This is a genomic window from Scleromatobacter humisilvae (assembly GCF_023231945.1).
GTDB classification, from domain to species: domain Bacteria; phylum Pseudomonadota; class Gammaproteobacteria; order Burkholderiales; family Burkholderiaceae_C; genus Scleromatobacter; species Scleromatobacter humisilvae.
Map to the genome: position 1 here is coordinate 56149 of NZ_JAJLJH010000006.1, position 55808 is coordinate 111956.

51 protein-coding genes (2 of these 51 only partly in view) are annotated in these 55808 nt (G+C 70.5%); 18 read left to right on the top strand and 33 right to left on the bottom strand.

Translation table 11 applies throughout. The features are described 5' to 3' along the window. From LPC04_RS19145 to ribD, 7 genes are all read right to left on the bottom strand, one after another. Positions 1 to 183 carry the beginning of a TssQ family T6SS-associated lipoprotein gene (locus tag LPC04_RS19145; RefSeq protein WP_275684058.1) on the bottom strand. Its footprint begins 234 nt before the window's first position, so the window shows 183 of its 417 coding nt (coding positions 1-183); the start codon lies at positions 181 to 183; its stop codon lies beyond the left edge, outside the window. Positions 184 to 206: 23 nt separating this feature from the next. Next, positions 207 to 1934, bottom strand: coding sequence for a serine/threonine-protein kinase (locus LPC04_RS19150; protein WP_275683877.1), 1728 nt, complete (start codon positions 1932 to 1934; stop codon positions 207 to 209). Between the two features lie 123 nt (positions 1935 to 2057). Further along, positions 2058 to 3242: a pyridoxal phosphate-dependent aminotransferase gene (locus LPC04_RS19155; RefSeq protein ID WP_275683878.1), complete on the bottom strand. Its 1185-nt coding sequence runs from the start codon at positions 3240 to 3242 to the stop codon at positions 2058 to 2060. A gap of 4 nt (positions 3243 to 3246) precedes the next feature. After that, a complete protein-coding gene (gene nusB / locus LPC04_RS19160) occupies positions 3247 to 3729 on the bottom strand; it encodes a transcription antitermination factor NusB (RefSeq protein WP_275683879.1) in 483 nt (160 codons plus the stop codon). Continuing rightward, a complete protein-coding gene (gene ribH, locus LPC04_RS19165; RefSeq protein ID WP_275683880.1) occupies positions 3726 to 4190 on the bottom strand; it encodes a 6,7-dimethyl-8-ribityllumazine synthase in 465 nt (154 codons plus the stop codon). The genes nusB and ribH overlap by 4 nt, the downstream gene beginning before the upstream one ends. Before the next feature lie 81 nt (positions 4191 to 4271). After that, positions 4272 to 5378, bottom strand: a complete 1107-nt coding sequence (gene ribBA, locus LPC04_RS19170; protein WP_275683881.1) for a bifunctional 3,4-dihydroxy-2-butanone-4-phosphate synthase/GTP cyclohydrolase II — start codon at positions 5376 to 5378, stop codon at positions 4272 to 4274. Positions 5379 to 5424: 46 nt separating this feature from the next. Continuing rightward, entirely contained in the window at positions 5425 to 6519 is a 1095-nt protein-coding gene (ribD, locus tag LPC04_RS19175) for a bifunctional diaminohydroxyphosphoribosylaminopyrimidine deaminase/5-amino-6-(5-phosphoribosylamino)uracil reductase RibD (RefSeq protein WP_275683882.1), read from the bottom strand. 129 nt (positions 6520 to 6648) lie between these two features. Between ribD and LPC04_RS19180 the strand changes: the two genes are divergently transcribed. The 6 genes from LPC04_RS19180 to LPC04_RS19205 all read left to right on the top strand — a co-directional run bounded on the left by LPC04_RS19180 (position 6649) and on the right by LPC04_RS19205 (position 10534). Further along, complete coding sequence (locus LPC04_RS19180; protein WP_275683883.1) at positions 6649 to 7212, top strand: GspH/FimT family pseudopilin; 564 nt, start codon at positions 6649 to 6651, stop codon at positions 7210 to 7212. A 114-nt stretch (positions 7213 to 7326) separates the two neighbouring features. Further along, positions 7327 to 7935, top strand: a complete 609-nt coding sequence (locus LPC04_RS19185; RefSeq protein ID WP_275683884.1) for a GspH/FimT family pseudopilin — start codon at positions 7327 to 7329, stop codon at positions 7933 to 7935. Further along, positions 7932 to 8495 carry a type IV pilus modification protein PilV gene (gene pilV, locus LPC04_RS19190; protein ID WP_275683885.1) on the top strand — a complete coding sequence of 188 codons (564 nt, stop codon included), beginning with the start codon at positions 7932 to 7934 and terminating at the stop codon, positions 8493 to 8495. The genes LPC04_RS19185 and pilV overlap by 4 nt, the downstream gene beginning before the upstream one ends. Beyond that, entirely contained in the window at positions 8492 to 9397 is a 906-nt protein-coding gene (locus tag LPC04_RS19195) for a PilW family protein (RefSeq protein WP_275683886.1), read from the top strand. Before pilV ends, LPC04_RS19195 begins: the two co-directional genes overlap by 4 nt. After that, positions 9394 to 10035: a pilus assembly PilX family protein gene (locus tag LPC04_RS19200; protein WP_275683887.1), complete on the top strand. Its 642-nt coding sequence runs from the start codon at positions 9394 to 9396 to the stop codon at positions 10033 to 10035. Before LPC04_RS19195 ends, LPC04_RS19200 begins: the two co-directional genes overlap by 4 nt. 40 nt (positions 10036 to 10075) lie before the next feature. After that, a complete protein-coding gene (locus tag LPC04_RS19205; protein ID WP_275683888.1) occupies positions 10076 to 10534 on the top strand; it encodes a type IV pilin protein in 459 nt (152 codons plus the stop codon). A 46-nt stretch (positions 10535 to 10580) separates the two neighbouring features. On the opposite strand, the gene nrdR is transcribed toward LPC04_RS19205, so the two are convergent. From nrdR to LPC04_RS19220, 3 genes are all read right to left on the bottom strand, one after another. Continuing rightward, positions 10581 to 11024 (bottom strand): transcriptional regulator NrdR, encoded by a 444-nt coding sequence (gene nrdR / locus LPC04_RS19210; RefSeq protein ID WP_275683889.1) that lies wholly within the window; start codon positions 11022 to 11024, stop codon positions 10581 to 10583. A gap of 16 nt (positions 11025 to 11040) precedes the next feature. After that, the gene (gene glyA / locus LPC04_RS19215) at positions 11041 to 12288 is read right to left on the bottom strand and encodes a serine hydroxymethyltransferase (protein ID WP_275683890.1); all 1248 of its coding nucleotides are present in this window, start codon (positions 12286 to 12288) and stop codon (positions 11041 to 11043) included. A gap of 406 nt (positions 12289 to 12694) precedes the next feature. Next, on the bottom strand, positions 12695 to 13594 hold the full coding sequence (locus LPC04_RS19220) for a lytic transglycosylase domain-containing protein (RefSeq protein ID WP_275683891.1): 900 nt from the start codon (positions 13592 to 13594) through the stop codon (positions 12695 to 12697). A gap of 308 nt (positions 13595 to 13902) precedes the next feature. Between LPC04_RS19220 and LPC04_RS19225 the strand changes: the two genes are divergently transcribed. Continuing rightward, positions 13903 to 15480, top strand: coding sequence for a UbiD family decarboxylase (locus LPC04_RS19225; RefSeq protein ID WP_275683892.1), 1578 nt, complete (start codon positions 13903 to 13905; stop codon positions 15478 to 15480). Between the two features lie 180 nt (positions 15481 to 15660). Here LPC04_RS19225 and LPC04_RS19230 read toward each other — a convergent pair whose 3' ends face one another. Both LPC04_RS19230 and pdxH read right to left on the bottom strand, forming a co-directional pair. Continuing rightward, the gene (locus LPC04_RS19230; protein ID WP_275683893.1) at positions 15661 to 16536 is read right to left on the bottom strand and encodes a YdcF family protein; all 876 of its coding nucleotides are present in this window, start codon (positions 16534 to 16536) and stop codon (positions 15661 to 15663) included. Between the two features lie 216 nt (positions 16537 to 16752). Then, complete coding sequence (gene pdxH, locus LPC04_RS19235) at positions 16753 to 17397, bottom strand: pyridoxamine 5'-phosphate oxidase (RefSeq protein ID WP_275683894.1); 645 nt, start codon at positions 17395 to 17397, stop codon at positions 16753 to 16755. Positions 17398 to 17521: 124 nt separating this feature from the next. Here pdxH and LPC04_RS19240 point away from each other — a divergent pair, with 124 nt between their 5' ends. From LPC04_RS19240 to eda, 3 genes are all read left to right on the top strand, one after another. After that, positions 17522 to 18133 carry a nucleotidyltransferase family protein gene (locus tag LPC04_RS19240; protein ID WP_275683895.1) on the top strand — a complete coding sequence of 204 codons (612 nt, stop codon included), beginning with the start codon at positions 17522 to 17524 and terminating at the stop codon, positions 18131 to 18133. 157 nt (positions 18134 to 18290) lie between these two features. Further along, positions 18291 to 20129 (top strand): phosphogluconate dehydratase, encoded by a 1839-nt coding sequence (edd, locus tag LPC04_RS19245; protein ID WP_275683896.1) that lies wholly within the window; start codon positions 18291 to 18293, stop codon positions 20127 to 20129. 31 nt (positions 20130 to 20160) lie between these two features. Next, positions 20161 to 20781 carry a bifunctional 4-hydroxy-2-oxoglutarate aldolase/2-dehydro-3-deoxy-phosphogluconate aldolase gene (gene eda / locus LPC04_RS19250; protein WP_275683897.1) on the top strand — a complete coding sequence of 207 codons (621 nt, stop codon included), beginning with the start codon at positions 20161 to 20163 and terminating at the stop codon, positions 20779 to 20781. Between the two features lie 161 nt (positions 20782 to 20942). On the opposite strand, the gene LPC04_RS19255 is transcribed toward eda, so the two are convergent. The 8 genes from LPC04_RS19255 to LPC04_RS19290 all read right to left on the bottom strand — a co-directional run bounded on the left by LPC04_RS19255 (position 20943) and on the right by LPC04_RS19290 (position 27328). Further along, the gene (locus LPC04_RS19255) at positions 20943 to 21605 is read right to left on the bottom strand and encodes an FMN-binding negative transcriptional regulator (RefSeq protein WP_275683898.1); all 663 of its coding nucleotides are present in this window, start codon (positions 21603 to 21605) and stop codon (positions 20943 to 20945) included. Positions 21606 to 21607: 2 nt separating this feature from the next. Continuing rightward, positions 21608 to 22396, bottom strand: coding sequence for an SDR family NAD(P)-dependent oxidoreductase (locus LPC04_RS19260; protein ID WP_275683899.1), 789 nt, complete (start codon positions 22394 to 22396; stop codon positions 21608 to 21610). 111 nt (positions 22397 to 22507) lie between these two features. Next, positions 22508 to 23491 carry an MBL fold metallo-hydrolase gene (locus LPC04_RS19265; RefSeq protein ID WP_275683900.1) on the bottom strand — a complete coding sequence of 328 codons (984 nt, stop codon included), beginning with the start codon at positions 23489 to 23491 and terminating at the stop codon, positions 22508 to 22510. 25 nt (positions 23492 to 23516) lie between these two features. After that, a complete protein-coding gene (locus LPC04_RS19270; RefSeq protein WP_275683901.1) occupies positions 23517 to 24722 on the bottom strand; it encodes a hypothetical protein in 1206 nt (401 codons plus the stop codon). Between the two features lie 85 nt (positions 24723 to 24807). After that, positions 24808 to 25233 (bottom strand): ExbD/TolR family protein, encoded by a 426-nt coding sequence (locus tag LPC04_RS19275; protein ID WP_275683902.1) that lies wholly within the window; start codon positions 25231 to 25233, stop codon positions 24808 to 24810. Between the two features lie 12 nt (positions 25234 to 25245). Then, complete coding sequence (locus LPC04_RS19280) at positions 25246 to 25677, bottom strand: ExbD/TolR family protein (protein WP_275683903.1); 432 nt, start codon at positions 25675 to 25677, stop codon at positions 25246 to 25248. A gap of 43 nt (positions 25678 to 25720) precedes the next feature. After that, positions 25721 to 26608 carry a MotA/TolQ/ExbB proton channel family protein gene (locus tag LPC04_RS19285; protein WP_420854748.1) on the bottom strand — a complete coding sequence of 296 codons (888 nt, stop codon included), beginning with the start codon at positions 26606 to 26608 and terminating at the stop codon, positions 25721 to 25723. A gap of 96 nt (positions 26609 to 26704) precedes the next feature. Beyond that, entirely contained in the window at positions 26705 to 27328 is a 624-nt protein-coding gene (locus LPC04_RS19290) for an energy transducer TonB (protein ID WP_275683904.1), read from the bottom strand. 657 nt (positions 27329 to 27985) lie between these two features. Between LPC04_RS19290 and LPC04_RS19295 the strand changes: the two genes are divergently transcribed. From LPC04_RS19295 to LPC04_RS19310, 4 genes are all read left to right on the top strand, one after another. Continuing rightward, the gene (locus tag LPC04_RS19295) at positions 27986 to 28366 is read left to right on the top strand and encodes a hypothetical protein (protein WP_275683905.1); all 381 of its coding nucleotides are present in this window, start codon (positions 27986 to 27988) and stop codon (positions 28364 to 28366) included. A gap of 64 nt (positions 28367 to 28430) precedes the next feature. Then, positions 28431 to 28742 (top strand): hypothetical protein, encoded by a 312-nt coding sequence (locus tag LPC04_RS19300; protein ID WP_275683906.1) that lies wholly within the window; start codon positions 28431 to 28433, stop codon positions 28740 to 28742. Then, on the top strand, positions 28742 to 29626 hold the full coding sequence (locus tag LPC04_RS19305; protein WP_275683907.1) for a hypothetical protein: 885 nt from the start codon (positions 28742 to 28744) through the stop codon (positions 29624 to 29626). Before LPC04_RS19300 ends, LPC04_RS19305 begins: the two co-directional genes overlap by 1 nt. Positions 29627 to 29838: 212 nt before the next feature. Continuing rightward, positions 29839 to 31530, top strand: coding sequence for a hypothetical protein (locus tag LPC04_RS19310; protein ID WP_275683908.1), 1692 nt, complete (start codon positions 29839 to 29841; stop codon positions 31528 to 31530). 3 nt (positions 31531 to 31533) lie between these two features. Here LPC04_RS19310 and LPC04_RS19315 read toward each other — a convergent pair whose 3' ends face one another. From LPC04_RS19315 to LPC04_RS19335, 5 genes are all read right to left on the bottom strand, one after another. After that, complete coding sequence (locus LPC04_RS19315; protein WP_275683909.1) at positions 31534 to 33417, bottom strand: putative bifunctional diguanylate cyclase/phosphodiesterase; 1884 nt, start codon at positions 33415 to 33417, stop codon at positions 31534 to 31536. A 157-nt stretch (positions 33418 to 33574) separates the two neighbouring features. Next, on the bottom strand, positions 33575 to 34960 hold the full coding sequence (locus tag LPC04_RS19320; RefSeq protein WP_275683910.1) for a GntT/GntP/DsdX family permease: 1386 nt from the start codon (positions 34958 to 34960) through the stop codon (positions 33575 to 33577). Positions 34961 to 34975: 15 nt separating this feature from the next. Further along, positions 34976 to 35509 (bottom strand): gluconokinase, encoded by a 534-nt coding sequence (locus tag LPC04_RS19325; RefSeq protein ID WP_275683911.1) that lies wholly within the window; start codon positions 35507 to 35509, stop codon positions 34976 to 34978. A 77-nt stretch (positions 35510 to 35586) separates the two neighbouring features. Then, a complete protein-coding gene (locus tag LPC04_RS19330) occupies positions 35587 to 36255 on the bottom strand; it encodes an NAD-dependent epimerase/dehydratase family protein (RefSeq protein ID WP_338055450.1) in 669 nt (222 codons plus the stop codon). A gap of 7 nt (positions 36256 to 36262) precedes the next feature. Continuing rightward, positions 36263 to 37333, bottom strand: coding sequence for an MBL fold metallo-hydrolase (locus tag LPC04_RS19335; RefSeq protein WP_275683912.1), 1071 nt, complete (start codon positions 37331 to 37333; stop codon positions 36263 to 36265). A 126-nt stretch (positions 37334 to 37459) separates the two neighbouring features. Between LPC04_RS19335 and LPC04_RS19340 the strand changes: the two genes are divergently transcribed. Continuing rightward, a complete protein-coding gene (locus LPC04_RS19340; protein ID WP_275683913.1) occupies positions 37460 to 38068 on the top strand; it encodes a TetR/AcrR family transcriptional regulator in 609 nt (202 codons plus the stop codon). Between the two features lie 4 nt (positions 38069 to 38072). On the opposite strand, the gene LPC04_RS19345 is transcribed toward LPC04_RS19340, so the two are convergent. Beyond that, entirely contained in the window at positions 38073 to 39959 is a 1887-nt protein-coding gene (locus tag LPC04_RS19345) for a bifunctional metallophosphatase/5'-nucleotidase (protein WP_275683914.1), read from the bottom strand. A 154-nt stretch (positions 39960 to 40113) separates the two neighbouring features. Between LPC04_RS19345 and LPC04_RS19350 the strand changes: the two genes are divergently transcribed. Then, entirely contained in the window at positions 40114 to 43038 is a 2925-nt protein-coding gene (locus LPC04_RS19350) for a sensor domain-containing diguanylate cyclase (RefSeq protein WP_275683915.1), read from the top strand. Here LPC04_RS19350 and LPC04_RS19355 read toward each other — a convergent pair. Together LPC04_RS19355 and LPC04_RS19360 are read right to left on the bottom strand one after the other, a co-directional pair. Further along, positions 43035 to 44717 (bottom strand): MASE4 domain-containing protein, encoded by a 1683-nt coding sequence (locus LPC04_RS19355; protein ID WP_275683916.1) that lies wholly within the window; start codon positions 44715 to 44717, stop codon positions 43035 to 43037. The two genes, LPC04_RS19350 and LPC04_RS19355, sit on opposite strands and share 4 nt — an antisense overlap. A gap of 118 nt (positions 44718 to 44835) precedes the next feature. Next, positions 44836 to 46398 carry a methyl-accepting chemotaxis protein gene (locus LPC04_RS19360; protein WP_275683917.1) on the bottom strand — a complete coding sequence of 521 codons (1563 nt, stop codon included), beginning with the start codon at positions 46396 to 46398 and terminating at the stop codon, positions 44836 to 44838. Positions 46399 to 46606: 208 nt separating this feature from the next. Between LPC04_RS19360 and LPC04_RS19365 the strand changes: the two genes are divergently transcribed. Beyond that, the gene (locus LPC04_RS19365; protein WP_275683918.1) at positions 46607 to 46975 is read left to right on the top strand and encodes a DUF6496 domain-containing protein; all 369 of its coding nucleotides are present in this window, start codon (positions 46607 to 46609) and stop codon (positions 46973 to 46975) included. Between the two features lie 6 nt (positions 46976 to 46981). Here LPC04_RS19365 and LPC04_RS19370 read toward each other — a convergent pair whose 3' ends face one another. After that, entirely contained in the window at positions 46982 to 49003 is a 2022-nt protein-coding gene (locus LPC04_RS19370) for a PAS domain-containing hybrid sensor histidine kinase/response regulator (protein ID WP_275683919.1), read from the bottom strand. Between the two features lie 252 nt (positions 49004 to 49255). Between LPC04_RS19370 and LPC04_RS19375 the strand changes: the two genes are divergently transcribed. Beyond that, the gene (locus tag LPC04_RS19375) at positions 49256 to 50554 is read left to right on the top strand and encodes a glycosyltransferase (protein ID WP_275683920.1); all 1299 of its coding nucleotides are present in this window, start codon (positions 49256 to 49258) and stop codon (positions 50552 to 50554) included. A gap of 17 nt (positions 50555 to 50571) precedes the next feature. Here LPC04_RS19375 and LPC04_RS19380 read toward each other — a convergent pair whose 3' ends face one another. The 4 genes from LPC04_RS19380 to LPC04_RS19395 all read right to left on the bottom strand — a co-directional run. Beyond that, on the bottom strand, positions 50572 to 51207 hold the full coding sequence (locus LPC04_RS19380) for a TetR/AcrR family transcriptional regulator (protein WP_275683921.1): 636 nt from the start codon (positions 51205 to 51207) through the stop codon (positions 50572 to 50574). A 93-nt stretch (positions 51208 to 51300) separates the two neighbouring features. After that, a complete protein-coding gene (locus tag LPC04_RS19385; RefSeq protein WP_275683922.1) occupies positions 51301 to 53016 on the bottom strand; it encodes a bifunctional diguanylate cyclase/phosphodiesterase in 1716 nt (571 codons plus the stop codon). A gap of 315 nt (positions 53017 to 53331) precedes the next feature. After that, on the bottom strand, positions 53332 to 54564 hold the full coding sequence (locus LPC04_RS19390) for an MFS transporter (RefSeq protein WP_275683923.1): 1233 nt from the start codon (positions 54562 to 54564) through the stop codon (positions 53332 to 53334). 106 nt (positions 54565 to 54670) lie between these two features. Beyond that, a protein-coding gene (locus tag LPC04_RS19395) for an FUSC family protein (RefSeq protein WP_275683924.1) crosses the window boundary here: on the bottom strand, positions 54671 to 55808 show its 3' portion. 1010 nt of this gene lie beyond the right edge of the window; the window shows 1138 of its 2148 coding nt (coding positions 1011-2148); its start codon lies off the right edge, out of view; it ends in the stop codon at positions 54671 to 54673.

Consider the following 55808-nt stretch of genomic DNA (forward strand, 5'->3'; position numbering starts at 1 on the left):
GTCGGCGTCGTCGTAGGCGCGCATCGCGCCCATCAGCGCGCGTTCGGCGGGGCGTTCAGTGAGGTCGGTCAGGCCCAGCGGCGCCTGTTGCTGCGGCGTCTCGCACGCGGTCAACGCGCCGAACACGGCCAGCGCGGCGAACGCCCGGGTGAGGCGGACAAGGCGGATCGAGGTGGTGATCATCACGGCGTTGGCGAGTGGTTGGGTCAGGGACCGAAGCGGTGGCGCAGCGTGACCGGGCTTTCGCCGTCGACGGTGACCGTCGTCGTGTAGGCCGGGAAGTCGGTGTTGCGCACCGTGATGGTGTGGTTGCCGGACGCCAAGGTCAAGCGTGTCAGCGGCGGCGAGATGCCCATGGGCTTGCCGTCGACCTCCACCTGGCCCCACGGACTCACCGCCAGCTGCACGACGCCCTCGGCGAGCACCGCGGAGATCGGCACGCCCTCGGTGACGGTGGCCACGGCCATGGCCTTGCGCCGGCGCGCGGCTTCGGCCTTGCTGACGACGGTCTTCCCGCCGGTGGCGTCGCTGGCGCCCGCTGCGGTGGTCGCGATGGCGGGAGCGGCGACAGCGGACGCGGGCGGCGCGGTGACGGCGTCAGGCGCTGCCGCACTTGCGCCGGCGGACTGCGTGGCGGCGGTCGACGCCGCAGCCGCGGCGGAAGCGGCCGCGGCGGCCTCCTCTGCGGCGGCGGCGGCCGCGGAGATCGTGACCGCCGACGGCGGCGCCTCCGCGACGCGGACCGCGGCGGGCGCGCTGGCGGCCGGCGGGATGGCCGCGACGTCCGGAGTCGCCCCGCCGAACTTCATCCAGGCCAGCCCGGCACCGAGCGCGATGATCGCGAGGCCCGCCAGCGGCAGTGCGAGGCGCGCCATGCGCTTGCCTGCCGGCTCGGCGGCCTGTCCGCGGGCGTCGTTGCGCAGCGCTCGCGCCTCGGCCGAGTCGACCCAGTGGCGCAGCTCCATCGACAGGTGGCGCGCCGACGGGTAGCGCTGGTCGGGGTCGTGCGCCATCGCGCGGCTCGCGATCACCGAGAGCCCCAGCGGGATCTTGGGCGACACGCGGTGCGGCGGCACGGCGTCGCCGGCCTTGACGGCCGACGTGATCTCCTCGAGCGAGCTGCCCTCGAACGGCTTCTTGCCCACCAGCAGTTCGTACAGCACGACGCCCAGGGAATAGACGTCGCTGCGGCGATCCACCGAGCGGCCGTCCATCTGCTCCGGCGCCAGGTAGTAGGGCGAGCCGGCCATCGCGCCTTCGAGCGCGGGCACGTCGCGGTGCGCGACGCGCGCAATGCCGAAGTCCAGCACCTTCGGGTGCATGCGGCCGGTCATGAAGATGTTGGCCGGCTTGACGTCGCAATGCACGACGCCCTTGCGATGCGCGTAGGCGAGCGCGTCGGCGACGCGGCGCACGACCTGCGCCGCCTCGATCGGGCCCGGGCGCACGCCTTGTTGCAGCAGGTGGCGCAGGTCCTGGCCTTGCAGCCGCTCCATGGCGATGTAGACGCCGGTGTCGGACGGCCCGGCGTCGAACACGGTGACGATGTGCGGGTGCGACAGGCCGGCGGCGGCGCGCGCCTCGTTCAGGAACAGCGCGTCGAGCGCCTCGCGGGCGGCCGGGTCGGCGTCGATGTGCAGGGTCTTGAGCGCCACTGTGCGCGACAGCAGCGGATCCCACGCGGCATAGACGGTGCCGAGCCCGCCCTTGCCCAGGATGGTCTTGAGCGCGTAGCGCCCGACATGGCCGATGCTTTCGCTCTCGACGATGGGCGCGGCGCCGGACAACACGGGTGCCGGCGGCGGCTGGAGGACGCCGTCGGGCGACTGCGCCTGGGCCATGCGCGCCGCCGCGGCGTCATCGACGACCGTCGTTTCGAAGCTCGAGTCGGTGGCGTCCACCGTCTCGGCGCGCCTGAAGAGATTCCATCGCATGGGCGGAAGTTAACCGATGGTGGCCAGGGAATATTGGCCGAATAAGGGGAAGATACCCTGCACGATGACACAAATGTCACCCGTCTGGCGATTGCATCACGCTTGTCGGCAGGGTTGAAAGGATCAACGGTCGAGTTCGCGAGCCAGCCGTCTGACGGTTTCCTGAAGTTGGGGCATCGCCGTCGCGAACGATAACCTGAAGTAGGTGCTCGCATGCGCGGGGCCGAAGTCCTTGCCGGGCGTCAGGGCGACGTGGGCGGTCTTCATCAGCTGCATCGCGAAATCCCAGCTGCTGCTGGCGAATCGGCTGCAATCGGCCCAGACGTAAAAGGCGCCGTCCGGCACGACCGGAACCTGAATCCCCAGTTTCTGCAGCGCCGGCACGATGAAATCGCGGCGCTCGCGAAACGCCGCGCGCCGGTGCTCGCATTCGGCCAGGCTGTCGGCGTCGAAACACGCGATCGCCGCATGCTGGGCGATCGAGCTGGCGCAGATGTAGAGGTTCTGCGCCAGGCGTTCCACCGGCTCGACCAGCGCCTCCGGCAGCACCAGCCAGCCCAGGCGCCAGCCGGTCATGCTGAAGTACTTGGAGAAGCTGTTGACCGAGACGATGTCGTCGCCGAGCGCCAGCGCGCAGCGCTCGAACGCCGGGTCGTAGCTCAGGCCCTGGTAGATCTCGTCGACGATGGCGATGCCGCCCTTTTCTCGCACGACCTCGACGATGCGCGCAAGCTCGTCTGGCGCGATCGACGTGCCGGTCGGGTTCGACGGCGTGGCCAGCAGCACGCCGCGCGTGTGCGGCGTCCAGTGCTCGCGCACGTGCGCCGCATCGAGCTGGAAGCGCGAGGCGGGCGTCGTCGGCACCAGGCGCGCGGTGGCGCCGGTGGCGGCCACGAAGTGGCGGTTGCACGGGTAGCTCGGGTCCGGCATCAGCACCTCGTCGCCAGCCTCGAACAGCGCCTGGCAGACGAGCTGCAGCCCCGCCGACGCGCCCGCCGTGACGACGATGCGGCGCGCCGGCACGTCCACGCCCCAGCGGGTCGCGTACCAGCGGCTGATGCGCTCCCGCAGCGCGGGCAGGCCGACGGCGTCGGTGTATTGCGTGCGTCCGGCGCGCAGGGCGACCTCGGCGGCGGCGATGACCGGCGCGGGCGCGGTGAAGTCCGGCTCGCCGATGTTCAGGTAGATCATCGGCTCGCCGCCGAGCGCCGGATCGCATTCCGGCGAGCGCGCGATCTCCTGCGCCACCTTGGCGCACTCCATCACGTAGAACGGGTCGATGTGGGCGAGGCGGCCGGCGAGCTTCATGCGTTCAACGGCCCTTGGCCTGCACCTCGACGGGCCGGAGGTCGCCGGCGGTCTTGTCGAGGACGCCGTTGACGTACTTGTGCCCGTCGGTGCCGCCGAAGCTCTTGGCGAGCTCGACTGCCTCGTTGATCGCGACCTTGTACGGGATGTCGAGGCAGTGCTTCAGCTCGTACGCGCCGATCATCAGCACGCCGTGTTCGACCGGCGACAGCTCGGTCGTCTTGCGGTCGACGAACTTGGCGAGCACGGCGTCGAGGTCGGCGGCCTCGGCGATGCAGCCGTGCAGCAGCGCGTCGAAGTGCGCGCGGTCGGCCTTGTCGAAGCCTTCCTGCTCGCGCATGTGGGCGTCGATCACGCCGGCGTCGGTGCCGGAGACCAGCCATTCGTACAGGCCCTGCAGCGCGATCTCGCGCGAGCGGCGGCGGGCGGACTTCGGCTTGGCGGGCTTCTCGGCGGGCTGGGCGTTCTTCTCGGGGGCGGCGTTCATAGCAGGTCGTCCATCAGGTTGGCCATCTCGACGGCGACGCGCGCGGCGTCGCGCGCCTTGTCCTCGACGCGGGCCAGCGCCTGGGCTTCGTTCTCGACGGTGAGGATCGCGTTGGCGATCGGCACCTGGTGGTCGAGCGACACGCGCGTGACGCCCGCGCCGCTCTCGTTGGACACCAGCTCGAAGTGGTAGGTCTCGCCGCGGATGATGCAGCCGATCGCGACGAGCGCGTCGTAGTCGTCCTGGTCGGCCATCGCCTTCAGTGCGATCGGCACCTCGAGGGCGCCGGGCACGGTGATGGTCGTGACGTGCTTGGGCTGCACGCCGAGCGCCAGCAGCTCGGCGTGGCAGACCTCGGCCATGCGCGAGGTGATCGCGTCGTTGAAGCGGGCGCGCACGATCCCGATGACGAGGTCGCGGCCGTCCAGATCGGTTGCGTTGCCTTGATCAGCAGCTTGCATCGGGGGACTCCAGGAAAAAAGAACGGATAAAGAACGAGGCCTTGTCGTCGGCGACGACGCGGCAGGAAACGGACGCGCGTCTTATGCGGCGTCGGCGGTCGTGATGAAACTGGAAACCTCGAGGCCGTAGCCGGTCATGCTGGGCATGCGGCGCGGCTGGCCCAGCAGCTGCATGCGCGTGACGCCCAGCTCGCGCAGGATCTGCGCGCCCACGCCGTAGGTGCGCAGGTCGACCGGCCGCTTCTCGACCGGCTCGCACGGATCGCCCTGCGGCATCAGCTGCGCGACGAGGTGGTCGGCCGGTTCGCCGCAATTGAGCAGCACGGCGACGCCCTGTCCGCGCTTCTCGATCGCGGCCAGCGCCTGCGGCAGCGGCCACGAGTGCTTGCCGCAGGACGAGTCGAGCAGGTCGATTGCGGAGAACGGCTCGTGCACGCGCACCGGCACCTCGTCGCCGGCCTTCCAGCTGCCCTTGACGAGCGCCATGTGCGCGCCGCCGGAGCGGTCGCGGAACAGGTGGCAGTCGAAGTTGCCGTACGGCGTGTTCAGCGCGCGCTTGCCGACGGCCGTGATCAGCGATTCGTGGCGGCTGCGATGATGGATCAGGTCGGCGATCGTGCCGATCAGCAGGCCGTGCTCCTTGGCGAAGATCTCGAGGTCCGGCAGGCGCGCCATCGTGCCGTCCTCGTTCATCACCTCGCAGATGACGGCCGAGGGCATCAGGCCGGCCATCGCGGCCATGTCGCAGCCGGCTTCGGTATGGCCGGCGCGCATCAGCACGCCGCCGTCCTGCGCCTGCAGCGGGAAGATGTGGCCGGGCTGCACGAGGTCGGACGGCTTCGCGCCGCGCGCGACGGCGGCCTGCACGGTACGCGCGCGGTCGGCGGCCGAGATGCCGGTGGTCACGCCCTCGGCGGCCTCGATGGACACCGTGAACGCGGTGCCGTGCGGCGAGCCGTTGCGCGACGCCATCGGCGGCAGGTGCAGGCGCTCGCACATCTCGCGCGTCATCGTCAGGCAGATCAGGCCGCGCGCATGGCGGGCCATGAAGTTGATCGCCTCGGGCGTGACGAATTCGGCCGCCAGGACCAGGTCGCCCTCGTTCTCGCGATCCTCCTCGTCGACAAGGATGATCATGCGGCCCGCGGCCAATTCGTTGACGAGTGCGGAAACAGGAGAGATGGGCATGCGGCGATTGTAGGCGGCGGACCAGGGTTTCCCAGGGGCAGGGCCTCTATACGCGTGGGCTTCGTGCAAGGATGCGCAGGTCGGCGCCGACTCTGGTGGCGTCGTGGAAATCGAACGCGAGTCCCTGGGCCAGCGATTCGAACGGGCCGAGGTCGGCCATCCCGCGACCCGCGCCCAGCAGCGTCGGCGCCAGGTACAGCAGCAGTTCGTCGACGCGGCCCGTTCGCAGCAGGGCGGCGTTGAGGCGCGCGCCGGCCTCGACGTGCACCTCGTTGATGTGGCGGTGGGCGAGATCGTCCAGCACGGTCTCGAGATCGAGCCGCCCGTCCGCGGCCGGCACGTCGACGATCTCGGCGCCGCGCGCCTCGAGCGCGGCACGCCGGCCGGCGTCGCGGGACGCCGTGAACAAAACAGGTGGCGAGGCGGCGTCGAACAGCCGCGCCGTGGGCGGCGTGTCCAGGCGCGCATCGACGACGCAGCGCAGCGGCTGCCTGGCCGTCTCCACGAGCCGCACGTCCAGCGACGGGTCGTCGGCCAGCACGGTTCCGATGCCCGTGAGCACCGCGCCCGCGCGCTTGCGGAACGCGTGGCCGTCCGCGCGCGCGTCCGCGCCGGTGATCCACTGGCTGGCGCCGTTGGGCAGCGCGGTGCGGCCGTCCAGCGACGCGGCGATCTTCATGCGCACCCACGGCCGGCCGCGTTCCATGCGCGAGAAGAAGCCGATGTTCAACTCGCGGGCGCGCAGCGCGACGTCGTCCGGCGCGCGACCGATGGCGATGCCGGCCGCGGCGATGCGCGCCGTGCCCTGGCCGTTGACGAGCGGGTTCGGGTCGCCGACGGCGATCTCGACCCGGCCGACGCCGGCCGCCACCAGCGCGTCGCAGCACGGCGGCGTGCGGCCGTGGTGGGCGCAGGGCTCGAGCGTCACGTAGACGGTGGCGCCGCGCACGTCGTGGCCACGGGCCTGGGCGTCGCGCAGCGCCATGACCTCCGCGTGCGGGCCGCCCGCGGCCTGCGTGTGGCCCTGGCCGAGGACGGTCGCGCCGTCGGCCGACACGATCAGGCAGCCGACGCGCGGGTTCGGATCGGACAGGCCGACCGCGTGCTCGGCCAGCGCCAGCGTCAAAAGCCAGGGTTTCATCGAGGATCGTCCGGTTGCCGCGCGCGCCTGCGCCGGTTTTCGGGACGGATGGCGGGCTGCGCCGTCCCGGGGGATGATTTTCCATGACGGCGACTGAACAATCGGCGGCTTGCCTTTCGAGACCGCGAAATGTCCATTCCGTCCCTTTGCCCGCGCCGCCGTCCGGCGCCCGGCTTCACCCTGATCGAGCTGGCCATCGTGCTCGCGATCGTCGCCATCCTTCTGCGCGTGGCGGCGCCGGGCATGTCGCGCAGCGTCGCCGCGCGGGCGCTGGCGGCGCAATCGTCCGAGTTCATGGCCGCATTGCGCTTCGCGCGCGCCACGGCGATGCAGCGCGGCATGGTCGTCACGATGTGCGCCAGCTTGCCGGGCGGCCCGCCGCTGGCCTGCCAGGGCCCGCACGCGGCCGACTGGCACAACGGCTGGATCGTGTTCGCCGACCGCGACCGCCACGGCACGCCCGACGCGAGCACGCCGCTGCTGCGCGTCCAGCAGGCCCTCCTGCGCAGCGGCGGTGTCGCGGGCACGCGCGGCAGCATCAGCTTCACGGCGGCGGGCTACAGCACCGACGCGGCGTCGCACTTCCTGTTCAGTCCGCCGGCGGAGGCCGCGCTCGACGCGCCGCCGGCCGTCATGGTCTGCGTGAGCAAGCAGGGCCGGCCGCGCCTGGCCGGCACGGGGGCGTGCGATTGAGCGCCGTGCATCCGGTGGCCGTGTCCGTCCGTCGTGAAGCGGCGCGACCGCCAGACCCGTTACATTCAGAATCGCCACGGCGTCCCTTGCCCGCGCCGGGCCGTTCCCGCCAACATGATCCGAACCCGTTCCGTTCCCGCGTCCGTCGCCTGCCCCAGCCGCCGCGCCATGGCCTCGCGCGTGGCGGGCGTGACGCTGATCGAGCTGATGATCACGCTGGCCGTCGCCGGCATCGCCATCGCGGTGGGCGTGCCTTCGTTCATGCGCACGCTGGCGCGCCATGCGATCGCGTCGCAGGCCGAGGAGCTGCAGGATGCCGTGCGCCTCGGACGCAACGAGGCGATGAAGCGCAGCGGGCCGGTCGTCCTGTGCCGCACCGACGCGGCCAACGCCAGCCATTGCGCGGGCAGCGGCGGCAGCTGGCAGACCTGGGTGCTGTTCACCGATCTCGCTCGCAGCGGCGCCTTCGTCGCCGGCGATGCGATCGTGCGCCAGCACGTCGACGTGTCTGGCCGGATGAGCGTCACCAGCAGCGCCGCGAGCATCCGCTTCGAGTCCACCGGCATCGCGCACTCGGACAACGGCGCGCCCGTCGTCTTCGTGTTCGCCCCCGCGGGCGCGGCGGCCGACTCGAGCGGCAGCAACCTCGCGTTGCAACGCCAGGTCTGCGTCAACCCGCGCGGCGAGGTCGTGGTGATCGCGGGCGGCGCGACGTGTCCATGACGCCGCGCCGCGCCCGATCCGCCCAGGCCGGCTTCTCTCTGGTCGAGGTGCTGGTGGCGATGTTCGTCGTCGCGATGGGCATCCTCGCGCTGGCAGGGCTGCTGCAGGCGTCCACGCGCTACTCGAAGATGAGCGAGCTGCGCTCCACCGCCACGCTGCTGGCCAACGACATCGCCGACCGCATCCGCGCCAATCCGATGGGCGGCGAGATCGGCACCGGCGGCTACGACATCACCGACAAGGCCTTCCCCAGTCCGCTCGCACCGCCGCATCCGCCCTGCACCAGCGAGGCGCCCTGCGGGCCGGTCGACCTGGCGAAGGTCGACCTGGCCGACTGGACGGCCCGCGTGCACGCGACGCTGCCCAAGGGCTCGACCTGGATCCAGTACCACGCCGGCACGCCGCCCGCGCCCGAGTACCTCGACGTCTGGGTCGGCTGGGCCGACCCGCTCACGCTGTCGCCGGGCATCTCCACCGACCACTCGGGCACCGAATGCCCGGACACCTGGAAGAAGATCGAGCCCTCGGTGCGTTGCGTCTACCTGCAGGTGACGCTGTGACGCGGCGCGCGTCCCCGCGTCGGCGGCTGGCTGCGGCCGGCTTCACGCTGATCGAGATGATGGTGGCGCTGGCGATCGGCCTGGCCGTCGTCGGCGCGCTGATCGCGGCCTACCTCGCGTCGTTCGCCAGCGGCCGGCACACCGACGCCATCGTGCAGATCACCGAGGACGCCGCGCTCGCGCTCAACGTGATGCGCCAGCAGGTCGCGCAGGCCGGCTTCAGCCAGCCGCACGGCGCGGGCGGCGCCGGCATGGTGCTGCACACGTTCCCGGCCATCGTCGGCTGCGAGGCGGCCGGCTTCGCCGACCTGAACGCCAACATCATGGCGGCCAACAACTGCAAGGTGAGCGAGTCTGATCCAGCCACGCCCGACGCGCTGGAAGTCGCCTTCGAAGGCAGCGTGCTGCCCGGCAAGGCGTCCAACGGCATCCTGGGCGGCAGCGGCGGCGCGCAGCCGCTCGACTGCCTCGGCAACTCGTTCGCCAAGACGCACGACGAGGCCACCGGCGACGACTACTGGCTCAACGACAGCAAGTTCTACGTCGCCGACGGCAGCCTCTATTGCCACGGCCCGGGCAACGCCGCCGGCGCGGCGCTGGTGCAGAACGTCGAGACGCTGCAGGTCACCTACGGCATGGCCTCGGCACCGGCCGGCGCGCCGGGCGCCGGGCAGGTCATCTACTACGGCAACGCACCGCCGCCGGGCTCGCCGCTGTGGGCCAACGTGGTCTCGGTCAAGCTGTGCGTGCAGGTGCGCAGCGCCACCAAGGTGCTGGACACGAAGTCGAGGGCCACGCTGGGCGGCTGGGTCGACTGCGGCAGCACGCAGCGCGCTGCCGCCGATGGCTACCTGCGCCGCACCTTCACCACCACCATCGTGTTGCAGAACAAGCTGCTGTGAGCCCGCGCCGTTCATCCTCCGCCCCGATCGCCGCGCGCGTCACGCCCGCGCGCGCGCAGGGCTTCTCGCTGATCATCGCCATGCTGATGCTGGCCGTGATCGGCCTGGCCTCGGCCGCGATCATGCGCAACGCCACCAGCGGCGACCAGGTGGCCAACAACAACCGGCTGCAGACGCAGGCCAACCAGTACGCGCAGCTCGCGCTGCGCTTCTGCGAATCCCAGCTGGCGCTGCCGGCGGCGTCGCGCAGTGTCGCGCTGCAGCCCGTGGCCTCGCCCGAGGCCTGGACGGCACAGGCCAACTGGGCGGTCAAGGGCAAGGCCCTGGCCCACACGCTCGTCCCAGCCGAGATCGGCAGCGCGGTGCAGCCCCGCGTCGCGCCGCAATGCCTGATGGAGGCGACGGCCGTGCCCAACCTCTACACCGTCACCGCGCGCGGCTTCAGCGCCGACTTCAAGGCCGACCCCAGCACCGGTTCGACCCGCAACGGCTCGGCCATCTGGCTGCAGGCCACGATCTACGCCGAGAGCGAGGCCGTGCCGGCCGACCCGGCGGCCGCGGTGGCCCCCGCGTCGACGGCCGGCGCGCTCACGGTGCGCCAGCGCGTCTGGCAGCAACTGCTGACGCCGCCGTTCTGACGCTGCCGTTGCGCCACCGACGCTCCTCATCCCGTCCGCGATGCGCCCGCGCTCGTCCCACGTCGTCACCCGCCAGGCGTCGCCTGGCTTCACGCTGATCGAACTGCTGGTCGCGATGGCCGCGCTGGCCATCCTGGCCGCGATCGCGTTGCCCGCGTTCTTCGAGCAGCTGGCCCGCGCACGGCGCAGCGATGTCCAGGCCGCGCTGCTCGAGGACGCCGCCTACATGCAGCACTACTACGCGTCGCACAACGCGTACTGGGACCAGCTGCCCCCGCAACTGCCGTTCGCGAGCACGCCGCGGCAGGGCGCCCCGAGCTATGCGATCACGGTCAGCGTACCGGCCGACGATCCGACCTCGTTCGTGTTGACGGCCACCCGCAGCGGCGCGATGTCGTCCGACGCCTGCGGCGACTTCACCTACGACAACCTGGGTCGGCGCGACCTGGCCGCCGGCACGTTCGCCGCCGGACGCAACGCCGCGAATTGCTGGCGGTGACCGGCGCGACCGACGAAAAACCCGGCGCGCGGCCGGGTTTGCAGGTTCAGATGTCCTTGATCAGCCGACTGAACTCGTCGACATCCTCGAAGCTTCGATAGACCGACGCGAAGCGCACGTAGGCCACCTTGTCGAGGCGCTTGAGTTCGCGCATCACCAGCTCGCCGACCCGCGTCGACGGCACTTCGCGCAGGCCGGTGCCGATCAGCTTGTCCTGGATGCGCTCGATCGCCGCGTCGATCTGCTCGATGCTCACCTGGCGCTTGCGCAGCGCGAGCGTCATCGAGCCGCGCAGCTTGGCGGGATCGAAGTCGACGCGCGCGCCGCTCTTCTTGACGATCGCCGGCAGCGCCATCTCGGCGCGCTCGTAGGTCGTGAAGCGCTTGTCGCACTTGAGGCAGCGGCGGCGCCGCCGGACGACGTCGCCCTCGTCCGATTCGCGGGTCTCGGCGACCTGCGTCTCGTCGTGACTGCAATAAGGGCAGCGCATGGGGCGACGCGTCGGATCAGCGGTAGACCGGGAAGTCGCGCGTCAGGGCCTCGACCTTGGCACGCACCGCGGCCAGGCGCGCCGCGTCCTGCGGGGCGTCCAGCACGTCGGCGATCAGGTGCGCCGTGGCGCGGGCCTGGTCTTCCTTGAAGCCGCGCGTGGTCATCGCCGGCGTGCCCAGGCGGATGCCGCTGGTGACCATCGGCTTTTCCGGGTCGTTCGGGATCGCGTTCTTGTTGCAGGTCATGTGCGCCTCGCCCAGGATGCGTTCGGCGTCCTTGCCGGTGATGCCCTTGGCGCGCAGGTCGACCAGCATCACGTGGCTCTCGGTGCGGCCCGAGACGATGCGCAGGCCGCGCTCGATCAGCGTCTTCGCGAGCACGTCTGCGTTCTTCACGACTTGCTGTTGATACGTCTTGAACTCGGGCGACAGCACCTCCTGGAACGCGATGGCCTTGCCGGCGATCACGTGCATCAGCGGGCCGCCCTGCAGGCCCGGGAAGATGGCGGAGTTGATCTGCTTGGCGAACGCATCCTTCATCAGGATGATGCCGCCGCGCGGGCCACGCAGGCTCTTGTGCGTGGTGGACGTGACGACGTCGGCGTGCGGCACCGGGTTCGGATAGACGCCCGCGGCGATCAGGCCGGCGTAGTGCGCCATGTCGACCATGAAATACGCGCCGATCTCCTTGGCGACCTTCGCGAAGCGCTCGAAGTCGATGCGCAGCGCGAACGCCGAGGCGCCCGCGATGATCAGCTTCGGCTTGTGCTCGCGCGCGGTGCGCTCCATCGCGTCGTAGTCGATGTCCTCGGCCGCGTTCAGGCCGTAGCTGACGACCTTGAACCACTTGCCGCTCATGTTGAGCGCCATGCCGTGGGTCAGGTGGCCGCCTTCGGCCAGGCTCATGCCCATGATGGTGTCGCCGGGCTGCAGCAGGCCCAGGAAGACGGCCTGGTTGGCCTGCGAGCCGGAGTTGGGCTGCACGTTGGCGTTCTCGGCGCCGAACAGCTGCTTGATGCGGTCGATGGCCAGCTGCTCGACGACGTCGACGTTCTCGCAGCCGCCGTAGTAGCGCTTGCCCGGGTAGCCTTCGGCGTACTTGTTGGTGAGCTGCGAGCCCTGCGCGGCCATCACGGCCGGCGAGCAGTAGTTCTCCGAGGCGATCAGCTCGATGTGCTGTTCCTGGCGCAGGTTCTCGGCCTGGATGGCGGCCCAGATGGCGGGGTCAACGTTGGCGATCGTCGATTGTTGGCGGTCGAACATGGAGATTCCTTGGATTGAAGGGCTTTGCGGGCGCGACGCCGGGCCTCGCTGGCGTCCGCCGGGTGCGCGCGGACGCGCGTCGGTGAGGGACTCCAGCGGTGCGCGAAAGTCGCGCTGCCCAGGCGAACGGCTGAAAAGGCGAGGGCGGGACGCTCATTCCCGATCACCTTTCGCGCTTCCCGGTGGTGGCCCACCTCGCAACCCGTCCGGAGCCCGGTGGCCGCAGCTCGGCCGGATCTCTCGGGACGCGTCCTGTCGCCAGTCGCGCGAGCCGCCAGTTTAACCGGCCCGCCGGCCGCGCGGCGAGCGGGGAGGATTGATTGACGCAATACGAAGCAAAACGGGCGCCTCGGCGCCCGTCGGGTCGATTCCGTGCAGCCGAGGCGGCGGCGCGGCGAAGGGTCGATCAGCGCACGGACGCCACGCGCTCGTGTTCCGGCCGCGCCTGCGCGTCCAGCTCGGGCGCGTCGGCATGGGCGGTCGATTCGCTGGCGGCCGGCGCGGCCGGGGCGACGACGGCCGCAGGCGCGACGACGGCCGGGGCCGGCGCGACCTTGGCGACGACCGGCACGATGGTCGGCGGCACGTTCTGGCCCGCCGCGACGCGCTTGAGCAGCTCCTGCTCGGCGATGACCTTGGCCGCGTAGCCGCCGTCGTCGTCGCCGGCACCGGCGCCGACGTAGAAGCGCAGGCCGTCGGACAGGCCGCCGGCCTTGGCGATGCATTCCTTGAGCACCAGCACGCCCACGCGCAGGTTGCTGACCGGGTCGAACGCCGCCAGGTGGCCGCCGTAGGACTCGTACTTGTCGCTGTGCACCTTGGTCATGACCTGCATCAGGCCCTGCGCGCCCACCGGGCTCTGCGCGAACGGATTGAAGCTCGACTCGATTGCCATCACCGACAGGATCAGCGTCGGCTCGATGCCGGTGCGCTGGCCGACCGTCCAGGATTCCTGCACCAGGCGGGCGACCGGCTCGGGCGCCACGTGGTAGCGGCGCACGATCCAGCGGGCCACGTTGGCCTGGGCGCGCGTCAGGTCGGCCAGGTCCGCCGTCGACGACGTGTTGACCGGCCCGCCGGTGGACGTCGGCTCCGTCTCGGCGACGGCCGCGAGGTCCTCGCCGCCGCTGCGCGCCAGGTGGCGCGCCTCGAGCCAGCCCCAGGCGCGCGCCTCGAGGCTGTCGCGCAGTTCGTCCTGGCTGCCCATGAACAGCGCGCCCGCGACGACTGCCAGTCCCACCATGGCCAGCATGCTGTGGCTCACATCGAGCAGGCCGTGGCCCACGTCGGTCAGGAACACGGTCACTGACTCTCGCCCGGTTGTCAGTGCGTTGCGCACGACGGCTTGGGGTTGAAGCATCTCTCTCCTTTCACAGCTCGGTGCCGACGGTCGGCGCACTCGGGGCGCACGGTCGCGGCGTTCTCGACGCTGGCGATAATGGATCGCTGCGATTCATGGCCGGTTTTGTCTGCGTCTAGCAGCCGGCGGCAGCCTTCAGGGCCCGGCCTCAGCGAGGAGGAGGGATAACCCTGGTGTGTAAATCTGCAGGGATTGTAGGAAGCCGCGAAATAACCCGTCAAGCATATAGACTTCTCGTTCCATAACCAAAAATTATGAAATACCGTGATTTGCGCGATTTCGCGGCCAATCTTGAGGGTTTTGGGGAGCTCAGACGTGTAACAGCGCCCGTGTCCCCCCACCTTGAAATGACCGCCCTGGCCGACCGCGTGCTCCGCCAGGAAGGCCCGGCGCTGCTGTTCGAAAACCCCACGGGGTATCGCGTTCCGGTGCTCGCCAACCTGTTCGGCACGCCCCACCGCGTGGCGCTGGGGATGGGCGCGGTGGACATCTCCGAGCTGCGCGGCATCGGCCAGCTGCTGGCCAACCTGCGCGAGCCGGAGCCGCCGAAGTCGGTCAAGGACGCCGGCAAGCTCTGGACGATGGGCAAGGCGCTGTGGGACATGAAGCCCGCGGTGTTGCGCAACGGACCCTGCCAGGAAGTGATCCAGGCGGCCGACGAGATCGACCTCGCGCAGTGGCCGATCCAGACCTGCTGGCCCGGCGACGTCGCCCCGCTGGTGACATGGGGCCTGGTCGTCACGCGCGGCCCGCGCAACGTGCCCAAGCCGCGGCTGCGCCAGAACCTGGGGATCTACCGGCAGCAGGTGATCGGCAAGCGCGAGCTGATCATGCGCTGGCTGACCCACCGCGGCGGCGCCCTCGATTTCCGCGAGTTCGCCCGCGCCAACCCCGGCAAGCCGTTCCCGCTGGTGTGCGCGCTGGGGGCCGATCCGGCGACGACGCTGGGCGCCGTCACGCCGGTGCCCGACACGCTGGGCGAGTACCAGTTCGCCGGCCTGCTGCGCGGCGGCCGCACCGAGCTCGTCGACACCCAGGCGGGCGAGGACGGCCTGATGCTGCAGGTGCCGGCGCGCGCCGAGATCGTGCTCGAAGGCCACATCCCCGTTGCCGCGCCCGGCTTCACCGGCGTCAGCGAACACGGCATCCCGTTGAAGGAGCAGGGCGGCTACCTGTACGCGCTGGAAGGTCCGTACGGCGACCACACCGGCTATTACAACGAGCGCGACTGGTTCCCCGTGTTCCGCCTCGATCGGCTGACGCACCGCAAGGATCCGATCTACCACTCGACCTACACCGGCAAGCCGCCCGACGAGCCGGCCGTCCTCGGCGTGGCGCTCAACGAGGTCTTCGTGCCGCTGCTGCAGAAGCAGTTTCCCGAGATCGTCGACTTCTACCTGCCGCCCGAGGGCTGCAGCTACCGCATGGCCGTCATCTCGATGAAGAAGGCCTACGCGGGCCACGCCAAGCGGCTGATGTTCGGGCTGTGGAGCGTGCTGCGCCAGTTCATGTACACGAAGTTCATCGTCGTCGTCGACGAGGACATCGACATCCGCGACTGGAACGAAGTGATCTGGGCCATCACCACGCGCATGGATCCCGTGCGCGACACCACGCTGGTCGACCACACGCCGATCGACTACCTCGACTTCGCCTCGCCGGTCAGCGGCCTGGGCGGCAAGATGGGCCTGGACGCGACCTCGAAGTGGCCCGGCGAGACGAGCCGCGAATGGGGGCGGCCGATCACGATGGCGGGCGCGCTCTCCAAGGATGTCGAGGCGCGGCTGGACGATGTCTTTGCCCACGTCATGAGCGCTGTCAAGGCCCGTTGAGGCTATCAGGACGCCGGACTCCTTCGTTCTGATTTCCTTGCGGCATCCGACTCGCGGGACTATCTTGGAACTGCCTCAAGCGAGGCACTCCCCTCTGCGCAGTCGATGCGCAATCGGAGCCCCGGGCGTTCTGCTCCGGAGCCCCATCGGTCGACGTTCAAGTCGTCCAGGAAGCCCCGATCACCTTCCAGTGCTCGGGGCTTCGTCATTCGTGGGCGCCCGGCGCCTCGCGACCAGCCCACCCAGGATCTCGTGCCACACGTTCCGCGTTCGTTGCAGGCCTGCGTCCGACGGCATCCAGTGCAGCAGCGGCAGGCCGGCACCGCCCGCCTGGCCCATCGTCGCAGGGATGATGCGCATCGGGGCCGACGCGCTCGCCGCCGCCGCGGCCGCGCGGAACTCGTGCAGCGCCCGTGGCATGTGGAAGCCGTGCGTGACCAGCACGATCTCGCGGATGCCCGCGGCCTGCAGCATCGCCACCGAGTTCACGGCGTTCTCGTGGGTGTCGCGCGAGTTGCTCTCGGTCCAGCGCAGTGGCGTGCCGAGTTCGGACTGGGCGATCTCGCTCGTGCGCGTCGCCTCGGGCGGATTGGACGCGCCGGGCGCGCCCCAGCCGCGTCCCCCCGACGCCAGGATCGGGATGCTGGTCTGATGGTTCAGCCAGACCGCGTATCGCAGGCGTTCGTAGGCGTCCTTGCCGAGATTGACGGCACCGTATTCGGGCGCCACCTGGTCGACGCCGCCGCCCAGCACGACGATGGCCAGCGGCTCGCCGGCAGCCTCGCGCGCCTTGAGTCCGGCGCGCGCGGTGGCATCGAGCGGGGTCGGCTCGTCCAGGCCGGCCGTCTCGAGCCACAGTGCGAAGCCCATGCAGGCCGTCAGCCAGATGCTCACGCACGAGATCACGATCAGCGCACGGCCCGTGCGCGGCCGCGCGCGCGCGATGGCCACGCCCGCGAGGGCGACGATGATGAACGGAGTCGGCGGCAGCAGCAATGCCGAGACGACGGGCTTGACGGCGCCCAGGCCGGTGGAGGTCAACCAGTCCGCGAACATGGCGTGCATTGTGGCGGGCGTGTCGCGTCGCGTGGAGGGCGCCGTCGTGGTCGCCTGGGCGAACCATGAATTAGGGGGTATGTCGCGACGGCGATCGAGCCGATCGCCAATTACCCGCCGGCGCGGTCGCATCCCTCGCGCAAATTGGCCGTCAAACTCGACCGGGAATATCGACCCGCGGGGATCCGGCTCGAGCTCGTGAATTCCGCCGCGCGATCAGGGCGCGAGCCGTTCGCGCGTCCACGCGCCGCCCTCGAGCCGATAGCGCAGGCGGTCGTGCAGGCGCGACTTGCGGCCCTGCCAGAACTCCCAGGCCTCGGGCTTGAGGCGGAAGCCGCCCCAGTGCGGCGGTCGCGGCGGATTCATCAGGAACTTCGCCGCGACCTTCGCCGCATTGGCCACGAGAACGCCGCGCGACTCGATCACCTCGCTCTGCGGCGATGCCCAGGCGCCGATGCGCGAATCGAGCGGGCGCGAGGCGAAATAGGCGTCGGATTCGGCCGCGTCCACGCGCTCGACACTGCCCTCGATGCGCACGACGCGCTCGAGCTGGACCCAATGGAACTGCAGCGCGGCGAACGGATGCAGCGCAAGCTCGCGGCCCTTGCGGCTGTCGTAGTTCGTGAACCAGACAATGCCGCGCGCATCGCATCCCTTGATGAGCACGATGCGCGTCGACGGGCGGCCATCGGCGCCCACGGTGGCCAGCGTCATCGCGTTCGGCTCGGGCACCTTTGCGGCGAAGGCCTCGCCCATCCAGGTCTCGAATTGACGCAGCGGATCGAGCGCCGATTCGGTTTCCTCGAGCTCGCCGCGCTCATAGCTCTTGCGTTGGTCCGACAAATTCGATGGATCATTCATTCGGATAGTTTAGGGGAACGCCTTAGGTAAACGTCCCACTGGAATAAAAGGGGTTTGGCAACGATTCTTGAGGCACATAACCATTCAATGCGCGGTCTGAAGGAAATTCCCGCGCCATGCGCCCATGAAAAATGAACCGGCCGTCGTCGTGCTGGCCGCTGGCGCAGGGAGCCGATATCGCGGGACGCGCCACAAGCTCAGCGAGCAGCTCGGCGGTGACAGCGTCCTCGTGCGCACCTTGCGCAATGCCATCGCCTCCGAGATGTCGGTCGTGCTCGTCATTTCCGAGGCCTTGATCGACGAGGCACAGGGCCTGGTCGCCCCCGAGGACATGGTCGTCGTCGACCCGCGTTCGCAAACGGGGTGGGGTATGGGCGACTCGATCGCGGCGGGCGTGTCCATCCACGCCAGCGCCACCGGCTGGCTGGTGTTGCCGGCCGACATGCCGCTCGTCAAGCCGAGCAGCCTGCGCGCCGTCGCCGACGCGCTCGACCAGCAGCCCATCGCGTTCGCGCAGCACCGCGGCCGGCGCGGGCATCCGGTGGGCTTCGGTGCCGAGTTGTTCTCCGAGCTCGTGATGCTCAAGGGCGACGAGGGCGCGCGCCGCCTGCTGGCGCGCTACCCGACGGCAGCCGTCGAACTCGACGACCCCGGCGTGCTGTTCGACATCGACACCGTCGACGACCTGGCCGTTGCGCAACGCCGCATCGACGGCCTGCCCACGATCGCGCGCTGAATCTGGGTAGCAGCGCGCCGCGGCGCAAGCGCGCAAACTACGCATCACGGGCGCACCGGTTGCCGCCCCTTCCGATCCACGCCGCGAACCCGACGCCGACAGTCCCTTGCCGCGTCGCTGGTTTGACCATGTAACGAAGTTACCTGATAATCAGACCATGAGTTACACCGCCACGCCCTCGCTGAACGCGACCGTCGCCGCCGTCACCGAACGCATCCGCCGCCGCAGCGCCGGCACGCGCGCCGACTACCTCGGCCACGTCGATGCCCTGCGCACGCGCGCACGCGGCGCGGAGCGCCTGGGCTGCGCCAACGTCGCGCACGCCTTCGCCGGCATGCCCGCCAACGACAAGCTGCGCGTCGTCGCCGAGCGTGCGCCGCACATCGGCATCGTCACGGCGTACAACGACATGCTGTCGGCGCACCAGCCCTACGAGGGCTACCCCGAGCAGATCCGGCGCGACGCCGCCGCGCTCGGCGCGACGGTGCAGGTCGCCGGCGGCGTGCCGGCGATGTGCGACGGCGTCACGCAGGGCGCGCCGGGCATGGAGCTGTCGCTGTTCTCGCGCGACACCATCGCCATGTCCACCGCCATCGCGCTGTCGCACGACGTCTTCGATGCCGTGCTGCTGCTGGGCATCTGCGACAAGATCGTGCCGGGGCTGCTGATCGGCGCGCTGCAGTTCGGCCACCTGCCATGCGTGTTCGTGCCGGCCGGGCCGATGTCGACGGGGCTGTCGAACAAGGAGAAGTCGAAGGTGCGCGAGAAGGCGGCCCAGGGCCTCGTCGGCCGCGCCGAGCTGCTGGAGGCCGAGAGCAAGGCCTATCACGGCCCGGGCACGTGCACGTTCTACGGCACCGCCAACTCCAACCAGATGCTGCTCGAGGCCATGGGCCTGCACGTGCCGGGCGCGGCCTTCGTGCACCCGCACGACGGCCTGCGCACGGCGCTCACGCGCGAGGCGGTGAGCACGGTGCTGTCGCTCACGCGCGAGCGCCGCGACGTGCCCATCGGCGTGCAGGTCGACGAGCGCTGCATCGTCAACGCGATGATCGCGCTGCTGGCCACCGGCGGCTCCACCAACCACCTGATCCACTGGGTGGCCGTGGCGCGCGCCGCGGGCATCCTGATCGACTGGTCGGACTTCGCGGAACTGTCGACGGTGATCCCGCTGCTGAGCCGCGTCTACCCGAACGGCAGCGCCGACGTGAACCAGTTCCAGGCCGCCGGCGGCCCCGGCTTCGTGCTGCGCGAGCTGCTGAAGGCCGGCCTCGCGCACGCCGACGTGGCCACGGTCGCCGAGCGCGGCATGGCGGCCTATGGCGAGATCCCGTCGCTGCAGGACGGCAAGCTCACGTGGACGCCGCTGCCCGACACGCCGATCGACGACAGCGTCGTGCGCACCGCGGTCGAGCCGTTCGGCGCCACCGGCGGCCTCAAGCTGCTCGAAGGCAACCTCGGGCGCTCCGTGATCAAGGTGTCGGCCGTGCCGGCGGACAAGCACATCATCGAAGCCCCGGCGATCGTGTTCGACGCCCAGGAAGACCTGCTGCACGCCTTCAAGGCGGGCACGCTGGAGAAGGACTTCATCGCCGTCGTGCGCTGGCAGGGCCCGCGCGCGAACGGCATGCCCGAATTGCACAAGCTGACGCCGCCGCTGGCGGTGCTGCAGGGCCGCGGCTTCAAGGTGGCGCTGGTGACCGACGGGCGCATGAGCGGCGCGTCGGGCAACGTGCCGGCCGCGATCCACGTGAGCCCCGAGGCGCTCGGCGGCGGCCCGCTGGCCAAGGTGCGCGACGGCGACGTCATCCGCCTGGACGCGGTCGCCGGCACGCTGCAGGTGCTGGTGCCCGAGGCCGAATGGGCGGCGCGTCCGCTGGCCGAGCGCAGCCAGTCGCTGGCCGAGTCGCACGGCGCCGGCTTCGGGCGCAACCTCTTCGCCGGCATGCGGCGCAACGTCAGCACCGCCGAAGAAGGCGCGTGCACCTGGCTTTGATGGAGCACCTATGACTTCCCAGAGACACCCCGTGAATCCGCTCGAGCTCGCCTCCTTCGGACCCGTGATCCCCGTCATCGTCGTCGACCGCGTCGAGGACGCCGTCCCGATGGCCAAGGCGCTGGTCGCCGGGGGCGTGCGCGTCCTCGAGGTGACGCTACGCACCGCGGCCGGCCTGCCGGCCATCGCGGCCATCGCGCGCGAGGTGCCGGACGCCATCGTCGGCGCCGGCACGGTGCGCGGCGGCGCGGACGTGCACGCCGCGCACGAGGCAGGCGCCCGCTTCATCGTCAGCCCGGGTTACACCAAGGCCGTTGGCGACGCGTGCAAGTCGCTGGGCGTCGCGCTGCTGCCGGGCGTGTCCACCGGCAGCGAGATCATGATGGCCGCCGACGACGGCTTCACCTTCCTCAAGCTGTTCCCGGCCACGGCCGTCGGCGGCATCCCGCTGCTGAAGGCCTTCTCCGGCCCGTTCGCCGACATCGCGTTCTGCCCGACGGGCGGCGTGACCGTCGAGACCGCGCCGCAGTTCCTCGCGCTGCCCAACGTGAAGGTGGTCGGCGGATCGTGGCTGACGCCGGCCGACGCCATGAAGAGCGGCGACTGGGCGCGGATCACCGAGCTGGCGAAGCAGGCGTCGGCGATTCGCTGACTCTTTGCCTGCGGCGCTTTTAGCCCGCCGCGATGCGTCTGGCGATCCGTTCGCGAATGTCCGCTGCGGCAGGGCGGCCCGGGGCTTGGAAACGCAGGCTCGCCTCAGCGACGCCGCCGGGCCAAGGCGCCGCAGGCGAACACATCCCGATCAAGGCGTCGTTACTTCGAGGCAGCGTCCCGCCGCCGCTGCTCGACCGCCTGCATCGCCTGCGCGAGCGCATCGGCTTCGGGCTGCCGATCCTGCGACGCGTCGGATTCGAGCCCCAGCACGACCCCCGTCCGATCCTCCGCCGAACGGTTCTGGCTCAGCTTGAACTTGCCCTCGACGCGCGTCACCTCGATCTCGATGCCGACGATGGCCTTGAGCATCGTGTCGATGTAATCGGCCGGCGCATCGGATACCTGCCAGGGTACCGCGCGCCCGCCCTCGTGGCGCTCGGTCAGGCGCGTGACGAAGGCGCGCAGCCATGCGGGATCCTCGATCGCGCGCAGCCTGCCGTGCACCTGCACCATCGCGTAGTTCCACGTCGGCACCGCCTTGCCGTGCTGGAACTTGCTTGGATACCAGTTCGGCGACACGTAGGCCTGCGGACCCTGGAACAGCAGCAGCACGGGCTGGCCATCGGCCTCGCGCCAGAGCGGATTGGCGCGCGCCACGTGGCCCGTCACGCGCCAGCCGGCGTCGGTGCGCGCTACCTCCAGCGGCAGGATGTCGGCCGCGAGTTCTGCGCCGCCTCGGATCAACGTCGCCAGCGGATGCGCCTGCATCAGCGCGAGCAGCGTGTCGGCGTTCTGTTCGACGAAGTGCGCGGGCTGGTACATGCTCAGGCCTGGACGGTGTAGTTGAGCGCGAGCCGGCCGCCGTCGACGTAGACGATCTCGCCGGTGACGTAGCTGGACGCATCGCTGAGCAGGAAGCCGACGACGTCGGCGATCTCCTCGGGCTCGCCCAGGCGCTTCATCGGCGTGCGGCCGAGGATGCGCTGGCGCGCGGCGTCGCTGGTGAGGACGGCGTCGCGCGCCAGGTCGGTGGCGATCGTGCCCGGCGCGACCGCGTTGACGCGCACGCCGTGGTCGACCAGGCCCAGCGACATCGCGCGCGTCAGCTGGTTGATGCCGCCCTTGCTGGCGTTGTAGCTCGCGATCGTGGCGATCGCCATCAGGCCGTTGACCGACGACATGTTGACAATCGCGCCGCGCTTCTGCGCCACCATCTGCTTCGCGACCGCCTGGCCGACCAGGAACGAGCCTTTCAGGTTGACGTTGATGACCGCGTCCCAGTCTTCCTCGGTGACGTCGAGGAATTCCGCGGCGCGGAAGATGCCGGCGTTGTTGACGAGGCCGTCGATGCGGCCGAACTCGCTGACCGTGGTGGCGGTGGCGGCGTCGACCTCGGCCTTCGAGGACACGTTGCAGCGGATGAAGCAGGCGTCCTGGCCCGCGGCGCGCAGTTCGGCGGCCAGCGCCTGGCCCGGCGCCTCGGCGACGTCCCACAGCGCGACGCGCGCGCCGTCGCGCGCGAGCCTGCGCGCGCACGCGGCACCGATGCCGTTGGCGGCCCCGGTGATGACGACGACACGGCCGCCGAGGCCGAAGGAAATGGTGGTGCTCATGGAGATTCTCTGGAATCGGAGACGGGAAAGTGGCGCGCCATGGCGGCGGACCGTCGATGCCAGCACTATACGGCGCGGCGTTCGTCGACAGGGCGAACCGGCGCCTGCGTCTCAGGCGTTGGCAGGGGTGGCGGAGGCGCGCGACGGCCGATCCAGCCACGCGATCAGGCCGGCGGCGTTGAGCGCGGCGTCGTCGCGCAGCAGCGCGGCGATCTGGTCGTCGGGCAGCGCGACACCGAACGCGCGCGCGCCGTCGCCGTACAGCGCCATCAGGCCCGACGTGATGGCCTGCAGGCGATCGGGCGCGTCACGGCGGGCGAGCGCCACGGCGACCGTCGCCTCGATCATCGCGAGCAGCCGCTCGGCGCAGTCGGCGACGCCGGTGATGCGGCTGTAGTGGGTCAGGAACATCTGCCGCGGCGACGGCGCCGTCAGCCGCGCGATCGACGCGCGCATGGCCTCGGGATCGAACTGCACCGGGGTGGTCGTCGGGAAGATGAAGGCGCGGCCGCCGACGTCGAACTCGGGGTAGGCCATGCCGAAGTTGTCGCCGGTGAACCAGCCCTGGCTGCGCGCGTCCCAGATGCAATGATGGTGCAGCGCGTGGCCCGGCGTGTGGGCGAACAGCAGCGGACGGCCGGCCAGCGAGATCGTCTCGCCGTCGGCGGTGACGCGCACGCGCTCGGCGGGCACCGGCACGAGGCTGCCGTACGCTTGCGCCATCTGCGCCGCACCATAGACGGCCAGCGCGCCCTGCCACAGGGCGGTCGGATCGATCATGTGGCGTGCGCCGCGCGGGTGCACGACCAGCTGCGCGCCGCGCAGCGCCTGCATCAGCTGGCCGACGCCGCCGGCGTGATCCAGGTGAACGTGCGTGGCGATGACGAAGTCGACCGCCGAACGCGGCAGGCCCAGCGCGTCGAGTGCGGCCAGCAGGCGCGGCACGGCGAAGGCGGTGCCGGTGTCGACGAATGCGGCGCGACCGCCGTCGGCCACCAGGTAGGCGGCGTCGAAGCGGTCGCGATGGAAGCCGGTGTCGATGGCCCAGAGGCCGTTGCCCAGCGGTTCCACGAACGAGGGCAGGGCGTCGGCCAAGGCGCGACTGCCTCCCGTTGCGGGCTTACTGGCCAGCGCCGAGGGCGATGTACGCGCGAGCGACGTCCACCGCGCCGTCCGTGCCCTGCACCGTGCGCAGTTGCTTGACCGCGGCGGCCTTGCCCTTGCCCGACTGCAGCATCGCCACGCCAAGGCGCAGCTTGGCGTCTTCCGGACGCTTCAGGCTGTCCTTGGCGATGCCTTGCTGGATCAGCTCGATGCCTTCGTCGTACTTGCCCATGGACGCGTACTCGGCGCCGATCGCGACCAGGTCGTCGCCGGTCTTGCCGGCCTTGGCGTCGGCGGCGCGCTTGGCCAGCGTGGCGGCGTTGTCGGCCGCCGTCTTGTTGACGAGGTCGCGCAGGCGCTGCTGGCGCGCGGCCTGGGCGCCGGTGCCCAGCACGCCGGCCGCGTAGCCCTTGTCCACCACCATCTTGGCTTCGGCGGGCAGCTGGGCCTGCAGCAGCAGCTGGGCCATTTCCAGGTAGTCGTCGGCGGACGTCAGGTTGCCCGACGCCAGGCGCAGGCGCAGCAGGTCGAGCGAGAAGCGCGACGAGAAGCCCGGCTTGCCCGGCAGGTCGGACAGGTAGATGCCGGCGTACTGCTTGTTGGTCGGGTAGTAGGTGACCAGCTGTTCCTTGACCTGCAGGTCGCCCACCTTGTTGCCGGTGTGGCGGTATGCATCGGCCAGGCGCAGGAGGTCGTCTTCCTCGGGGCGACGCCCGCCGGACACCGCGGCCTGGACCTTCGCCGCGTTGTCGCGCGCGATCTGGCCGTAGTCGCCGCTGGAGCCTTGCACGTAGTCCTGGATCTGGCGGACGCCGGCGCTGTTGTCGCCGTCGGCCTTGGCCTTCTCGACCCACTGCATCGCCTTGGCGTTGTTGTGCTGCTGCGCATAGATGCCGGCGATGGTCTCGGCCAGTTGGCCGGCCTCGCCGCTCGGCACCTTGCCGGTGGCGAATGCCGCCTCGAGCTGCTGCGCCGCCGCGCCGTTGTCGCCCATGCGCTGGTAGGCCGCGCCGCGGATGCGCGCGAGCATGTAGTTGTCGTCGGGGCCGGAACCCGTCACGCCGTTCAGCTTGGCCAGGGCTTCCTTGGCCTTGCCGGCGCGCACGAGGTCGCTGGCTTCCTTGAGCGGCTTGGCGACGGCGGCGGACACGGCATGGGCGGCCTGCAGTTGCAGGAGGCCGGCGGCCAGCAGCAAGGCGGCCAGGAGACGGTTGGTCTTCATGGGTTTTGCGAACCTGTAAGTGACACTCTGAATGGGAGAAGGCGCACTGCGAGCAGTGCGCCTTCCGAGGTGGTACGTCGTGTGATCAGTGCGTGAACTGTTCGTTCCCGACGATGCCGAACTTGGTGACGCCCAGGCGCTGCGCCTCGGCCATCACTTCGGCCACGTACTTGTACGGGGCCAGCTTGTTCGGGATCAGGTGAACTTCCGGCTGATTGGCCTGCTGGGTGATGCGGTAGAGATGGGTCTCCAGGTCCGCACGATCCTTGATCACTTCGTTGTTCCAGCCGATCTGGCCGTCGAAGTCGATGACGATCTCGACGACTTCGGGCTTGACGGCATCCGGCGGCGGCGTCGAATTGACCGGCATGTTCAGCTTCACTGCGTGCGTCTGGATCGGGATCGTGATGATCAGCATGATCAGCAGCACCAACATCACGTCGATCAACGGCGTGGTGTTGATGTCGACCATCACGTCGCCGTCTTCGCTGGCGCCTGCGCTCATTGCCATGTTGTTGGCTCCTTATTGGTTCGGCGGCGGCTCGGTGATGAAACCGACCTTCGCGATACCAGCACGCTGGCAGGCAAACACGACGCGACCGATGGACTCATACCGGGCGCCCTGGTCGCCGCGGATGTGCACTTCGGGTTGCGGCTTGATCTTGGCCTTCTCGGTGAGCAGGCTGACCAGCTCGTCGATGTCCTTGATCTGGTGCGTGTTCCAGTAGACGTCGCCGTCCTTGCTGACCGCCAGCAGGATGTTCTCCGGCTTGGTGACGGTGACGACGTTCTTTTCCTTGGGCAGCTCCAGCGTGATCGACTGCGTCACGACCGGGATCGTGATCAGGAAGATGATCAGCAGGACCAGCATCACGTCCACGAGGGGCGTCGTGTTGATGGTCGAGTTGACCTCTTCCTCGTCGCCGCTGCTGTCGCTACCGACGTTCATCGACATGAGGATTCCTTCGCGTTCAGGCGTTCAAACTTAAAACGCGAGTTCAGCGCTTGCCAGCCAGCAGGACGTTGTGCAGGTCGCCCGAGAAGGCACGAACCTTTTCCATCACCGACTTGTTGCGGCGAACCAGCCAGTTGTAGCCCATGACGGCAGGAACGGCGACGGCCAGGCCGATGGCGGTCATGATCAGCGCTTCACCGACGGGGCCCGCGACCTTGTCGATGGAGGCTTGGCCGGCGATACCGATCTGCGTCAGGGCGCCGTAGATACCCCAAACGGTACCGAACAGGCCGACGAACGGAGCGGTGGAGCCGACGGTGGCCAGGAAGGCCAGGCCGTCCGACAGGCGCGACTGGATGTTTTCGACGGCGCGCGAGACGCTCATCGAGATCCAGGTGTGGCGGTCGATCTGCTCGACCAGCGTGCCTTCATGGTGCTCGCTGGACTTCAGGCCGGATTCGGCGATGTAGCGGAAGGCCGAGCCTTCATCCAGCGTGTTGGTGCCGGCCTTGATCGAGCCCGCGGTCCAGAAGCCGTCGTTGACGCCGTTGGCGCTTTGGAACATCTTGCGCTGTTCCCAGTACTTCGTGAAGATGATGTACCAGCTGCCCATCGACATGATCAGCATGATGATCAGGTTGAACTTGGCGATCCAGCCGCCGTCGCGCCACAGCGCGCCCAGGCCGTAGGGGTTCTCGATCGTTTCCTTGCCGACGGCGGCCGGGGCGATCGGTGCCGCGCCGGTGTCGGCGGCGGCGGGAGCCGGCGTCGCCGAGGCGTCGGAAGCAGCGGCGGGGGCAGCCGGAGCTGCAGCCGTCGCGTCCGCCGGAGCCGATGCTTGCGCCAGAGCGGTGGTCGGAGCGGTGGCGACGGTCGCCAGCGCGAGGAGCGCGGCCGCAAAGGGAGTGCGCATCGAGTTCAGAAAGGACATGTTTCCTCCGGGGAGAATGGAACCGGCCTGCATGTCGGTCATGGCCGGGTATCACAGAAAAAAGGGGAAATTGAAGCGGGCCGTCCGGCCCGCCGGCTACTCAAGCTTCCAGGCGTAAGAAACTTCGACCTGGGTACCGACCGGGTGGCCCTCGCCGTCGATGCCTGGCTTGAAGGGGCACGTGGCCAATGCTGCCTTGGCGGCGTTGTCCAGCAGGCGATTCTCGCGCGACGAGCCGGACGAGCCGACCACGTCGGCCGCGGTGACCTTGCCGTTGGCGTCGACCGTGAAGCGCACGCGCGTCACGCCGGAGGCCTGGGCCCGCAGCGCGGCGGCCGGGTACTCCGGTTTGCACGACGGATCGTTGGCGTTGATGATGGCCGGGCGAGCCGTGATGGACGGCGGCGCGGGCGGGGTCGGCGTCGGGGCGACCGCCTCCACCTTGCGATCCGGAGCCGCGGGCGGCATCACGTTCGTCGTCTGGATCTGGTTCTGCACCGGAGGCGGCGGCACATCGACCGGCGGCGGCGGCACGTAGACCGGCGGCGGCGGCAGGTTCTTGGGCGGCGGCGGCAGATCCTTGGGGGGCGGCGGAGGCGGCGGCGGCGGGGCGTCGACGACCTTCGTCTCGGTGACCATGACCTTGTCGACGACCTTCTTGGCCAGGCCCGAAACGAGGGCATAGGCCAGCAGCACGTGCATGATGACAACGATGATCAAGCCGGTAGGGTGCTTCCCCGGATTGCGCTGCGATTCAGCAAAATTCACTCGAAATACCTCCAGACGACCCCTCGGGGCGCTGCATCTTTTCTCGCACACCACAGCGCGGCTGCGCTGCGAAGTCGCGAACTATAGCGTGATCCCGTACTTCGACCTTTACGGGTTTCCCTTAATTTTCGACACCTCTATCGCGTTTAAACCGCACCGAATTTTGTCTGGGCGCCGATTGGCAGTTGCTTGTGACAGGCAACCCGATCGAACGACCGTTCGTTTCGCTAGCACGGAACGGATGTACGGAATCGCAAACTTCATGCCAGATTGCACTAGGCCCGGAGGCAAGAAGCGTTCCGCCCGTAGCCAGACTACGCGCCGGCATGTTCGTGTGAACACCTGCCCATCATCGGCAAGTCAATCACCTCGTCAAGGTATTGTCACCTGAACCGGATTGTGACTTTGGCGCTCGGATTTGGGAAACGCCCGCACATCTCACGCCGATCCCGGGCTGCGGGCGTGAACTCCCCGCCGCGGGCCCCTGCGTGATCTTTTGCGCGAAACGCGTCTTCGCCTGGCCACAAGCCACCCTTCGGTGGGATGCGCAGTGCCTCCAAAAGGCGCACATTGGAAGCACGGGATCCCGTTGCGCGAAAGGAGCCGATCATGGACGCACTGACGCTGGTGCTGCTGGCCTTGCTGGTGCTGGCCGCGCGGACGTTCCATTGGCGGCACCAGTTCGCCGCCTGGGAGCCGCTGTGGCGCTTCCGTTCGGGCCCGGTCACCGTCGAACTGCGCCGCCATGCCGACCTGGCCAGGCTGGAGCACGACTCTCTCGAATACCCGCAACCGCGCGAGTTCCGCATCATCACGATGCGCCTCGGCGCCATTCCGTTGTGGTCGCAGCGGGCCAGCGTGTGCCTGCCCATGGAAGCGGATGCGCGCATCGGCGCCATTGCCGCTGGCGAGTTCGACCACCTGTTCGACGCGCATTTCCGGCGCGGCTGGACACATCGGCCGGCGCGCCTGGCCGCGCGCGCCCACTGAGCGCGCGCGTCGCTCCCGGTTGAAGGACGCCCGCGCGGCGAGCGTTGGCGGATACTGACCAGCCATGTCGCTGCGCGCCGCCGCCTCCGCCGTCCTCGCCAGCACGCTGGCCTGCGCCTGCGTGATCGTGCCGGTGACGACGGCCGACTACGACCCCGACTGCCGGATCGTCACGCACCACATGGAACTGCAGGCGGTCCAGGTCGCCGAGATCAATCACTGCAGCAACCAGGGCTGCGGCGTGATGGTGATCGCCGCGCTGGGCGTGACCGCCGCCAGCGCGATCGTTTCCGGCTCGATCGTCGTCATCGGCAACATGGCGTATTGGGCCGAGCGCCGGGTCGGGTGCGTCGCGCCGCCCCCCGCCGCGGGCTGATGCGCCGGCGGTCGCTGTGCGCCCTGGCCGCGGCCGGCATCGCGCTGGCCGGCTGCGCCTTCTTCGAGCCGTTCGAGGCGGCACGGCCGATCGGCCCCTGCGGATTCGACGCCGCCAGCCTGCAGTTCGACGGCGACGCCCTGGCGCAGGCGCGCTGCCTCCTGCGGCCGGTCGCCGCCGGCGGCGTGCTGTCGCCGGCCCCCGCCGTGCTGCCCGACTCGCTGGCCGCGCTGATCGGCCAGCCCGTGGGCGACCTGAAGCCGCAACTTCGCCGCTACCTTGCCGCGCGCCACATCGCCGACGCGGCCATCGGCGGCTCGCTGGACGCACCGCTCTCGCGCGCCCGCGACGACGATCCCGCCTCGCCCGCCGCGCGCTACCTCGTGCTGCACGACACCAGCACGCCCTGGCTCGGCGACGCCACGACCTTCCCGCCCGACGACGATCCCGCGCTGAACGCGCTCGCGCGCTTCGACGGCCCGGACGCCGTCGCGCACGTGTTCGTCAACCGGCGCGGCGAGACGCTGCTGGGCCACGATTTCGGCATCCCCTGGCGCGCGACCCAGCTCGAGACGCGGCGCGTCGGCGTCGCCGCGCGCGGGCTGTTCCTGCACGTCGAGCTGGCGCAGCCGCGCCGGCGCGACCCGGCGGGCAGCGCGCGCAACGACCGGATCGCGCCGCTGCCCGGCTTCACGGACGCGCAGTACGCGCGGGCCGCGCTGCTGTATGCGGCCGCGAGCGCGCGCCGCGGCGACTGGCTGATCCCGGCGTTCCATGCCGCGCTCGACGAGGGCATCGCCGGCGCGCACGACGATCCGCAGCACTTCGAGATCGCGCGCTTCGCGGCCGCGCTCGAGCGCCTGCGCGACACGCTCGCGCGCTGACCTGCGCGCGCGCTCGACGGCGCCCGGGCCTTTACAAGACTCCAACAATTTTCAGCTCGCGCTCAGTCGCCGACTGTCATCGCGCCACCGTCGCGTGGCGTTGAAAAAGTCACACGTCCGGGCGGTGCGTCGAGCGGCCGAGCACGCGCTCCAGCGCGTCTCGACAGGTGCGCGCCTTGCCCGCCAAGCCTGACCTTCGAGGAGACTCCAACATGCGGCGAATCACATCCTGGATCGCGCTGGGCGCGGCGACCACCGGCCTGCTGGCGGGCTGCGGCGACGGATACGATGACGGGTATTGGAACAACGGCCCCGGCGGCAACGAGCTGATCAGCTATGTCGGCACCACGGGCGTCTTCGCGGCCTGGGCCGACTCGGCCACCGGCTACTACGCGGCGGCCGACATCGGCAGCTATGCCGGCAAACGCCAGTCGCTGCACGGCAGCATCGACTTCATGACCGGCCAGGACCTGATGCAGCCGGCCGGCGTCGAGATCTACAAGACCAGCGACGGCCACATCCGCGCAATCGACCTGGCGTCCTTCGACCAGCCGCACAGCCGGCAGATCTCCAGCGAGACGGCCGCCACGGTCGACGACACCTGCTCGCTCACCGGCACGCAGGTGGCCGGCGCCCACACCGACTACGCCGGCGTGTACTTCGCGGCCGACCTGCAGAACCCGGTCAACTCCGCCTACTTCTACCGCCTGCCGGGCCTCGACGGCGCATGCAACACGGCCGACGACGTCGTGCACATGGTGCGCACGGGCATGTCGTCGACCGACGCGCCGATCACCGTCACGGCGATGCCCATCGCGACCGTGCACTCGGCCACCGGCAGCATCACCGGCTTCGTGATCAAGAGCGGCGCGACGCTCGCGCTGGTGGACAACAACTTCGCCAACCCGGTGACGCTGGGGACCTTCGCGAGCCCGGTGGGAGTGGCCGTCGCGCTGCCGGTCGGCACGACGCAGGGCTACCCGACCGCGCAGCTGTTCCTCGTCGACGGCAACATCGTGCGCGTGAACTACGCGAGCGCGGCGACGTCGGCGCCGCTGTTCACGATCCCCGCCTGGACACCGACCAGCAACGGCGCGCTGTTCGCCGCGTCGCCCACCGCGCTCTACGTGGCGGTCAACACGGCGGCCGCGGGCGGCACGCCGGAGTCGGCCAGCATCTACTCGATTCCCGCCGACGGCTCGTCCGTGGCCGCTCCGATCGACACCGAGACCGCGCACATCGACAGCCTCGTCTTCCCCGTAGCCGGCACCAACGTCGTCTGGGGCGAGGCCGCGCCCACCTACACGATCCGCGCAATGGCGCAGTCCGGCGGCAGCCCGTTCACGGTCGTCAGCAGCACGGTCAGCGGCGGCACGTTCAACGCGACCGCGACGGCCGTCTACTACACGACCTGGGCCAGCGTCACCGATTCGAGCGCCAAGACGGTCACGCGCACCAATACATCCAGCGGTATCAGCGGACTCGACGGCAGCGTGATCCAGGCGCCGCTCGCCAACTCCACGTTCGCCATCGGCGGCGAGCAGCAGCCCTGGCCGGACGACACCACGACCACCGCCACGCCGTTCGAGACGATGATCCAGATCCAGAACCTGTCGCCGGTGACGGCGTCCGATCCGGCCAACGGCTACACGTACACGGTCGACGGCGTCAGCGGCGGCACGCTGGTCGCGATCCCGACCAGCACCAACGTGCCGGGCGCGACGATCGGCACGCTGTCGACCAGCCACACGATGTGGCTGACGGGCACTTTCCGCGACGCCGGCCACACCGGCTTCATCGAAGGCACCAACGTCGCGTCCACGGCGAATCCGTCGACGCGCGCGCTCTACCTGCTCAACACGCACCAGTCGGACACGCTGATCCGGATCACGCCGAACCTGTAGCGCTCAGGCGGCCAGGAACTTCTCGAACTCCGCCGCCGGCACCGCCGGCGACCAGTGGAAGCCCTGGCCCTGCTGGCAGCCGAGATCGCCGAGCAGGGCCAGCGTGGCGCCGTCCTCGACGCCCTCGGCCACGGTGAACAGGTTCAGGCTCGCGGCCATCTGCACGATCGCGCGCACGATGGCCTGGTCCTGCACGTCGTCGGTCAGGCGGCGCACGAAGGTCTGGTCGATCTTCAGGCGTTCGACCTCGAAGCGCTTCAGGTAGGCGAGGTTGGAATAGCCGGTGCCGAAGTCGTCGATCGCGAAGCGCACGCCCAGGCGGCGCAGGCTCGCGAGGCTTTCGATGAGCGACAGCGAGTCCTGGATCAGCAGCGACTCGGTGAGCTCGAGCTCGAGGTTCCCGCTCGGCAGGCCGGACTCGGCGAGCGCCTGTGCCACCGAGGTCTCGACGCTGCCGCGCTTGAACTGCACCGGCGACACGTTGACCGAGATCGTCAGGTCCGTCCAGCCGGCCGCGCGCCAGCGCTGGGCCTGCGTGCAGGCCTCCTGCAGCACCCAGTCGCCGATCGGGACGATCAGCCCCGAGCGCTCCGCCAGCGGGATGAAGCGGGCCGGCGAGATCTGGCCGAGCTCGGCATGGCGCCAGCGGATCAGCGCCTCGGCGCCGATCAGGCGGCCGGTGCGCAAGTCGAACTGCGGCTGGTACGACAGCGTGAAGTCGCGATGCGCGAGCGCCGCGCGCATCGCCGACAGCAGCTCGACGTGCTCGACGACGCTCGCGTTCATCTCGGTGTCCCAGAAGCGGAACGCATTGCGGCCCGACTCCTTGGCGCGGTACATCGCGATGTCGGCCTTCTTCAGCAGGCTGTCGAAGTCGTCGCCGTCGGCCGGGAACATCGTGATGCCCAGCGAGCAGCCCGAGAAGATCTCCATGCCGATGACGTCGAACGGCGCCATCAGGCCCGTGACGACCTTGTTGGCGATCTCGGCGACGGCGGCGCCGTCGCTGACCTCGGGCACCAGCAGCAGGAACTCGTCGCCGCCCAGCCGCGCCACCGTGTCGGCGTGGCGCAGCAGCGTCGCCAGGCGGTCGCTGACCTGCTTGAGCAGCGCATCGCCCGAGCCATGGCCCAGCGTGTCGTTGACGTTCTTGAAGTTGTCGAGGTCGAGGTAGAGCATCGCCACGCTGTGCTCGCCGCGGCGAGCGGCCGCGGCGGCCTGCTCGAAGCGATCGCGCGCGAGGCTGCGGTTGGGCAGGCCGGTGAGGGCGTCGTGCGTGGCCATCATCTGCATGCGCTCCTGCGCCGCGGCCATCTGCACGTTCTGTGCGTGGACGGCGTCGAGCGCGGCGTGCATGTCGCTGGCCATCAGCCAGGCGATGACGCAGGTCACGAACAGGACGGCCACGATGTCGACGAAGGTGTTGATCGACAGCGGCGCCAGCGTGTTGACGTGCCAGCCCTGGAGATTGGCGACCAGGACGACGGCGATCAACACCACCATCGTGGCGAACAGCGCGAAGTACAGGCGGCGCGTGGCCATCATCGCGGCCAGCACGAGCAGGCAGGGGAACGCGAGCAGCGCGCTGTCGCGGAGGCCGCCGTTCTGCCACAGGAGCAGGCCGACCATCGCCATCAGCGAGACCAGCATCAACCCGACGGCGGCTTCACGGCGACCGGCGCGCACGAGGCCCAGCACGGCGCCGAGCGCGGCGAGTCCGGCGAACAGCGGCGGCAGGTTGCGCCATTGCGCGGACAGGAAGTCGGGAATCGACGAGGCGGCGATCGCCGCTGCCGCGGCCCAGGTCGCCTGCACGAGGCGCCGGTCGCGCAGGGCACGCGACGCGCTCAGGCCCGGGGGTATCGGCTGCTCGCGGGAAACAGTCACCGGTTGGAACCTCTTCGACGTCTGACGCCGATATTCTTTGCCCGGGCGGAGGGATCCGGGCATCGCATGCGACGCCGAGTGTTGCACGACTCCCGCGCGCCCTCAGCCGCGCGGCGTCGAAGGTCGCGAAAATCCGGTGTTTGTTGGCATCAGATCGTCAGAGCATCAGCGACAACCCGTAGGTCAGCGCCAGCCCGGTGACCGAGATGACGGTCTCCATGATCGACCATGTCTTGATGGTCTGGCCCACCGTCATCCCGAAGTACTCCTTGACGAGCCAGAACCCGGCGTCGTTGACGTGCGAGAAGAACAACGAGCCCGCGCCCACCGACAACACGACCAGCGACAGCTGCGCCGGCGCCAGCCCCGCCGCGAGCGGTGCGACGATACCCGCGGCGGTAACTGTGGCGACGGTGGCCGAGCCCGTCGCCAGGCGGATCAGCACCGCGACGATCCAGCCCAGGAGCAGCGTCGACAGGCCGGCCGCGAGCGCGATCTTGGCGATCGCCGCGCCGGTGCCGCCGTCGACCAGCGACTGCTTGAAGCCGCCGCCGGCGCCCACGATCAGCATCACGCCGACCACCGGCATCAGGCTGGCGCCGATCTTCTTGCCCAGCACCGCGGGCGTGAAGCCGACCGCGGTGCCGAAGGTGACCATCGCGAGCAGCACGGCGGCCAGCAGCGCGAACACCGGGTCGCCGACGAAGTCGAGCACCGGCTTCGCGGGCGAGGACTTGTCCAGCCCGATGTCGGCGCCGGCCTTGGCGATCATCAGCACGAGGGGGAACAGCAGCGTGGCCATGATGGCGCCGAACGAGGGGCTGTGCGTCGGTTCGACGTCATGGTCGGCCTTGGCCGCCTTGTCGCCGCCCTGCGTGACGGCCAGCCCCGCGCCGGCCGCGCCGATCGGCACGAGCTTCGCGGCGACGATCCCGTAGAGCGGGCCGGCGATCGCGACCGCGGGGACGGCCACCAGCAGCCCCAGCGCCAGCGTGATGCCGACGTTCGCGTGCAGGATCGCGATCGCCGCCAGCGGCCCCGGATGCGGCGGGATGAAGCCGTGCAGCACCGACAGTCCCGCCAGCGCCGGAATGCCCAGCCGCATCGCCGGCCCCTGCGAGCGGTGAACCGCCAGCATCACGACGGGGATCAGCAGCACCAGGCCGATCTCGAAGAACATCGGGATGCCGATGATGGCCGCGATCAGCGCCATCTTCCACGGCAGCGTGGCCGGCTTGCCGCGCAGCAGCGTGTCGACCACCTTGTCGGCGCCGCCCGAGTCGGCCAGCAGCTTGCCCACCATCGCGCCGAGCGCGATCAGCACGCCGACGTAGCCCAGCACGCCGCCGACGCCGGTCTCGTACGACGCCGTCACCTTGCCCAGCGGGATGCCGGAGCCGGCGCCGACGAACAGCGCGCCCACGGTCAGCGCGAGGAAGGCGTGCAGCTTGAGCCAGACGATCAGCACCACGATGATCGCGATGCCGATCGCGGCGACGACCAGCACCTGCGTGTCGTGGGCGTCGAGGACGGGGGTGGTCATGGCAGCTCCTCGCGTTCAGGCCGGCAGGCCCAGGGCGTCGGCGATGTCGGTGGCGATGGCCGCGGGCGGCTCGCCGATCTCGACGCGGATCGCCGGTTCGTCGGCGGCGGGCTCTTCCAGCGTCGCGAACTGGCTGTCCAGCAGCGACGTCGGCATGAAGTGGCCGTGGCGGCCGGCCAGGCGCGAGGCGATCAGCTCGCGCGAGCCGTGCAGGTAGACGAACTCGACGCCCTGGCCGCGCCGGTCGATCAGCGCGCGGTAGGAGCGCTTGAGCGCCGAGCAGGTGATCACGCCGCACTCGCCGGCGTCGAGCCGCGCATCGACCCAGTCGGCCACCTTCGCGAGCCAGGGCGCGCGGTCGGCGTCGTCCAGCGGATGGCCGGCGGCCATCTTGTCGACGTTGGCCTGCGGGTGCAGCGCGTCGCCTTCCTCGAACGCCCAGTGCAGGCGCTCGGCCAGGATCTGGGCGACGGTGGTCTTGCCGCAGCCCGAGACGCCCATCAGGACGAGGACGGCGGGCAGCGCGAGGTTCTTGGCGGGCGCGGTCATGGGTCTCCGGATCTGTCGTCGGCCCGTTGCGGGCGACGCAGAGCATACGTCCGGATGGCGAGCCGCGCTCGCGCGGCTCAGTTTCGCGGTGCGTGCGCGAGCGCGACGATGTCCTTGACCTCGAGCACGCGCTTCGGCGAACCGGCGACCGCGGCGTTGATCATCGCCTGGCCGACTTCCTGCAAGGTGCAGAACGCCGCCGGCCACAGCGCGCGGCCGACCGGGTAGATCCACGCGAGCGCGTGGTACCAGCCCTTGAGGTTCTTCTGCCCGGGCGTCGCGCGCATCATCCCGGGGCGGAACATCACGCCGCGCGGGAACAGCCGCAGCAGCTCGTTCTCGGTGGCGCCCTTGACGCGCGCCCACATCGTCTTGCCGTGCTCGGTGGAATCGGTGCCGGCGCCGGTGACGTAGCAGAACGTTGTCTGCGGATTCAGGCGCGCCAGCGTGCGGCCCATGTTGACGGTGAGGTCGTAGGTGACGCGCTTGTACTCGGCCTCGCTCATGCCCAGCGACGACACGCCCAGGCAGAAGAAGCACGCGTCGTAGCCGGCGAGCTGCGACTGGATCGGCGAGAGGTCGGAGAAGTCCGAGTGGACGAGCTCGACCAGCTTCGGGTGCACGACGCCCGAGGGCTTGCGGTTGATGACCAGCACGCGCGAGACGCGCGCGTCGGCCACGCATTCGAGCAGGACGCCTTCGCCGACCATGCCGGTGGCGCCCGTGATGATGACGGAGATGCTCATGGCCTGCTCAGGCGGCCTGCGCGGCGGCGTCGGCTGCAGTCGCATGCTCGACTGCCTGCCACCAGCGCTCGCCCGCCTGCGGCTGCGCGAGCGACAGGCGTTCGCCCATCGCCGGCGTCGCGAGCGGCACCCCGCGCGCCTGCGCCAGCGCGAGGATGCGGTCGAAGGGCTCGTGCCAGGCGTGCATCGCGAGGTCGAAGGTGCCGTTGTGCAGCGGCATCAGCCAGTGGCCGCGCAGGTCGAGGTGCGCCTGCAGCGTCTGCTCGGGTTGCATGTGGACGTCGGGCCATTGGGCATCATAGGCGCCCGTCTCCATGAACGTGACGTCGAACGGGCCGAAGCGCTCGCCGATGGTCCTGAAGTCGGCGTGGTAGCCGGTGTCGCCGCTGAAGAACACCCGCAGGTCTCCGGCCAGGATCACCCACGAGGCCCACAGCGTCGAGTTGCCGTCGGACAGGCCGCGCCCCGAGAAGTGCTGCGCGGGCGTGGCGACGAGACGGACGCCGGCGAGCGACGTCTGCTGCCACCAGTCGAGCTGGCGCACCTTGGCGGCCGGCACGCCCCAGGCGATCAGGCGGTCGCCGACGCCCAGCGGGGTGATGAACGTCTCCACCTTGGGCGCGAGCTCGAGCACGGCGGCGTGGTCGAGGTGGTCGTAGTGGTCGTGCGACAGGATCACGCCCTTGATGGGCGGCAGGTCGGCGATCGAGATCGGCGGCGCGTGGAAGCGCTTCGGGCCGGCCCATTGCACTGGCGACGCGCGCTCGGAGAACACCGGGTCGGTCAGCCAGAACTCGCCGGCCAGCTTCAGCAGCAGCGTCGAATGGCCGAGGCGGAACAGGCTCGCGTCCGGCGCGGCGGCGAGCGTGGCCGCGTCCAGCGCCTGCACCGGGATCGGCGCGCGCGGCACGGTCGTCCGCGGCTTCTGCGTCAGCACGCGCCAGGCGATGGAGAACGTCTTGCCCAGCCCGGGTCGTTCGCGCGGGGCGACGTTGCGGAACTTGCCGTCGCGGCGCTGCGGCGACGGGATGGCTTCGGTGGTGGGCACTTGGCGGTCGCGCGAGGAAAGGCAGGTCATGGCAGGGTCACTTTCGCTGTCACATTCGGTGCGGCTGGTAAGAAATCAGAAAGTAAACTGCACCGTGTAGTTTTCAGTGTAGGGCCGATCCGCCAAAAAGTAAACTGCCTGGTGTAAAATTTCGTCATGACAGAGACCACGCGCCTCACCGATCGCAAGCGCGACGCCATCGTCCAGGCGGCGATCGTCGAGTTCCGCGCCAACGGCTTCGAGGCGACAAGCGTCGACAAGGTGGCCGCGCGCGCCGAGGTCTCCAAGCGCACGCTCTACAACCACTTCCCGAGCAAGGACGAGCTGTTCGCGGCGATCCTGCACGTGCTGTGGGAGAGCAGCGCGAGCGAGCTGCAGCGCGCCTACGAGCCGGCGCGCCCCGTGCGCGACCAGCTGCTGGAGCTGCTGCAAGGAAAGCTCGCGATGCTGGGCGACGACAACTTCCTCGCGCTCGCGCGCGTCGCGATCGCCGCCGGCCTGCATTCGCCCGAACGCGCGCAGGAGATGGTGGCGCGGATCGGCGAGAAGGACGGCGGCATGCTCGACTGGATGCGCGCCGCGCAGAAGCACGGCGCGCTGAAGGCGGGCGATGCGGCCCAGGCCGTCAAGCAGCTCGAGAGCCTGGTCAAGGGCGTCGCGTTCTGGCCGCAGGTGGCGATGGGCCAGCCGCGGCTCACGGCCGCCGCGCAGAAGAAGCTGGCGGCGGCGACGGTCGACCTGTTCCTCGCCTACTACGCCGCCTGACCGCTCACGGCTTGCGCACGATGCGCGGTTCGCCCAGCGCGGGCAGGCTCGGGTCGTACGGCGCGTCGGGCGCCAGCGTCGAGGCCATGTAGGCCCTCAGGGCGTCGATGTCCTGCGCGCCGCCGAGGCGCCCGGTGCCGGCCGTCAACGTCGAGAAGCTGTCGCCGCCGGCGGCCAGGAAGTTGTTGACGGTGACGCGCCACGCGCGTGCCGGCTCCAGCACGACGCCGTCCTTGACGATCGCCACCGCCGGGCCCGTGGCCACGGGCGGCGTCGCGGTGACGTCGGTCGGCGTGAACGTGACATCGACGATCTTCGCGCACGCCGGCGCGCCGGCGCTCCACGCCACGCGCAGGCCGTTGGACGGCTGCAGCGGCCGGTCGACCACCTGCCCGCCGCAGCCGGTGAACTGCTGTTCGAGCAGCGCCTTCAGCTGCGCGGACGTGAGCGTCATCGTGACGAGGCTGTTGCCGAACGGCTGGACCGTGAACGCCGCGCCGTACGTGAGCGCGAACGGCGCCGTCGCGCCCGCGGGCGGCACGAAGCCGGGCGAGCGCACGCCGTCGTTGTTCATGAACGCGATCTGCGCGCCGCCGAGCGCGGGCGGCTGCGTGGCGCGCAGCTGGGTGTCGGCGATCAGGCTGCCGGCGGGCTCCTCGCCGGCGTCGTTGGCGATGGCCGGCAACGCGGTCGCGAGCCGCCCGACGACGCCGTCGGCCAGTGGCGCCGCGAGCGTCGCGTAGCCCTGCACGATGTCGCGCACGGCCGGTGACATGTCGATCGCCTTGACGATGTCCGGGTCGCCGCGATCGACCAGCCGGTTGGTCGGCGACACCGCAAGCACGCGGTGCGTCTTGGGATCGAGCGTCACGTCGATATCGGTCAGCACGCGGCCGAACGCGTTGGCGCTGGTCACCGGCACGAGGCGGCCCGTCCTGTTGGGCAGCCCCGTCGCGCGCGCCGAGCCCACGGCGTTGGCCGAGCAGTTGTAGGCGGCGTGCGTGTGGGCGCTGATGACGAGGTCGACGGCGTCGTCGAGGCGGCGCACGATCTCGCCGATGTCGGACTCGCGGCCGTCGGCGCCATGCAGCGCGGCGTCGCATCCATTGATGTCGCTCGCGCCGCTCGCGGGCTGCGTGCCGCCCTGGTGCACCAGCACGACGATCGCGCCCACGCCCTGCGCGCGCAGCTGCGGCACGAGGGCGTTGACGGTGTCGGCCTCGTCGCGGAACTCGAGCCCGGCCACGCCGGTGGGCGAGACGATGCCCGGCGTGCCGCGCAAGGTCATGCCGATGAAGGCGACGGGGATGCCGTCGAACGACTTGATGCCGTAGGCCGGCAGGAGCGTGCGGCCGGTGGCCGTCTCGACCACGTTGGCCGCCAGCCACTGGAAGTGCGCGCCGTCGAACGTGCCCGGCGCGGCCGAGCCCAGGCCCTTGCAGCTGTTCGGGTCGGGCATGCCCTGCGTGAGCTTGCAGCCGCCGTGCTGCAGGCGCTTGAGCGCATCGGCGCCCTTGTCGAACTCGTGGTTGCCGACGGACGTGAAGTCGACGCCGACGTGGTTGAGAACCTCCACCGTGGGCTCGTCGAAGAACAGCGCCGACACCAGCGGCGACGCGCCCACCAGGTCGCCGCCGGCGACCACCACGTTGCGCGGGTTCTGCGCCTTCAGCCGCGCGACGTAGGCGGCCAGCGCATCGGCACCGCCGACGGCCGGGCGCTGCGAGGCCTGCGTGCTGGTGCCGAGCTTGCCCGGCGACTGCAGGTTGCCGTGGAAGTCGTTGAACGCGACGATCTTGACGGTGAGGGGGGCCGGCGGCGGCGGCGTGGCGCAGCCGGCGAGCGTCGTGGCCAGCAGCGCGGCCGCGAGAGGGAGGAAGGACGTCTTCATCCGGTCATTTTGCGATGCGATGGTGACCGCCGTGTGGCCTTGTTCGTACACCGCGCGCCCAGGACGGGGCGCAGTCGCTACCATTGGCTGGAGGAGACCCATCGACACGTGCGCCACCGGGCAGCAGACCCGCGCATCGTGGCCCGCGAGATCCATGGACAGCTCGGACAGCAGCGCCGCTCGCATGACCCCGGCCCGGGCCGACGCGGCGGCGCGCGCGCAGCCGACGGTGCTGGGGTTGGGCGTGCGCTTCGTGATGGTGGCCGCGGGCTACTACCTGACCGCCCGCCTCGGCCTGCTGATCCCCTACGTCGGCACGCACATCTCGCTCGTGTGGCTGCCCACCGGCATCGCGGTGGCGGCGTTCCGGCGCTGGGGCGCGGGGATGACGCTCGCGGTGTACGTCGGCGCTGTCGCGGCCAACGCGTCCGTCGGCGGCCCGCTGTGGGTCTCGCTGCTGGTGGGCGTGGGCAACACGGCGGGCACCGCGCTGGCGGCCTGGCTGCTGCGGCGTGGGGGCTTCGACGACCGCCTGCTGCGCCGGCGCGACGTCACCGTCCTCCTCGGTGCGGTGGCGCTGGGCATGTGCGTCACGTCGCTCAATGGCGTCGCCTGGCTGCGCGTGGCCGGCGCGCCCGAGTCGGCGCACTTCGGGCAGGCCTGGCTCGCCTGGTTCGTGGGCGACTCGGTGGGCGCGCTGCTGGCGGGCGTGCCGCTGATCGCCTGGAGCCGCGACGACGCCGCCAAGGCCTTCCTCGGGCGCGCCGGCGTGGGCAACATGGCGTTGCAGGCGATCGTCCTGGCCTGCGGGCTGGCGATCTTCGCGGGCGCTCTCGACAAGGACTCGGCGCTCGTCTTCCCGCTGCTCGCGCTGCCGACCCTCGTGCTGGCGCTGCTGGCGATGCGCGGCGGGGTCGTGGCGTCGTCCACCGGCGTGCTGGTGCTGGCGATGGCGGCGGCCTGGGGCACCGCGCGCGGTCTCGGGCCGTTCGCGCTGCGCGACGCGAGTTCGGGCTCGCTCGCGTTGTGGAGCTACGTCACGGCGCAGGCCTGCACCAGCCTGCTGATCAGCGGCATCGGCATGGCGCTGCAATCGAGCCGGCGCCAGTTCGCGGCCTTCCTGCAGAACACGCCCGACGGCATCCTGGTGATCGACGAACAGGGCACGCTGCTGCATGCCAACGCCGCCTTTGCCGCGATGACGGGACTGGACGCCGACGCGCTGCCCGGACACCGCGCGAGCGAGGTGCTGCTCGGCGACGCCCGCGCCGTCGAGGCGCTGATCGCCGACGGCGCCGCGCCCGCCGTCACCGAGCTGACGCTGCCGCGCGCCGGTCGCGAGCCCTTGCATATCGAATGCGCGGTCGCCCGCTACCAGAAGGCGAGCGGACACTGGCAGACGCACGTCATCCTGCGCGACGTCACGCAGGCCAGGCGCGCGCAGGCCCGGCTCGAGACCAGCGAGGCGCGCCTCAAGGCCGTCAGCGACCACGTGCCGGCGCTGTTCGCCTATGTCGACCGCAGCCAGACCTACCGCTTCGCCAACGCGCACTTCGTGCAGGTCATGGGCGTCGCGCCGGACCAGGTGATCGGCCGCACGATGCGCGACTTCCTGGGCGAGTCCGCGCACGACGAACTGCGGCCGCACATCGAGGGCGCGCTGCGCGGCGAACGCCAGAAGTTCGAGCGCACCGGCTGGAAGCAGAACGCGCAGACGCACTTCCTCGCCGAATACGTGCCCGACCGCCGCGCCGACGGCAGCGTCGACGGCTTCTTCCTGATGGTGCTCGACATCACCGACCGCCACCGCGCGGAGCTCGCGCTGGCGCGCAGCGAGGCGCTGGTCCGCACGATCGCCAACCAGATGCCGGGACTGATCTCGCGCATGGATCGCGACTACCGCTACACCTTCGCCAATGCCTACTACGAGCGCTGGTTCGCGCTGGGGGAGTCGCCGGTGGGCAGGACCATCGCCGAGGTGTTCGGCGACGCGGTGTTCGACCGGGTGCGCGGACGCATCGACGAGGCGCTGGCCGGCCGCGATGTCCGGTTCGACTTCAGCAACACGATGAATCCGCCGGACGCGCCCGCCTACATGGAGGTGCACTACGTGCCCGATCGCGACGAGCAGGGCCGCGTGACCGGCGTCTTCAGCCTGGTGACCGACCGCAGCGAGTCGCAGCGCGCGCGCGAGCGCATCGAGGCCAGCGAGCGCCAGCTGCGCGCGGTGACGGACAACCTGCCGATGCTCGTCACCTACGTCGACGCCGAGGAGCGGCTGCGTTTCATGAACGGAACCTTCCACGAGTGGCTGGGCGTGGACCTGGCGAAGTCGGTCGGGCGGCCCCTGGTCGACGTGGTCGGCGCGGAGCACTACGAATCGCGGCGCGAGCACCTGCGCGCGGCGCTGGCCGGCAAGCGCGTCGAGTTCGAGGTCGTCTCGCAGACGCTGTCGGGCCCGCGCAACCTGCAGACGGTCTACATCCCGGACGCGCGTCCCGACGGCAAGGTGCACGGCATCTTCACGCTCAGCACCGACGTGACGGCGTTGAAGAACGTGCAGCAGGAACTGCAGCGGCTGGCGCGCATCGACACGCTCACCGGCCTCGCGAACCGGCGCCAGTTCGACGAGCTGCTGGAGCAGGCGCTGGCGCGCTATCGGCGCACGCAGCGCCCGCTGGCGCTGATCTTCCTGGACATCGACCACTTCAAGGCGATCAACGACGGCCATGGCCACGGCGTCGGCGACACGGTGCTCAAGGAGTTCGCGGCGCGGCTGCTGCAGAGCCTGCGCGAGACCGACGTGGCGGCGCGGCTGTCCGGCGACGAGTTCGTCGTCATCCTCGACGGGCTGGCCGCGCGCGACGAGGCCGTCGCCGTCGCCAACAAGCTGCTGCTGGCGATCCGCGTGCCGATGACCGTCGGCGACAGGACGCTGGACGTGACCGTCAGCATGGGCCTGGCCTACCTGGACGGCTCGGTCGAGGTCGATGCCAAGGCGCTGATGGTGCGCGCCGACCGCGCGCTGTACCGCGCCAAGGACGGCGGCCGCGATGCGCTGGGCCTGGCGGAAGACTAGTCCGACGCCTCGCGCCGGATCAGCGAGAGGATCTTCGCCTGCGGCGCGGCGTCCGCCCCCGCGTCGCCACGCAGCGCGCTCGGCGCGCCCTTGGGCAGCGTCAGCGAGACGGTGGTGCCCGCGCCGGCCGCGCTCTCGAGCGTCGCGTTGCCGCCCGACTGCTTGACGAAGCCGTAGACGGTCGACAGGCCCAGCCCCGTTCCCTTGCCGGCCGGCTTGGTCGTGAAGAACGGCTCCCAGGCGCGCGCCAGCACCTCGGGGGTCATGCCGGTGCCGGTATCGACGAAGTCGATGCGCACGCAGTCGGCGACGCTGCCGTCGTCGCGCGCGGCCTGCGCGTTCGCGGTGACGATGCGCAGCACGCCGCCATCGGGCATCGCGTCGCGCGCGTTCATGATCAGGTTGAGGATTGCCGAGTCGAGTTCGTTGGCGTCGGTCACGATCGGCCAGAGCTCGGGCGCGAGCGCCAGCTCCAGCGTCATCAGGCCGACCGCGCCGCGCGTCATCTCGGCGATGTCGCTGATGCGGGCGTTGAGGTCGACCGTCTCGAAGTGCAGGGGCTGGCGCTTGGCGAAGGTGAGCAGCTGGCGCGTCAGCTTGGTGCCGCGCGCGGTGGCCCGCAGCGCCGATTCGGCGCGCTGGCGCGAGAAGTCGTCGGGCGCGCGTCGACGGATCAGCTCGAGCTCGTTGGTGAGCAGCTGCAGGATGTTGCCGAAATCGTGCGCCACGCCGCCGGTCAGCTGGCCCAGGCCCTCGAGCTTCTGGCCCTGCAGCATCGCGCGCTCCGCGCGTTGTCGCGCGGCCAGTTCCACCGTCAGCGCCGACGCGCTCTGCGCGGCCGCGCGCGCGATCTCGTGGATGTGGTGCTGGTAGGCCATCAGCAGCGTGGCCGCGGACGCGAGCGCCTCGAAGCGGCCGACGTACCAGCCCACGCTGTTGCGATAGCCGCCCAGCATCGTGACGAGGTTGTCGAACACCAGCGCCACCAGCGACACCACCAGCCACAGCGACAGCACGGTGCCGCCGCGCGTCACGGCCCACACCGCGGCCGCCGCCGCCGCGCTGAGCAGCGTGACGAAGGGCGCGACGCCGGTGGTGGTGATCAGCGAGAAGTCGGCGCCGTGATTGAGCACCGGCAGGTCGTCATGGAAGTGCGTGACGAGCAGCAGCACCCCGAAGAACGCGAAGGCGGCGCCGGAGAACGTCAGCGTCGACGTCGTGCGCCGCGCGTCGGCGTCGGGCGCGCCGCCCGGGAAGCGCTTGTGCACGCCCGCGAACAGCAGCGCGAACAGCGGCGGGCCGAGGTGCCACCACATCCACAGGTGGATCGTCGTCTGGTCGCCGCCGATCAGCCGCGCCGGCCCGACCATGCCCGGTGCCGACAGCAGCTGCGCGACCAGGATCAGCGCCGTCCACAGGGCGCCGGCAGCCAGCACGAGCGTCGACGGCCGGCCACCGTGCCGGTAGTCGCCGAACAGCAGCCAGGCCGTCAGCGCGTAGCAGAACGCGGTGATCGTCTGGTAGGCCGGGAAGAAGGCCGGCACATTGGGCCAGGCCGTGGACGCGAACGGCGCGAACAGGGCCGTGATCGCGGCGAAGGCCAGGCAGACGAGCAGGGCGGCATGTCGATGCGCAGGGGTCGCGGGTGCTTCGGTCAGCGTGATTCCGGCATCGGGCATGCGGCACTCGGGGGTAGGGCTTGCCGCATCCTACGCTGCCAGGCAGCCGCCGGGCGGCAATGCCCGACCGCCGTCGTGGCCGTCACCCGTTTGCGGTAGGCCTCGGCCTGGCCCCGGGCTATTCGGCCAGCTTGAACACCCGGACGGCCTCGGCGAGATTGGCCGCCTGCGTGCGCAGGCTCTCGGCGGCCGCGGCGCTTTCCTCCACCAGCGCGGCGTTCTGCTGCGTCACCTGATCGAGCTGGGCGACGGCGTCGCCCACCTGGCCGATGCCGATGGACTGCTCGCCCGCGCCGCTCGAGATCTCCGTGATCAGCGAGCTCACGCGCTTCACCTGCGCGACGATGTCGGCCATCGACGTGCCGGCGATGTCGACCTGGCGCGCGCCGGCCTCCACCTTCTCGACGCTTGCGACGATCAGCGACTTGATCTGCCTGGCGGCTTCAGCCGAGCGGCTCGCCAGGCTGCGCACCTCGCTGGCGACGACCGCGAAGCCGCGGCCCTGCTCGCCGGCGCGCGCCGCTTCCACGGCCGCATTCAGCGCCAGGATGTTGGTCTGGAACGCGATGCCGTCGATGACGCCGATGATGTCGGCGATCTTCCTGGACGATGCGGCGATGTCCTGCATCGTGTCGACGACGGTGCCCACCACCTCGCCGCCCTTGACCGCCGCGGCCGACGCGCCCGCGGCCAGCGCGCTCGCGTGGCCGGCGGTCTCGGCGCTGGTCCGGACGGTGCCCGAGAGCTGCTCCATCGACGCCGCGGTCTGCTGCAGGTTGCTCGCCTGCTCCTCGGTGCGCTGGCTCAGGTCGGCGTTGCCGGTGGCGATCTGCGCCGAGCCGGTGGCGATCGACTCGCTGCTCGCGCGCACCTGGCCGACGATCTGCGCGAGGCTGTCGTTCATCCGCGAGAGCGCCCGCAGCAGCTGCGCGGTCTCGTCCTCGCCGCGCACCACGATGCGCGAGCTGAGGTCGCCGGCGGCCACCGTGGCGGCGACTTCGACGGCGCGGCCGATCGGGCCGGTGATCGAGCGCGTGATCGTCACGGCCGCGAAGCTGCCGAGCGCGAGCGCCGCGACGACCATGGCGATCAGCGTCAGCTTCGCATTGGCGTAGGTCTCGCTGGACGCCCTGGTCTCGTTGTCCGACAAGTGCACGTTGTAGTCCCACCAGTCCTGCACGGCGGCGTCGATGCTGGCGAAGGCCTTGGCCGACGCCCCGTTCATCATCGCGGCGGCCTGGGTCAGCTTGGCCGGATCGGTGCTGGTCTGCTCCGACAGCGGACGCAGTTGCTCCCAGACGGCGTAGTACGACACGAGCGCGGCGCGCACCTTGTCGAGGCGGCGCTTGTCCTCGGCGTCGGAGACATCGTCCTTCTCGTACTTGTCGAGCAGGTCGGCGGTCGTCTTGCGGAAGCCGACGATCAGCGCCTGCTCCTTGTCCATCTCCGCCTTGTCCGCCGACAGGATGTGGCGGAACTCGGCGCGGCGTTCCGACGACAGCGCGAGGCTGACCTGGTGCTGCGCCGCGAACGACGGCACGAGGTCGGTGGCGTATTCGGCGGTGTTGGCCGCGAGCTTGCCCATCTGCCAGGCCGCGACGCCGGCCATGATCGCGAGCAGGCTCAGCACGAGGCCGAACGCCAATGCCAGTCGCGGCCCGATCCTGAGTTTGCTGAACATGTACTGCCTGCGGAGTGTTGGTGATGCAGGCCTGGACTTCGACGTGTCCCGGCGCGACATGAGGGTCGATTCAGCGAGCGGTCAGCGCGCGTTCAGCGACGAAACCCTGGCGACAGCTCGATGAAAGGGCGGTTGTGCGCCGCTCGCGTCGCCGGCCTGGGAATGTTGATTGCTGCCGCGCCGTCGCTTGCATTCAAAGGAGACTCGTATGGCAACGTATGGCAAGAAGGCCGGCGACAAGGTCGAGGCCGCGATGGACGAACGCAAGAAGGGCACGCTCAAGAGCGGCCGATCGGGCAAGACGGTGACGAGCCGCAAGCAGGCGATCGCGATCGGGTTGTCGGAGGCGCGCAAGGAAGGCGCCAAGGTGCCCGCGAAGAAGGCGCCTGCCAGGAAGGCCGCCGCCAGGAAGGCACCGGCCAAGAAGGCACCGGCCAGGAAGGCTCCTGCGAAAAGGACTGTGGCGAAGAAAGCGCCTGCCAAGAAGGCCGCCGCCAGGAAGGCGCCCGCAAGAAAGGCTGCGGCCAGGAAGGCGCCTGCCAGGAAGCCCGCGGGCAAGACGACGAAGTCGTCCTGACGCGGCTCAGGATCGGCCCACCAGGTCCGCGACCAGCAGCACCAGTTCCGCGACGTCGAAGGGCTTGGACAGGTGCGCCTGGAAGCCCGCGACCAGCGAACGCTTGCGATCCTCGGCGCGGGCGAACGCGGTCAGCGCGAGCGCGGGGATGCGCGAGTCGCGCGGCTCGTTCGCCCGCAGCGTGCGCATCATCTGGTAGCCGTCCATGCCCGGCATGCCGACGTCGCTGACGATGACGGTGGGCCGCGAGCCGCGCAGGGCGGCGAGCGCGGCGGCGGCGGAGTCGAAGGACGCCACGACCGCGCCCTGGTCCGCAAGCACGCGCGTCAGCAGCTCGCGTGCGTCGGGTTCGTCGTCGATCACGAACGCGTGCACGCCGTCGAGCCGGGGCAGCACGACGCCGTCCGGCTCGTTCGCCTCGGTTGTCGGATGCGTGCGCTCGCGTTCCGTCTCGACCTGCATGATCGACAGCGGCAGCTCGACGAAGAACGTCGAGCCCTGTCCCTCGCCGGGACTCGCCGCGCGGATGATGCCGCCGTGCAGTTCCACCAGCTGCCGGCAGATCGCCAGGCCGAGGCCGAGGCCGCCATGCGTGCGCGTGGTCGAGCTGTCGCGTTGCGAGAAGCGGTCGAACACCTGGCCGATGAAACTCTCGGGGATGCCCATGCCGTTGTCGGCCACGCTCAGCTCGATGTGGGAGTTCACGCGCTGCAGCAGCACCTGGACCTGGCCGCCCTTGGGCGTGAACTTGATCGCGTTGGTCAGCAGGTTCCAGATGACCTGCTGCAGGCGCCCCGCGTCGCCGTTGACCATCATGCGCGACGGATCGAGCAGGCTGCGCAGCTTGATGTTCTTGGCCGCGGCCGTCGGCGTGGCGGAATCGACGGCGGCCTGCACGATGTCCAGCATCGAGACCTGCTGCAGGTCGAGCCGCATCTTGCCCGTCATGATGCGGCTCAGGTCGAGCAGGTCGTCGATCAGCTGCACCTGCGCGCGCGCATTGCGGTCGATGACCTCGATGGCGCGGCGTTGATCCTCGGGGCTGGTGCCGAGTCCCTTGAGCAGGATCTGCGTCCATCCGAGGATCGAGCTGAGCGGCGTGCGCAGCTCGTGCGACAGCGTGGCGAGGAATTCGTCCTTGATGCGCGTGGCCCGCTGCGCCGCCATGCGGGCGTTGCGTTCGGCGTCGAGGATCTCCTCGCGCTGCTGGTTCGCGGTCTCGATGGCCTCGACGCGCTTGCTCTGCGTCATGTCGCGCGTGAGCTTGGCGAAGCCGATCAGGCGCCCCGACTCGTCGCGCATCGCCGTGATCGTGACGTTGGCCCAGAAGGCGGTGCCGTCCTTGCGCAGGCGCCAGCCGGTGTCCACGAAGCGGCCGGTCTCGGCGGCCACGCGCAGTTCGTGCTCGGGCCAGCCGCTGTCCTTGGCGTCCTGCGGGTAGAAGATCGAGAAGTGCTGGCCGATGATCTCGTCGACGCCGTAGCCCTTGATCCGCTGCGCGCCCACGTTCCAGGTCGCGACGCGGCCGTTGACGTCCAGCATGAAGATCGCGTAGTCCTCCACGCCCTCGACCATCAGCCGGAAGCGCTCCTCGCTCTGGCGCAACTCTTCCTCGTGGTGGCGCCGCTGCGTGAGGTCGCGCGTGACCTTGGCGTAGCCGACCAGCTCGCCGGATCCGTCGCGCATCGCCGTGATGACGACGTTGGCCCAGAACAGCGATCCGTCCTTGCGCACGCGCCAGCCCTCGTCCTCGAACGAGCCCTCGCGGGCCGCGACCTCCAGCTCCTCGGCCGGCAGCCCGCGCGCCAGCGCCTCGGGCGGATAGAAGCGCGAGAAATGGCTGCCGATGATCTCGTCGGCGCGATAGCCCTTGAAGCGCTCCGCGCCGGCGTTCCAGGTCAGCACGTGCCCCTGCTTGTCCAGCATGAAGATCGCGTAGTCGCGCACGCTCTCGACCAGCAGGCGAAAGCGCTCCTCGCTGCGGATCAGATCGTCGCCCGCGAGCGGGGGCCTGGTGTCAAGAGTCATTGCGCATCGCCTTCGAAGCTCCCGGACTGTTCGCCAACGTCGGCATCCGGGGCGCCGATTCGAGCGGACAGGACATCTTGGGACGCTTCCCGCTCAACGGGATGTGAGGGCGGGCGGCGCTTGCGGAGCGCGTGGCGATGGATCATCGAGGTTCGCCAGCAATAAGCGCTCCCGCCCCGCCGGCGCCGGCCGAGGCATGATGTTTGCCGCGCGCTCCCCCGGTCATCCAACCATCCTTGGGGAGTTCCTGACATGCAGACGTGCACGCCCGACCGGCCATCCCTCTCGAGGCCGGCACGGCCGCCGCTCATCGTGTTCTCGCACGTGCGCTGGAGCTTCGTCCACCAGCGCCCGCAGCACTTGCTGACGCGGCTGGCAGCCTGGTTCGACGTCCACGTCGTCGAGGAGCCCGTGTTTGCCGACGCCGAACCCGCGCTGATGAGCGCGACTCACCAGAACGGCGTCGAGGTGCTGACGCCGCGCACCAAGGAGTTCGCGTCAGGCTTCCACGATTCGCAGCTGGCCGCGCTGCGGCCGCTGATCGCCGATTTCATGGCCTCGCGCGGGCTGCAGGAGCCGCTCGTGTGGCTGACCACGCCGCTGGCGTTGCCGCTGGTGGCCGACCTCGAGCCGCGCGCCGTCGTCTACGACTGCATGGACGACGTCGCCTCGCCGCGCGTCGCGTTGCCCGGGCTCGCCGCGCGCGACAAGGCGCTGATGGCGCTCGCCGACATCGTCCTGACCGGCGGCCCGTCGCTGCACGAGTCGCGCCAGGGCCAGCATTCCAACCTGCACTGCCTGCCCGGCGCCGTCGACGCCGCGCACTTCGCGCCGGAGCATCTCGACGGCGACGACGTCGAGAGCAGCGTCGCCGCCGAACTGCATCGCGGCATGCCGCGTCCGCGCCTGGGCTTCTTCGGCGTGGTCGACGAGCGCCTCGATGCCGAGCTCGTCGCCGCGATCGCCGACCGGCGACCCGGCTGGCAGGTCGTGATCGTCGGCCCGGTCGTCGGGCGCGATCCGGCGGCGCTGCCGCGGCGTCCCAACCTGCGCTGGGCCGGCCTGCAGCGCCACGAGGCCTTGCCGCACCTCATGTCGCACTGGGACGTCTGCCTGCTGCCGTTCGCGCGCAGCGAGGCGACGCGCCTGCTCCACCCGTCGCAGACGCTCGAATACCTGGCCGGCGGCAAGCCCGTGGTGGGCACACCCGTGCCCGACCTCGTCTCGCTGCATGCCGACGTGGTGCGCATCGCCGAAGATGCTGACGGCTTCGTCGCCGCCATCGACGACCTGCTGGCCGAGCCGGCTCCGGCCCGTGCCGAATGGCGCGCGCGCGCCCGGGCGCTGGTCGATGCGCGCTCGTGGGACCGCAACGCGGACATCGTCGCGGCCATGCTGCTCGAGTTCGCGCCGTCGGCTCCTGCCTTGCCGACCGTGCTGCACGAGCCGCTCGCCGGTTCGACGCCGCTCGTCACGACGCAGGACGATCCGGCGGCGATCGCGCTGCCGGTCGAGCGCGTCGAGCACCCGGCACCGTCGTTGCCGATGTGAGGCGTCGGCGCGCCGCCTCAGCCGGGCGCGTCGCGCCAGTACGCCCGCAGGCCGTCGACCAGGAACGCGATCGCGCGCGTGCGCGCCGGGGTCGTCGTGCCCGACTCGCTGAGGTCGCCCATTTCGTCGGCGCTCGTGACGGCCGCATACAGCGCGCCGCTGGCGACGAACCAGGCGCCGCGCAGGGCATCCTCGTCCAGCGCGGGGTGCGCGCGGGCGAAGGCCTGCACGACCAGCGACTCCGAGCAGTTGAGGTTGCGCCGCAGTTCGGCGTCGACCTCGTTGTCGCCCGACAGCTTGAGCATCAGCGTCAGGTATTGCCGTCCCTCGCGGGTCGCGTAGAGGTCGAACTCGTAGTTCGCCCACAGCGCGACGAATGCCTCGAACTGGAACGTCGCGGCCGGCGCGAGCAGGGCCTTCAGCCGGGCGAGGCGGATCTGGCAGTTCTCGTGCTGGCCCTTGATGACCGCCTCGAGCAGCATGGCCTTGCTGCCGAAATGATGATCGAGCAGCGTCAGCGAGCAGCCGGCATCCTTGGCGATGTCGCGCAGGCTGCTCGCGCGATAGCCGTGCGAGGCGAACGCGCGCGCGGCGGCGTCGAGGATGCGGGCGCGGCGGCTGGCGGTGGTGTGGATGGGGGCGTCGACGATCATGCTCCGGAAGGCTGCGTCACGATAGGCCGGCCGCGCTGAGCGTCTGTTCAGCGCGGCTTGGCTTGTCCTTCCTGAGCAATCCCGATGCCGACCTCAGCTCTGCCGCTTGCGCAGGTACATCTGCTGGTCGGCGTGGCGGATCAGCGTCTCGACGTCCTGCCCGTCCTCCGGATAGAGCGCGTAGCCGATCGCCGCGCCGAGCCTGGGCTGCGTGCCGTCGCTGGGCAGCATTCCCAGCGGGTGGGCCATGAGCTCGGCCAGCGTCGCGCTGACGCGCTCGGCGTCCTCGCGCCGGTCGACCGAATCGAGCATCACGAGGAACTCGTCGCCCGCGTAGCGCGCCACGATGTCGTTGGCGCGCACCGCGCCGGCCAGGCGGCGCGCGAGCTCCTGCAGCACCGCGTCGCCGACGTCGTGTCCGTACGCATCGTTGACCAGCTTGAAGTTGTTGATGTCGACGAACAGCAGCACGATCGGCCGCGGGTCGCCGCGCCGGCGCTGCTGCACGATGCGATCCTCGACGTGGCGGATCAGCGCGTCGCGATTGGCCAGGCCGGTCAGCGGATCGGTCAGCAGGCGTTTCTGCATCTCGGAGAAGCTGCGCGCCAGGTCGCCGAGTTCGTCCTTGCGCGTCGACTCGGTCATGGGCACGGTGCTGCCTTCGCCGACGCGGCGCGCCGCGCTGGCGAGCCGGCGCAGCTCGAGGGTGACGGTGGCCAGCACCAGCATGCCGGTGAGCATCACGACGATCGCGGCGACCGCAGCCAGCAGCACGGTGCGGCGGAAGTTGTCGATGATGCCGTGCAGGAAGTCCGTGCGCGGCACGGCCACCATGATGAGCCAGTCCAGGCCCGCGTCGTCGGTCAGGCGCGCGTAGCCGACCTGCACCGGCGCGCCGTCGGCGCCGTTGAACACGGTGGTGTGCGGCAGGTTGTCGGCGGACGCGTCGGCCAGGCCGCGCACGGCGGCGTAGGTGGCCGCGACCAGCTTGTCCGTGCTCTGCGCGGCATTGAGGCGCACGTTGGTGCCGTCGGGCAGCGCCTTCATGTGCGCGCCGCGCGAGACGCCGATCAGGTTGCCGTCCTTCTCCATCACCATCGCGACCGCGTTGGGGCTGAGGTCGAGGCGCTGCAGGAATTCGGTGACCTGGCGCAGCGACAGGTCGGTCGCGACCACGCCCGCGAAGGCGCCGTTGCGGTCCGTCACGCGGCGCGCGCGCGTGGCGACGAGCTGCTGCAGCTTGAAGTCGATGTAGATCGACGTCCACGTCTGCAGCGTGCTGGCCGCGCCGGCCTTGTACCAGGGCCGGTCGCGCGGCTCGAAGACGCGCTGCTCGGTCTGCGGCGCGCCGAGGTCGCCCAGGATGCCGCTGTAGTGGTAGAGATCGCGCGGGCCCGCGCCGGTGGTGCGCAGGCGCAGCTCGGCGTCCGATTCCGACGAGCGCCACAGCCCGATGAAGCGGCCCTGGCGATCGCCGTAGTAGGCGTAGTTGTTCGGGTCGCGGTGCACCGAGGTCGCCAGCCAGAAGCGCTCGCGCAGCGCGGGCAGTTCGTCGGCGATGGACTGCGGCGCCGGGATGCCCTTGGGGAACGCGACCTCCAGCACCGCGCCGGAGCCCGCGACGTGGCGTTCCACGGCCTGTTCGATGCGGTGCACGGTTTCCGTGAGCAACTGCCCGGACAGGTTGTCGACCGCGTCGCGGCCGGCGGCGTACGACAGCACGCCGATCACGATGGCCGTGCCCAGGATCAGCAGCACATACGGCAGGGTCAGCAAGGCCCGCAAGGGCAGCCGCGACAGGAGTCTCATCGGTCGTTCCGTTCTTTTTCTCACGGCGGGCGGCGACATGGGCGCGCCCTGGTGCCCGGGCCCTCCGGCACCGGTGACCCGATTTTGCGCGCAAGCCGGGGCGGCCGGGCCGTCCGCCGCGCGCAATGCGGCACGCCGGCGTCGGAACCGCGCAACGGCCGCGCGCGATTTGTCGCGCGATTCGTGCGGAGATGCGCGCTCGTCCTACACGCGGCGGGTCCCCGCGCGCCGTACATTGAGCTCGTCGACACGCCGCACCGCGGCGCCCGACACCGGGAAGCCCGCTCCAGGAATGGACAGCGGGCTTTCTTCTTTTCAGCGTGCGCGACTCGCCCGCGCCGCGCGCCAGTTGGTCGCCGCGCCCGCCGCGAGCAGCACGCATGTGCCGAGGAACACCCAGCGCATGCCCAGGTGCCCGCCGATCACGCCGCCGACCAGCGGCCCGGTGACCTGCCCGACGTACTGCGACGACGTCGACCAGCCCAGCAGCGTGCCAGTCGCGCGCGCCGGCGCGCTGTGGCGGATCAGGCTCGTGACGCAGGGCAGCAGCCCGCCGAGCGCCAGTCCCATCAGGAAGCGCAGCGCGATCAGCTGCCAAGCCGCGGTGACGAAGGCCTGCGGGACCAGCAGCAGCGCCGACGCCACGAGCCCGCCGGTCAGCACGTTCCAGTGCCCGACGCGGTCGGCCAGCCGGCCCAGCCACGAGGCCGACAGGATGCTGCCCAGCGCGCAGGCCGACATCACCACGCCCGACACCAGCGTCACGCGGCGCGCGTCATCCACCAGCTGCTGCACGTAGACCGTGATGATCGGCTCGATGGACATCACCGCGAACATCAACAGCATGCCGGTGGCCAGCATCGCGACGACCCGCCGTTTGTCGGTCACCAGCGACCACGCGCCGGGCGGCTTGCCGGACGACGCGGCGCGCGTCGGGCGCTCCTCGCGAATGAGGAAGGTCGTCGCGAGGAAGATCACGAAGATCAGCGCGCCCGCGAGCCAGAAGGTCGCGCGGATGCCGATCAGCGGCGGCAGCGCGCCGCCGACCAGCGGGCCGGCGAGGTTGCCCGCCATGATCCCCGAAGCCAGCACGCCCAGCGCCCAGCCGGTGCGGTGCCTGGGCGTCTGCGTCGCGACCAGCACGTTCGACCCCGATGCGTAGCCGCCCAGCAGGCCCGCCAGCAGCCGCAGCGCGACGAGCTGCCACACACTGGTGGCCATGCCGATCAGCGACATCGCCACCGCCATGCCCAGGCTCGCGCGGATCAGCATCAGCTTGCGGCCGTAGCGGTCGGCGAGCCGTCCCCACAACGGCGCGCACAGGGCCGCCGTGAAGAAGGTGGCGCCGTACGCGAGGCCCGACCACTCGACGATCGCGGCCGGATCGTGCACGCCCAGCTGCTCGACGTACAACGGCAGGAACGGCAGCAGCAGCGTCATCGCGACGATCGTCGAGAACGAGCCCGCGACGCACACGGCCAGGTTCCAGCGCCAGTGGGGGGAGGCGCCGTCGGCGTCGTCGGAGCCGCGCAGGGTGGCTGAGGTCATGCGTCGATTGTCGGCAGTTCGCGGCGCGGGCCGCACTGCGTTCCTTTGCAAGACGACGCCCATGCTTCGCAGCCGGCGAACCCTGGTCCGAGCGTGACGGCGCTTCTCAGCGCGCGTCGTCCCTCGCCTCCGCGAGGCCACGTGCGGCGGCCGGTTGCGGCGGCGCATCGTCGGCCGGCGGCCGGATCAGCGCCTCGATCTGCGCGGCCTGCGCGGCGACGCGCGCGGCCTCGAGCAGCGTGCGGCGCGCGCGCGGCAGCAGGTGCGGCACGGCCGACAGCACGCGTTCGTCCTCGTCGGCGGGCCACGCGGCCGGCGCCGGCTCGATCGTGCCGGCGGCGAGCAACGCGTCGACCTCGCGCGACACGCGCGCGACGGCCGCGGCGAACGCCGGCGTCGGATGCTCGCGGGCATGCATGGCCAGGCTCAGCCGCAGGTTGGACAGCTGCGCCATCAGCGCGTAGGCGGCGGCGAGCCAGGCGGTCAGCTGCGGGATCGGCACGCGCACGTCGGCCGGCTCTGCGAGGCTGCGCGAGCGCGTGGCGGCGAGCGTGCGGATGCAGTCGTAGGCACGCTGGCGCGCGAATCGCGGCAGGCCCGCGCTGTCGTCGCGCAGCGCGGTGGCTTCCGCGGCGTACGCGCGCAGCGCGACGATCGCCTGGCGCAGCGCGGCGCCCACGTTCCGGCGCTCCCAGATCGGCAGCGCGTAGGTCGCGGCCCACCCGAGCAGCGCGCCGGCCACGGTGTCGGCGAAGCGCTCCAGGGTGCTGAAGCCGCTGTCCGGCACGGCCAGGTGGGCCTGCAGCAGCGCCATCACCGCCGCCGCGGCGGCCGTCACCGAATAGCGCACGCCGAAGTAGGCGTGCGCGATGCCGGAGGCGACCAGGAAGCAGGCCGAGATGAATGTCGTCGACGTGCCGGCCGTCGTCAGCACCAGCACCGCGACGCAGCCGGCGAGCGTGCCCAGCACGCGGGCGTTGCGGCGCATCAGCGTCAGCGCGAGGTTGCCCTGCATCACGGCGAGGATGGTCAGAACGATCCATTGCGGATGCGGCGCCCAGGGCAGCGCGCGCGTCAACGCGTAGGCGGCGGTGGCCGTCGCGCAGGTGCGCAGCGCGTGGCGCAGGACGGGCGCGTCGGCGTGCAGGTTGGCCGTCACCGCGGCCAGCCGCCATTCGTCCGGCGTGATGTAGCGGCGCAGGTCGCTGCGCGCGCACGGCAGGTCGGCGCGGCCGTCGCCTTCG

What these genes read in the sequence shown, in the direction of transcription:
- LPC04_RS19150 (WP_275683877.1), bottom strand. Translation starts at nt 1,934, where the DNA reads ATGCGATGGAATCTCTTCAGGCGCGCCGAGACGGTGGACGCCACCGAC.
- LPC04_RS19155 (WP_275683878.1), bottom strand. Translation starts at nt 3,242, where the DNA reads ATGAAGCTCGCCGGCCGCCTCGCCCACATCGACCCGTTCTACGTGATG.
- nusB (WP_275683879.1), bottom strand. Translation starts at nt 3,729, where the DNA reads ATGAACGCCGCCCCCGAGAAGAACGCCCAGCCCGCCGAGAAGCCCGCC.
- ribH (WP_275683880.1), bottom strand. Translation starts at nt 4,190, where the DNA reads ATGCAAGCTGCTGATCAAGGCAACGCAACCGATCTGGACGGCCGCGAC.
- ribBA (WP_275683881.1), bottom strand. Translation starts at nt 5,378, where the DNA reads ATGCCCATCTCTCCTGTTTCCGCACTCGTCAACGAATTGGCCGCGGGC.
- ribD (WP_275683882.1), bottom strand. Translation starts at nt 6,519, where the DNA reads ATGAAACCCTGGCTTTTGACGCTGGCGCTGGCCGAGCACGCGGTCGGC.
- LPC04_RS19180 (WP_275683883.1), top strand. Translation starts at nt 6,649, where the DNA reads ATGTCCATTCCGTCCCTTTGCCCGCGCCGCCGTCCGGCGCCCGGCTTC.
- LPC04_RS19185 (WP_275683884.1), top strand. Translation starts at nt 7,327, where the DNA reads ATGATCCGAACCCGTTCCGTTCCCGCGTCCGTCGCCTGCCCCAGCCGC.
- pilV (WP_275683885.1), top strand. Translation starts at nt 7,932, where the DNA reads ATGACGCCGCGCCGCGCCCGATCCGCCCAGGCCGGCTTCTCTCTGGTC.
- LPC04_RS19205 (WP_275683888.1), top strand. Translation starts at nt 10,076, where the DNA reads ATGCGCCCGCGCTCGTCCCACGTCGTCACCCGCCAGGCGTCGCCTGGC.
- nrdR (WP_275683889.1), bottom strand. Translation starts at nt 11,024, where the DNA reads ATGCGCTGCCCTTATTGCAGTCACGACGAGACGCAGGTCGCCGAGACC.
- glyA (WP_275683890.1), bottom strand. Translation starts at nt 12,288, where the DNA reads ATGTTCGACCGCCAACAATCGACGATCGCCAACGTTGACCCCGCCATC.
- LPC04_RS19225 (WP_275683892.1), top strand. Translation starts at nt 13,903, where the DNA reads ATGAAATACCGTGATTTGCGCGATTTCGCGGCCAATCTTGAGGGTTTT.
- LPC04_RS19230 (WP_275683893.1), bottom strand. Translation starts at nt 16,536, where the DNA reads ATGTTCGCGGACTGGTTGACCTCCACCGGCCTGGGCGCCGTCAAGCCC.
- pdxH (WP_275683894.1), bottom strand. Translation starts at nt 17,397, where the DNA reads ATGAATGATCCATCGAATTTGTCGGACCAACGCAAGAGCTATGAGCGC.
- LPC04_RS19240 (WP_275683895.1), top strand. Translation starts at nt 17,522, where the DNA reads ATGAAAAATGAACCGGCCGTCGTCGTGCTGGCCGCTGGCGCAGGGAGC.
- edd (WP_275683896.1), top strand. Translation starts at nt 18,291, where the DNA reads ATGAGTTACACCGCCACGCCCTCGCTGAACGCGACCGTCGCCGCCGTC.
- LPC04_RS19255 (WP_275683898.1), bottom strand. Translation starts at nt 21,605, where the DNA reads ATGTACCAGCCCGCGCACTTCGTCGAACAGAACGCCGACACGCTGCTC.
- LPC04_RS19260 (WP_275683899.1), bottom strand. Translation starts at nt 22,396, where the DNA reads ATGAGCACCACCATTTCCTTCGGCCTCGGCGGCCGTGTCGTCGTCATC.
- LPC04_RS19270 (WP_275683901.1), bottom strand. Translation starts at nt 24,722, where the DNA reads ATGAAGACCAACCGTCTCCTGGCCGCCTTGCTGCTGGCCGCCGGCCTC.
- LPC04_RS19275 (WP_275683902.1), bottom strand. Translation starts at nt 25,233, where the DNA reads ATGGCAATGAGCGCAGGCGCCAGCGAAGACGGCGACGTGATGGTCGAC.
- LPC04_RS19280 (WP_275683903.1), bottom strand. Translation starts at nt 25,677, where the DNA reads ATGTCGATGAACGTCGGTAGCGACAGCAGCGGCGACGAGGAAGAGGTC.
- LPC04_RS19285 (WP_420854748.1), bottom strand. Translation starts at nt 26,608, where the DNA reads ATGTCCTTTCTGAACTCGATGCGCACTCCCTTTGCGGCCGCGCTCCTC.
- LPC04_RS19295 (WP_275683905.1), top strand. Translation starts at nt 27,986, where the DNA reads ATGGACGCACTGACGCTGGTGCTGCTGGCCTTGCTGGTGCTGGCCGCG.
- LPC04_RS19300 (WP_275683906.1), top strand. Translation starts at nt 28,431, where the DNA reads ATGTCGCTGCGCGCCGCCGCCTCCGCCGTCCTCGCCAGCACGCTGGCC.
- LPC04_RS19305 (WP_275683907.1), top strand. Translation starts at nt 28,742, where the DNA reads ATGCGCCGGCGGTCGCTGTGCGCCCTGGCCGCGGCCGGCATCGCGCTG.
- LPC04_RS19310 (WP_275683908.1), top strand. Translation starts at nt 29,839, where the DNA reads ATGCGGCGAATCACATCCTGGATCGCGCTGGGCGCGGCGACCACCGGC.
- LPC04_RS19320 (WP_275683910.1), bottom strand. Translation starts at nt 34,960, where the DNA reads ATGACCACCCCCGTCCTCGACGCCCACGACACGCAGGTGCTGGTCGTC.
- LPC04_RS19325 (WP_275683911.1), bottom strand. Translation starts at nt 35,509, where the DNA reads ATGACCGCGCCCGCCAAGAACCTCGCGCTGCCCGCCGTCCTCGTCCTG.
- LPC04_RS19330 (WP_338055450.1), bottom strand. Translation starts at nt 36,255, where the DNA reads ATGAGCATCTCCGTCATCATCACGGGCGCCACCGGCATGGTCGGCGAA.
- LPC04_RS19335 (WP_275683912.1), bottom strand. Translation starts at nt 37,333, where the DNA reads ATGACCTGCCTTTCCTCGCGCGACCGCCAAGTGCCCACCACCGAAGCC.
- LPC04_RS19340 (WP_275683913.1), top strand. Translation starts at nt 37,460, where the DNA reads ATGACAGAGACCACGCGCCTCACCGATCGCAAGCGCGACGCCATCGTC.
- LPC04_RS19345 (WP_275683914.1), bottom strand. Translation starts at nt 39,959, where the DNA reads ATGAAGACGTCCTTCCTCCCTCTCGCGGCCGCGCTGCTGGCCACGACG.
- LPC04_RS19350 (WP_275683915.1), top strand. Translation starts at nt 40,114, where the DNA reads ATGGACAGCTCGGACAGCAGCGCCGCTCGCATGACCCCGGCCCGGGCC.
- LPC04_RS19355 (WP_275683916.1), bottom strand. Translation starts at nt 44,717, where the DNA reads ATGCCCGATGCCGGAATCACGCTGACCGAAGCACCCGCGACCCCTGCG.
- LPC04_RS19360 (WP_275683917.1), bottom strand. Translation starts at nt 46,398, where the DNA reads ATGTTCAGCAAACTCAGGATCGGGCCGCGACTGGCATTGGCGTTCGGC.
- LPC04_RS19365 (WP_275683918.1), top strand. Translation starts at nt 46,607, where the DNA reads ATGGCAACGTATGGCAAGAAGGCCGGCGACAAGGTCGAGGCCGCGATG.
- LPC04_RS19370 (WP_275683919.1), bottom strand. Translation starts at nt 49,003, where the DNA reads ATGACTCTTGACACCAGGCCCCCGCTCGCGGGCGACGATCTGATCCGC.
- LPC04_RS19375 (WP_275683920.1), top strand. Translation starts at nt 49,256, where the DNA reads ATGCAGACGTGCACGCCCGACCGGCCATCCCTCTCGAGGCCGGCACGG.
- LPC04_RS19380 (WP_275683921.1), bottom strand. Translation starts at nt 51,207, where the DNA reads ATGATCGTCGACGCCCCCATCCACACCACCGCCAGCCGCCGCGCCCGC.
- LPC04_RS19385 (WP_275683922.1), bottom strand. Translation starts at nt 53,016, where the DNA reads ATGAGACTCCTGTCGCGGCTGCCCTTGCGGGCCTTGCTGACCCTGCCG.
- LPC04_RS19390 (WP_275683923.1), bottom strand. Translation starts at nt 54,564, where the DNA reads ATGACCTCAGCCACCCTGCGCGGCTCCGACGACGCCGACGGCGCCTCC.